Below are 55,223 nucleotides of genomic sequence, written 5' to 3' on the forward strand. Positions count from 1 at the left end.
GTGTGTTTTTTGGGGGGGGAAAGCGGGTCTCCCCCCCCCTTGGGGGTGGTGGTTCCAAAAAAAAAACGCCGCGTCACACCACTCGGCCGCCAAGCGGCTTCACCATGTCCAAGACACCGGACCCATCCCGCATCCCCACGGCACCCCCTCCGGAACGGTCCAAGGCGCTCACGGCACCCGTCCAGGCGAAACGGCGACTCCTACTGGGCGTTCCATGGCTCGGCCTGTTGCCGGTACGACCATTGCTACCTGCGATAATCCCCGGCCGTGAGCCCTTCCGAACGTCGTTTCGTCATCAGCCTCGGGTGCCCGGACCGCACCGGGATCGTCGCCCGCATCGCGACCTTCATCGCCGAGCACGGCGGCTGGATCGTCGAGGCCGGCTACCACACCGACATCAACACCGGCTGGTTCTTCACCCGGCAGGAGGTCCGCGCGGACTCGCTGCCGTTCGGCATCGACGAGCTGCGCCACCGGTTCGCCGACGTCGCCGACGAGCTCGGCAGCCGCACCGAATGGCGGGTGACGGACACCGGCGAGCGGCGGCGCGTGGTGATCCTGGTGTCGAAGGAAGGCCACTGCCTGCACGACCTGCTCGGCCGCATCGGCTCCGGGGAGCTCGACGTCGACCTGCGCGCGGTGATCGGCAACCACCAGGACCTGGGCCCCATCACCGAGGCGCACGGCATCCCGTTCCACCACGTGCCGTTCGGCAAGGACCCGGACGCGAAGGCGGCGGCGTTCCGGGAGGTCCGGAAGCTGGTGGACGACCACGACCCGAACGCGATCGTGCTCGCCCGCTTCATGCAGGTGCTGCCGCCCGAGCTGTGCGAGGCGTGGGCCGGCCGGGCGCTGAACATCCACCACAGCTTCCTGCCGTCGTTCGCCGGCGCCCGCCCGTACCACCAGGCGTACGAGCGCGGCGTGAAGCTCATCGGCGCGACGTGCCACTACGTGACCGCGGAGCTCGACGCGGGACCGATCGTCGAGCAGGACGTGATCCGCGTGGACCACACCGACGACGTGACGGACATGGTCCGCAAGGGCCGCGACGCCGAGAAGCTCGTGCTGGCCCGGGGCCTGCGCGCGCACCTCGAAGACCGGGTCCTGGTCCACGGCCGCCGCACCGTCGTCTTCTGATCCGGTGGCCGGGCGCGCTGGAGGGGAGGCGCACGCCCGGCCACCAGGGTTGGACCGCTGCGGCCAGGATCAGCAGGTCGAAGAGGACGAAAGTGGCCAACTGAAGCCAGAACCTGAGAGGTTACTTCCGAAATCTGCTGTGGGATAAGAAAAATCAGACACGGTCGCGATCGGCGAGGATGCGCCGGCAACGCATGCATGACTCCTCACGCATCCAGTCCACTTCGGACCGCAGGGCAGGGGCTTCCAAGGGTCGTGAGTGGTAATTCCGGTAGGAGCCGGAATTACCACTCACGACTCAGCGGCCGAGGCCCTCCAGGACTTCTGCGCCCGGGAGCTGCGCCAGGAGCTCGCCCGGCGTGATGATCTTGCTTCGCCGGACGCCGCTGCCGACGACCACGGCCGGGGCCGCGGCAACCTCGGAGTCCACCAGGATCGGCCAGTCGGCGGGCAGCCCGAACGGCGTGATCCCGCCGTACTCCATGCCGGTGAGCCGCACCGCGTCGTCCATCGGCGCGAACGACGCCTTGCGCACGTCCAGCCGCCGCTTGACCACGCCGTTGACGTCGGCGCGGGTCGTGGCCAGCACCACGCACGCGGCGTAGCGCACCTCACCGGCGCGCTTGCCCGCGACCACCACGCAGTTCGCCGACAGCTCCAGCGGCGAGCCGTACTTCTCGCAGAACGCGGCGGTGTCCGCCAGATCCGGGTCGATCTCGGTCGCCCCGATCCGCTCGTCGTCGAGCTCCCGAACCGCGACCACGACCGGCTCGGCGAGCAGTTCGAGGCGCTCCAGCGCCGACGTGACGTCCAGCGTTCCAGCCGCCGCAGACCAATCAACACCCATGACCAGACAATACGAATCCCGCCTGAGCGGCCGGACGCGGGTTCAGCCGAGGAAGTCCACCAGCAGGCGGCGCAGCTCCCGGCGGTGCGTGAGCATCGGCGCCGGGGAGGGCAGGACCTCCAGCCTCGCGCGGGCGAAGGCCGCGGCCACCGCCTTGGCGACCTCGGCCGGGTGCAGCGGATCGTCGGTGGCGCCGACGACCAGCACGTCCGACCGGACACCGGCCAGCACGGCGGCGTCCGGCACCGGAACCTGCTCCGGCAGCTCGCGCAGCGCGTCTTCCAACCGCAGCAGCGCCTCGGCGCGGCGTTCGACGTAGTCGCCGACCTCCACGCCCTCGGGCAGGTCTGCGGCCACGGTCTCGCGCAACGTCTTGCCGCCGGCCGCGACCGCCGCCGCGAGCCGCTCGAAAGCCCAGGTCGCGGCCACCTCGCGCGGCCTGTCCAGGGCGGCGGGCAACAGCAGCGCGAGCCGCTCGAACCGGTCCGGGTGCTCCGCGGCGATGCGCGTCAACGCGCCGGCGCCGAGCGAGACGCCGACAGCGCGGGTCGCCTCGACCTCGTCCGCCACGGCGAGGACATCCGCCGCGATCGAGCCGTAGTTCCAGTAGTCCGGCGGCGCGTCGTCGGCGCTGCCGTGCCCCGGAAGCGCCACGACGACGCGGGTGCCCGGCAGCCCGGAGGCCGGGATGCGGGCTTCGCCTTCGGTCGCGCCCAAACCGTGCACGACCAGCGTCACCGGGGCTCCGCGGCCGTGCGCCGTCCAGCGAGCCCGCACTACCAGGACCGCCCCTGGACTTCCTTCACCTTGGGCCGGACGTCGACGATGTAGACCAGCGAGGCGATCAGCCCGGCGATCCAGATGATCGTGAACGGTCCTAGCGTGCTGAAGATCAGCACGAGCGCGGCGACGCCCGTGATACCCATCCAGGCCAGCTTGTTCAGCTTGTCCACGGCGGTGAAAGCGTCCGCGCGCTGCGACGCAGCGTGCACGAAAGCGAAAACCCCGACCGGGATGCCCGCAATCCAGATGATCGTCAGGATCCAAAGCGCCAGCTCCACATGCCCACCCTACGTGGTCGTCGGCGCAGTGGGCACCCTGCCGGACCGTCAGCTCTCGCTGGACTTGCTGGTCGAGGACTTCTTCGCGGCGGTCGACTTGGTCGGGGTCTTGCGCGTGGTGGTCCGTGCGGCCGTGGTCTTCGCGGCGGGCTTGGCGGCGGACGCCTCGGCCTCGGGCTCGGCGGCCTTCGGCTCCTCGGCGGCCGCTTCCTCGGTCTTGCCGAACGGGCGGCTGACCTTGCCGAGCACGTCGTCGGCCAGGTCGCGGACCTCGTCGACGGTGTCCTCGACCTTGCCCTGCGCGGTGCCCACCTGGTCCCAGACCTTCTTGACCTGCGGCTGGTCCTGCAGCCGGTGCAGCGTCTCCTCGCCGCGCTCGGCCAGGTAGTCGTAGAGGTTCTTCGCGGTCTGGCTGTAGGCGTCGACGCGCTTGCGCAGCTCGGCCGGATCGAACTTGTCGCGCAGCTCGCCGAAGTCGCCGGGAAGGTCCTGGCGCGCGGCCTCGGCGCGCTCGTTGAGCTGGGTGCGGACCTTGTTGACCGCTTCCAGGAGGGCCTGGGCTGCGAGGTCACCGGCGCCGAGCGCGGCGAGCAGCGGGGTGCGGGCCTGCTCGACGGCCTCGCCCAGGGCGTGCGCGGCCTGCTCGCGCACCTTGTTCACGTCGTCGGTCTTCGGGAAAGCCGGCATGGCGGTCACTCCTCGGGTTGCTCGGTGTCCCCGTCCGCCGCGGTGTCGTGCTCCCGCCGGAACGAGGCGTAGATGTCCAGAAGCACTTGTTTCTGCCGCTCGTTGAGCTCCGGGTCGGCGAGGATCGCGTCCACCACCGGCCCGCTCTCGCGGCGCTCCAAGATCCCGGCCTGCACGTAGAGCGCTTCGGCGGAGATCCGCAGTCCCTTGGCTATCTGCTGCAGGATCTCCGCGCTGGGCTTGCGCAGCCCGCGCTCCACCTGGCTCAGGTAGGGGTTCGACACGCCGGCGAGTTTCGCCAGCTGCCGCAACGAGATCTGGGCGTTGTTGCGTTGCGTCCGGATGTAGCTGCCGAGGTCGCTTACCGCCTGGTTGACGGCCTTGTTGACGGCTTTGTCCACGCGTTCCATCGGGCTAGCACCTTTCCGGTCACCAACCACGATACGCATGAGTGCTAACTCTTGCAAGCACTCTGCTTGCACTCGATCCGGGCATCCTCGCCGTCGTTGCCGGCGACAGCGGGGCCGAGGCGGCTTCCGGGAACGGGCCCGCTCCGGCGATCAGTCCTCACCGGCGCACATGCAGAACGGGTGGCCGGCCGGGTCGGCGTAGACGCGCCACTTCGCATCCGGGTGGTCGGGCGGTTGCGGCAGCAGTGTCGCGCCCGCCGCGATCGCCTGCTCGTGGCCCTCCGCGAGCGTCCGCACCCGGATGTCGAGGTGCATCATCTGCGGCACGTCCCGGCTCGGCCAGGTCGGCGGACGGTAGCCGGGGTCGCGCTGGAACGCCAGCCGCGCGCCGCCGGCCGGGTCCACGAGCTCGATCCAGCCCTCGCCGGCCTCGGAGTCGTCGATCTCCCCCCAGCCCAGCAACCGCCCGTAGAACTCGGCCAGCGCGCGCGGGTCCGGGCAGTCGATCGCGAAGGCGGCCAAGCGCAAGGTCGTCGTCATAGTCATCCCTCTCGTCGTCAGTTGAGGCAGCCACGCGGAGCCGGACCGGGATCCACCGCGGCGCCGGGCCTCAGCGCCGCCGTCGCCGAGGCCCACCAGTTGGCGAACCGGTCGAGCCACGCAGGACGGAGCAGGCCCCCTTCCTTCAGCGCCCGGTCGATCTCGGCACCGCGCACGGCACGCGCAGTCAGTTCGCGGCCGCTCTCGGAGTACCCGTACAGCTCGATCTGGATCTGATTCACCGCCACACTCCAACCTGTCAAACACGTTCACCGGTTACTAACCGGTGTAGTGATTATGTTGGTTACATGAGGTCGGCACAACCCCCTATTGGCTTACGATGGTGTTCGTGAACAGCAGAGCTGTCGCTCCGGAGGTGGATCGCCCGTCGGCGCCGGAGGGCGTCGAACTCGACTTCGACCACGACATAGAGCTGGTCCTGGCCTTCCTGAACACCTGCGACGCCGAGAAGGGCACCGAGATCATGGACGATCCCGGGCAGTGGCAGCAGTGGTGCATCGACCAAGGCCTCGGCAAGGCACCGGGCGTCGATGCGGCGCGGGAGATCCGGGACTCGATGCGCACCGCGGTGTCCTGCGGCGTCCGGCCGCAGGCGGGTTTCGAAACGGCCTGGCCGGTCCAGGTCCGATTGCACAACGGCGTTCCGACGCTGACCGGCGGCGATGCGATCGGGAGCGTGCTGGTGGCCGCGTCCAGACTCGTGCACACCGGGCGCTGGGACCGGATCAAGATCTGCCCGGCCGACGACTGCCTGTGGGCGTTCTACGACCGCTCCCGCAACCGCTCCCGCACCTGGTGCTCGATGCGCGTGTGCGGCAACCGCGAGAAGGCCCGCTCCTGGCGGGAACGTCACACCAGCTGAAGAGCTTGTTTCCGAACCTGCTCTGCGAGGCGGCGCGGGTGGCAGCCCCTCAGGCGTCTTCTCGCTGTGGGATCCCCGACATCATGGATGCCAATTCACCACGTCGGGGCTGTCCTCGCGAGATAGCTCGGAGTGCGGGGTGTCCCCGCAAGGCACTGTGGAGAAACCCGCGGCGGCGCAAGCTGCGAGGGTGAGCTAAGCGGCTGCGCCGCTTCAAAGACGACAAACCGCCCTACCGAATGTCACCACATCCCCAACAGCAACCGAAACTCCGGCGCTCAGAGGAACAGCTGGGAGAGGGTGTGGATCAGCAGGCCGGCGAGGGCGCCGACCACGGTGCCGTTGATGCGGATGAACTGCAGGTCCCGGCCGACCTGGAGCTCGATCTTGCGGGACGTCTCCTGCGCGTCCCAGCGCTCCACCGTCTCCGTGATCAGCGTGGTCAGCTCGTCGCGGTAGTTGGACACCACGTAGGCCACGGCGCCCTCCACCCAACCGTCCACCTTGGACTGCAACTCCGGCTCCTCGACCAGCCGGCGGCCGAGCGAACGCAGCCCTTCGCGCACCCGCACCCGCAGCTCGCTCGACGGGTCCTCGGCCGCGTCGAGCAGCATCTTCTTGGCGGTGCCCCACGCCGAGGAGACGAGGTTCTGCACCTCCGGGTGCTCCAGCACCTGCTGCTGGATCTGCTCGGCCTTGGCCATCGTCTTCGGGTCGTTCTGCAGGTCGTCGGCGAACTCCACCAGGAAGCGGTCGACGGCCTTGCGCATCGGGTGCTCCGGGTCGGTCTTGACCGCCCACGCGAACGACAGCACCTCGGCGTAGATCTTGTCGGCCACGATGGCGTCGAAGAACTTCGGCGACCACGACGGCGCGCGCTGGCTGACCACGCGCAGCACGGTCTCGTGGTTGTCCCGCACCCAGTCGTAGGCCCGGTCGCAGATCAGGTCGACGAGCTTGTGGTGCGAGCCGTCGGCGAAGACCTGGCCGAGGATCCGGCCCAGCGGCGGCCCCCAGGGCTGGGCGAGCACCTTGCGCACGACCGCCTGCTCCAGCACGGCCTGCACGTCCTCGTCCCGCAGCACCTGCACGGCGCCGCGCACCGCCGTGGCCAGCTCCGAGGTGACCCGCTCGGCGTGGTCGGCGTCGTCGAGCCAGCCGCCGAGGCGGCGGCCGATCTCCGCGCGGCGCAGCTTGTCCCGCACCACCTGCTCGGCCAGGAAGTTCGAGCCGACGAAGTCGCCGAGGCTGCGGCCGATCATGTCCTTGCGGGTCGGGATGATCGCGGTGTGCGGGATCGGCAGGCCCAGCGGCCGCCGGAACAGCGCGGTGACCGCGAACCAGTCCGCCAGCGCACCGACCATGCCGGCCTCGGCCGCGGCCCGCACGTACCCCACCCAGGCGTCGGCGCCGGCGTTCTCCTGCCAGCGGGCGATCACGTAGATCAGGGTCGCGACCAGCAGGAATCCGCCGGCCACCGCCTTCATCCGCCGGAGGCCACGGCGCTTGTCACTGTCGGTTTCCGCTGTCGGCTGCACATACCGATTGTGGCAGCGCTTGAAGAACGCCGACGCGGCACGGCGATCCGGCAGCGGCCGCAGGCCCCCAGCACCGCTGCTCGCGGACCACAGCGCGAGACGACCGAGCGTCGCACCGGCAGTTTCGACTACCCTGCGGAAACGTGCGTACTCCTGCCCTCACCAGCCGGTTGCGGCCCTTCACGTCCACGATCTTCGCCGAGATCACCGAGCTCGCCCGGCGGACGGGCGCGGTCAACCTCGGGCAGGGCTTCCCGGACACCGACGGCCCTGCGGGCATGCTGCGCGTCGCGCAGGAAGCCATCGCCAACGGCGTCAACCAGTACCCGCCAGGCGCCGGCGAGCCGGACCTGCGGGCCGCGATCTCCGAGCACCGCCAGGCGCGCTACGGCATCGAGCACCGCCCCGAGGACGAGGTGCTGGTCACAGTCGGCGCGACCGAGGCGCTGACGGCCGCGATGCTCGCCCTGGTCGAGCCCGGCGACGAGGTGGTGCTCGTCGAGCCGTACTACGACTCCTACCCGGTCGCCATCGCGATGGCCGGCGGGGTGCGCCGGACCGTCGCGCTGCGGCAGGGCCCCGACCACCGCTTCGAGCTCGACGTCGAGGCGCTGCGCGCCGCCGTCGGGCCGCAGACTCGCGCCCTGGTGCTGAACTCGCCGCACAACCCGACCGGCACCGTGTTCACCGACGCCGAGCTGGCCGTGATCGCCGAGGTCTGCCGCGACAACGACGTGATCGCCATCACCGACGAGGTCTACGAACACCTGATCTTCGACGGCCGCAAGCACCGCCCGCTGGCCACCCTGCCCGGGATGGCCGAGCGGACGCTGTCGATCTCCAGCGTGGGCAAGAGCTTCAGCGCCACCGGCTGGAAGATCGGCTGGATCTGCGGTCCGGCCGAGCTCGTCGCCGCCGTGCGGGCGGCCAAGCAGTTCATGACCTTCGTCGGCGGCGCGCCGTTCCAGCCCGCCGTCGCGCACGCCCTGCGCAACGAGCTCGCCTGGGTCGATCGGTTGCGCGACGACCTCCAGCGCAAGCGGGACCGGCTCGCCGGCGGGCTGACCGAGGCGGGCTTCGACGTGCTCGCCAGCGAGGGCACCTACTTCATCTGCGCCGACGTCCGGCCGCTGGGCTTCGCGGACGGCGCCGAGCTGTGCCGCTCGCTGCCGGAGCGGATCGGGCTCGCCGCGATCCCGGTGCAGGTCTTCTGCGACCACCCGGAGAACTCCAAGCACCTGGTGCGGTTCGCCTTCTGCAAGCGCGACGAGGTCCTGGAAGAAGCGATCCGGCGCCTCCACAAGCTCCGCTGACGCGGCACGTTCCGGTCATCGACCACCTCCGTACCCGAGGCAGACGAACCCGGTTTCGCCGTGCTCCGCTTGGGCTTCCGCCAGCGCCGCAGCGGCGGGGCGGCCCGCGCGGAGCGCGCGGTGCAGCGACGTCATCACGCCTGCCGTGCGCTCGTCCGGGACCGGCACGACGCTGGCGATCACCGTCGCGGTGCCGCGCCCGAGGAGCGTGGTCGCAAGGCCGCTGAGCTGGTCGCCCCGGCTGACCACCGACCGGCCCACGTCGCAGGCCGACAGCACCACCGTGGTGGGGCCGCGGTGCAGCCGGTCCAGGTCGTAGGCGTACAGCGGCCCGTCGGCGAGATCCACGCACGACAGCAGCGGTTGGTCGTCCCGGAACCGGCCGTGTGCGGCGATGTGCACGATCGCCGCCCCGTCCACAGTGGATAGGGCCCGCTCCGAGATCGCCTCGGCGCCCACCAGCAGCCGCCCGCCCGCGACCGCGTGCAGGCCCTCGACCTCCCGCTCCGCGTGCTCCAGGCCGGGGCCTGCGATCCACACCGGCGCACCGGCCCGATCCGCGCTCCGCGAGTCCGATGCGCCGCGCAACCAGCACCGCAACGACGGGCTCACGGTCACGCTGCGCCCGCGGCACGCCGGTAGCGCCGCCCACGGCAGCACGTGCAGGCGCCCGGTCGGGATCACGACGAGCGGCCGGCCTCGTTCGAGCGCGGGCAGCACCGGTGCGAGCAGCTGCGCCTGCAGCTCCTCCGCCTCGCGGCGCGCGCTCATCTCGAAGACCGGCGCCGCGCTCGGCGCGGTGCCCACCGCCTGCCGCGCGAGCAAGTGCCGGAGACGGGCCGCGTGGCCTTCCGCGTTCGCCTCCGGACCGAGCACGTGCAGCCCGACATCCCCATCCACAATGGACACCGCGAACAGCCGATCGTCGTGGGAGAAGAGGCTGAGCAGCACGGAATCGCCGAGCTCCGCGATGACGTCGTCGATGCCGCCGGGCGCTTGGAGGCCGCTGGTGCGGCCGCGCACCAGCATCGCGCGGTGGCGCACCTGCTCCTCCAGCTCCGCGATGGTGGCCAGCGCTCGCTTCGGGTCGCGGCTGCCCTGCGCCGCCAGCACCGCGGCGCGCAGCCGCACCAGCGCGGAGTTCAGCCTCGAATCCGTCGGCGGCCGCAGCACCCGGCGGTGCAGCGCGCTGCACCGCGACCGCTCGGTCCAGCGCAGGACCAGCCGCGGATCGCCGGTGCGGAGCGCGGCGCCGACCGCGATGTCGCCCAGTTCGCCCGCCAGACCGAGCGCGTGCACCCGCAGCTCGAACGCCGCCATCCCGGCCGCCTGGCCGTCAACGGCCTGCAACCCGCCCCGGCACGCCGCGAACACCCGGTCCACATCGCCGTCCTGGTCGGCCAGCAGCGCTTCGGCCAGCCACCCCAGCGCCCGATGTTGCGGAGGCCCCGAAAGCTCGTCGCGCAGCGGGACGCACAGCGCGAAGAGCTTGCGGGACAACGCGTGCATCCCAGCGCGGGCAGCACTCCGACCGGCGATGAGCCGCAACTCGGCCGCAGGCCCGATCCACCCGGCCTCCTCGCACGCGGCGGCGGCTCGCCGCGCGGCCCCGAACGCGTAGCGGGAGCGCTGGCCGCCGCGCAGCTTCGCCTGCCATGCGATGGCCGTCGCCAACGCCGCCCACGCCGGGCGCCGCTGCGCGCGGAACAACTGCCGTGCGCTGCTCGCGGCCTCGGCGGCGGCGGCCGCATCGCCGTCCCGCAGCGCGCAGCCGGCCAGCGCCAGCCGGGTTTCGGCGAGCCGACCGGCCCGGCCGCAGGCGGCCAACCGGTCGGCCGCGTGCTCCATCGCCGCCCGGGCCTCGCCGCGCAACCCGGCCGCCGCCAACGCCTCCGCCCGGTCCACCAGCGCCTCCGGGTTCGACTCGACGTCCAGCCCGGCGGCCACCGCCTCCTCGAACAGCCGCAGCGCACGCGGCAGATCACCGGCCCGGAACGCGACGCAACCGCGGTTGTGCAGGCAGCCCGCCGCCCGTGCGGTCCTGCCGTCCGAGGCGAAAACCCGTTCCGCGGCGGCAAGATCCGCCTCCGCGGCGGCCAACCTGTTGGTGTACAGGTTCGCCAGGCCACGCCCCAGCAGCGCGTTCGCCCGCCAGCGCCGATCGTCGCCCACCGACAGGCTCCGCAAGGCCCGGCTCAGCTCGGCAATCGCCTCGTGGTGCTGGTCGCTCTGGCAGTGCAGGAGGCCACGCAGGCAAGCGGCCCGGGTCTGGTCCGCAGCGGGTAGCGACGGCTCCGCCGCCACCAGCTGCGCCCAGCTCGCGCTCGTCGCGCCGCGCTCCATCTCGATCCACGCGAGCGTGAGCCGCAGCTGCGCGGCCCGCTCCGGCTGCCCGGTCCGGTTGGCCGCGGCCAACCCGAGGCGCGCATGCCGCTGCGCCTGCCGCACCTTCCCGCGCTCGACCGCCGCGAGCGCCGCGATGTGCCGGGCGAGCACTCTCAACTCCGCGTCGCCGGTGCCCGACAGCAGCTCCTCGGCCTTGCGCATGGCCGGCTCCGGTGCCGCGCCGGCGTTGTCCCGCCACCACAGCGCCGCGGTGATCTCGGCCGGCGGTGCCACCGCCGTCCCGGCGCTCAACAGACCAGCCAATCGGCGACGGCGGGCGCCGACCGGAGCGGCCGGAACACCACGCTGATCGGGCCGCGGGGCACGTCGGCCACCCGGAACGCGCCGTGCTCGTCCAGGTGGCCCGCGCATTCCCCGGCCGGATGGCGGAGCACGACCTCGCCCGCCGGCGGGGCGTGCCCCGCCCGGTTCAGCACCATCCCGGACGCCCGGTACTGGCCGGCCACGGTCGGGACCAGGTCGATCTCCAGCACCCGGCCGGGCATCGCGAAGGTCAGCACCCGTGGCTCCGGCCGCCCGGACCGGACCCTCGCCGGCGACTCCGCCGAGTCGCCGACGAGCTCCAGCGCCGTCTGGTCCGGGTGCGGCGAGCGCCGCGCCATGGCCGAGTACGCGCCCGCCAGGGCGTGCTCCGGAACCGGGTCGCAGGACTGGAACATGTCGCGCAACCGCCACAGCTCCGACGGCATCCACCGGCTCATCCCGCCACCTCTTCCGGGACGTCGGCGGCCAGCATGAGCCGCCGCAGCTCCGCCAGGCAGCGGCTCTTCTTCGGCCCGATCGTTCCCCTCGGCATCCCCAGGGCCTGACTGACCTGGGAATAGGTCGTCTCCGGCGCGACCGCCAGCACCCGCAGCAACTGCTGGCAGCGCTGCGGCAGCTGGGCGAACGACTGCGCCAGCCGCGAACTCGTCATAGCCCGCAGCACCTTGTGCTCCGGGTCCTCCGCGTGGTCCGGCGGCCCGAGATCGCCGGAATCCAGCCCGACCGGCGATTCCCGCCGCCGCGCCCGGCGCAACCGCATCGACTCCCGCCGCGCGGTGGTCACCAGCCACCCGGACAGCGACTCCGGTTCGCGCAGCCGCCCCAGGTTCTCCGCCAGCAGCAACCAGGTGGCCTGGTAGATGTCCTCGGCGTCCGCGTTGTTCGTCGTGAACGCCCGCGACACGCCCCAGAGCACCGGCGCGTTGCGATCCACCAGTTCCTGCCACGCCTGCTGATCACCGGATGCCGCGCGGCGCAACAGCACCGCCGACGTCCGGGCCTCCCCGACCTCGTGCACGACCAAGCACCTCTCCCCGTTCGGCGATCTTCTTTCCTCCCGCGTAATAAGAGGAAGCAGAGGTGCTCGTAGATTCACTTCGCGCCGATTACCGCTCGAACGGGTAATGCCGACGAGCAAGATCGCGTGCCTCGTTCGGATTCAGGCCGTCCCGCAACGCGTTCGCAGCGGCGGCGGCGACCTGCGGCGCGGCGAACGACGTCCCGCTCCAGCGCGCGTAGCCGAATCGGCGATCGCCGCCGGGATCCATCCGCACGAAGCTGCTCGCCACATCCACCCCGGGCGCGGCGGCATCGACCCACGGCCCGGAGTTGGAGAACTCGGTGACCGCGCCGTCGGCCCCGGTCGCCGCCACCGCGACCACCGAGGGCAGCGCTGCGGGCCAGAACGGCCTGGTCTGCCCGTGATTCCCAGCGGCGGCGACAACGACGGTGCCCAGCCAGTTGCGCAACTCCGCGCGCAGGATCGGCGGGCACTCGTCGTCCGCGGTGTGGCAGCCGGCGGTCAGCACGACGACACCGATGCGTTCGCCGCGCGCCTCGGCCGATCGTCGCAACGCACGAAGCCCGGTCGCGACGGTGCAGTCATCGGTGAACCCGAGCGACGAAAGCACCCGGCGCGCACGGATCACCGCGCCCGGCGCGTGTTGCAGCACCACGCCGCTGACGAACGTGCCGTGGCCCGCCTGGCGGTCCTGGCCCGCGTCGCCGTCGGCGTCCAGCACCTCCGGCACTGCCTCGAACCACGGCCGGTCCTGGAACCACGGGTGCGGGTCGAACCCGGTGTCCAGCACCCCGACCACGACCGGCGGATCCCACTGCCGCGACGGCGGTTCCGGAAGTGCCGGGCCCGCCTTCGCATCCGCCCCGGTCCCCCACATCACCGGCATCCCGTACATGATCGAGCAGCCGAAGTGCACGTGGTTGGCGGCGACACCCGCCTCCCGGGCGAGATCGACGCACCGGTCCCGCTCCGCGCCCCGCAGCCGAACCCTGGCCAGCAGCAGATCGTCGTCGTGCTGCACGTCGTCGACCCAACGGCGGTACCGGTCGAGGACCGGATCCAAGTCGCTCGCCGGCGCGATGAGCTCGCCCCGCCGCACCAGGCATTCGCCGCTGCCGCCGGGATCGTGCAGCAGCAGATCGTGCCCGTGGGAAGCCCAGAACTCCTCAAGTTCGCCGATGCTCAGCCGGATTTCGCGCTCTTGATCCACAGCGGACACTGTGCCGGGCACCCGATCTGTCCACTGCGGACACGCCGCCGGCCGCCCCCGACCTCACCCGTACGACGACGCCGGAGATCTTTCCTGGCCGCCCGATTCCGTGGAGAATGCGAGTGCGACCGCCGCACCCGTCGCGGTCGGTGCCCCGAAACCGCCACCTCAGGTGGTTGAATGCTCATACCGCGCCGATCACCCCGGCGCACCCGACGCCAGCGCCGCGCCCGGCCGCGCGGACCCGACCGACAGGCGGTGGTGACCGTGACGGGAGCCTGCGCGCAGCGCAGTCCCTGGTCGCGGCTCCGCGCGCTCGCGACGCGGGCGGTGTTCACCGGCGGCCTGGGCATCGGCGGGTGGCTCGGCATCACCGGCGCCGCCGATGCCGTCGAGCTCGAACCTCCCCGGATCGAGGTGGAGCGCGTCGTCGTCGACCTGGTGGCGAAGCCCGACACCGAGCTCGATCCGGTGGCACGGCCCGTGGTCGAGCGGCCGGAACCGGCAGCGCCCGCGATCGAACCACCTCGAATCGACCGCCCGGTCACGCCGATCGGCGAAGCCGACCAGCCCACCGCCATCGCCGACGACACCGACGATGTCCCGCCGGCTCCGGCGACGTTCGCGCCACCACCGCACCAGCGCGCCGCCGCGCCGGCCACCGACGACCGGGCGGCCCTGCTGCCGAAGCGGTCGCCGGTACCCACCACGGCCGCCCGGACCCTCCCGGAACCCCGGGCCCCGGACGCGGCCGCCCCGTCCCACATCACGCCACCGACCAGCCCAGCGCCGGAACCACCGGCGCCCCCGGCACCGGCCACGTCGCTGTCCGCAGGAACGACCTCCTGGGGCGGCGGGCTGCGAGGTCAGCCGGCGATCCTGCCGACCGGCCCCGACCAGGCCGGATCGGCGTGCGCCTGCGTCGTCAACCCGGAAGACCGGCCGGCGACCGGCGTCCCGTCATTCGAACCATCGACGTCGCCCGACTGACGCTGCACCGAGCCGCTCCGGCGGCAATCCTGGGGAACGTTCGCACCCACCAGCTCCGAGCCGGCCGTCTGCGCCCGGCCGGATCGGAATCGGGGCGCCCCGGCCTATCCCCCGGCGAAGTCGGTGACCTGCCGGAAAGCCGAGGACTGGGCCCCCGGAGCCCCGGTGCCGCAATGCCCCTGCGGCACCGGGGCGGCGCCCGCGGTCGAACCGCCCGTCGGCACGACGAGGGGCCGTGCCGACGGGCGGTCGGCTGTTCAGGCGAGCGGCGCCGTCAAGGCGGTCGGGCCGGGCCCGTCCGGCATCGACGACGCCGCCGCCGCGAGACGGCGGACCGCCTCTTCCAGCTGATCGACCGGCAACGTGTACGGGACGCGCATCCAGCGCTCCAGCGAACCGTGCACCGAGAAGCGCACCCCCGGCGCCACCCGCACGCCGTGCTGCTCCGCAGCCACCGAGAGCCTGCTGCTGACCGGTGCGCCGATGTCGCACCACAGCGAAAGGCCACCGTCCGGGACGCGGAAGCGCCAATGCGGCAGGTGTTCGCCCAGGGCAGCGATGAGGTGGTCGCGGCGCTCGATGGACTCGGCGCGCCGACGCTCCAGCAGCCGGTCGGCGTCCCGCAGCAGCTCCGCCAGCACCAGCTGTTCGAGGACCGGGCTGCCGAGGTCCACCGCGGCGCGGCCGACCACCGCGCGCTGCACGAAGTCTTCGGACGCGCGGATCCAGCCGAGCCGGAGCCCGCCCCAGAACGACTTGCTCACCGACCCGACCAGCAGCGCCCGATCGGTGAACGAGGCCATCGGCAGCGGCGCATCGCCACCGGTCAGGTCGATCTCGGCGAGCGTCTCGTCGATGACCGCGGTGGTGCAGGTGCGCGCCAGCTCCCGGGCGAGCCGCTCCCGGCCGGCCGCATCCAGCCGGATTCCGGTCGGGTTGTGGAAGTCCGGGATCAGGTACGCCAACCGCGGCGAGGTCTGCCGCAGGCTCGCTGCCAGCAGCTCCAGGTCCCAGCCGTCCGCGACCATTGGCACCGCCACCGGGGCGGCGTTGAGCCCGCGGATCGCCTCCAGCGCGTTCGGGTACGTCGGGTGCTCGACGAGCACCCGCTCGCCCGGCGACACCAGCATCCGGAGCAGGAGGGCGAAACCGTGCTGAGCGCCGCTGGTGACGAGGATCTGGTCCGGGTTGGTCGGCAGCCCCCGCTTCGCGTAGCGCTCGGCGATCTGTTCGCGCAGCTCCGGCAGCCCTTGCGGCTGGTAGCCGTGGCTGGACAGCTGCTCGGCGAACCGCAGTCGCGCCTGATCCACCGCGGCGCACAGCTCCGGCGGCGCGCTCGGCGTGGCCTGCGCGAGGTTCAGCACCTCGCCGTCCGCGGCCGGGAACCACCCGCCGTGGGATTCGTTGTCGCGCTCCCGGTCCGGCAGCTTCACCCACGACCCGGCCCCGCGCCGGCTCGCCGCGAAACCTTCTTCGCGCAGCCGGTCCAGGGTGCGCGCGACCAGCGTCCGGCTGACCCCGAGGGCGTCGGCGAGCTCGCGTTCCGCCGGCAGCCTGGTGCCCGGCGGCAGTCTCCCGTCCAGCGCCAGCTGCCGCAGCGCCGCGGCCAACACCTGGGAGGACGGGCGCGCCGTGCCGTGCCAGGAACCGAGCAACTCGACGAGCTTGTGGCCGTGGATGTGCGCGGACGGGGTGAACGACATGTGACCAATATAGTTCAATTGGCTATCGACTTTAAGTCCAATCGCAGGCTAGAAAGTCCACATGGCGTCGACATCAGCTCTAGTGGACCTCTCACCGCTCCCGATCCGCACCCGGCCGCTGCTCCGGTTCGGACAGCTCTTCGGCGGCCTGGTGCTCTACGGCGCCAGCATGGGGTTCATGGTCCGGGCCCAGCTGGGCCTCGACCCGTGGGACGTCCTGCACGAGGGCCTGTCCCAGCGGCTCGGCTGGAGCTTCGGGGCGGTCACCGCGCTGACCGGCGTGGCTGTGCTGCTCGCCTGGCTGCCGCTGCGGCAGCGACCCGGCATCGGCACGGTCGCCAACGTGGTGGTCATCGCGTTCGCGGTGGACATCACACTCGCCGTGACACCACCGGTCGACGCGCTACCGGGGCAAATCTCGCTGATGGTCGCCGCCATCGTGCTCAACGGAATCGCGACGGCGGTGTACGTCGGCGCGCGGCTCGGCCCGGGCCCGCGGGACGGCCTGATGACCGGCCTGCACGCTCGTACCGGCTGGTCGGTGCGCGTCGTCCGCACCGCCATCGAGCTCAGCGTCCTCGCCGCCGGATGGCTGCTGGGCGGCACCGTCGGCGTCGGCACCGTGCTCTACGCGTTGGCCATCGGGCCGCTGACCCAGTTCTTCCTCCGGTTCGCGGCGGTCCGGGAGAAAAAAGATCTCTGCCCCTAGAGACATCTCGGATACCACGAAGTAGCATGGACGCCGTCCACCTGACCCCCAGGGGTGGACCTTGACGCCCCCGCACTCCCGGTAACCCCCAGGCCGGTTGAGCGCGGGGGCGTCCCTACTTCTCCGGACCATCAGGGCTGGTCCGGACGTGGTTCTGCGGGGCCGCAGCCCCGCCACCGCCACGCGGAACGAGCCGGGAAGCAGGCCCTGTCAGGCCGGCGGGTGGAGACCGGAGAGGTGGCCCTTGCCGCCGCACTGCGGGCAGGTCCGCCATTCCGCCATGGTCATGCCGGTCTGCATGTCCTCGGTGGCCTGCACGACGTAGATCCGCGGCTCGCTGAGCTTGCGGAGTCCGCCGCAGGTGAAGCACAGCGCGTTGGGGCCGCCCGCCAGGTCTGGCTCCTCGTTGTCCGCCATGCGCCGATCCTTCCACGCCCCGGAGCCCGGCCGATCCGCGGTCAGATCGCGGCGATCGTGGCAGGTGCGCGCTCCGCCCGGCTCAGCGCCCGCAGCACGGCCGTCTGCCCGTGCCGCCGCACCGCGAGCTGCGAGAGCAGCGCGAGCACGTGATCGTAGGCCTCCGGCGGCAGCTCCGGCGTGGCGATGCCCACGCTCGACGCCAGGTCGTCGGAGTGCACCGCGATCTCCATCATCCGGGTGATCAGGAAGTCGTCGATGCCCAGCACCCGCCGGGAGAACGCCACCGCCCGGTCCGCCGGCGTGGCGGGCAGGGCCGAACGAAGATCCCGAACGGCCGAGTCGACCTCGGCGACCAGCGCCGCGGCCCCCTCGGTCGCGAAGTCCTCGCCCATCTCCCGGAGCCGGACGTTGACCTCCGCGTTGACGTCGGCGCCGATCCACTCGCTCTGCGCGTAGTAGCCGAGGAGCGGCACGGGTCCTTCTTCCGGTTCGGCGGCGGCGAGCACCCGGGGAACGAAGAGGACCTGCGACGCCAGGTGCCCGGCCAGCCCGCGGACGCTGAACTCCGCCAGGGCGCTGGGCCGGTCCCACGCGGCCGCGACCGCCGGATCGCCCAGCATCGCTGCGGCCGATTCGGCTGCCTGCAGATAAGCCTCTCGGATCGCGCTCATCCCCATCCCTTCCCGATGCCGACGCCGTTGATCAAGCTAGCGGCCGGGTACGACAACGGGACGACCAACACCGGGCGAGCAGGCGAACGCTCACCCCACGAGCTCGGTGAGCTTCCCGTCCGCCATCTCCAGGCGGCGGTTGGTGCGCACCGCGTCGAGCATCCGGCGATCGTGGGTGACCAGCAGGAGCGTGCCGCCGTAGGAGTCCAGCGCCGACTCCAGCTGCTCGATCGCGGGCAGGTCGAGGTGGTTGGTCGGCTCGTCCAGCACCAGGAGGTTGACGCCTCGCCCCTGCAGCAGTGCCAGCGCGGCCCGCGTGCGCTCGCCGGGCGACAGCGTGGCGGCCGGGCGCAGCACGTGGTCGGCTTTGAGGCCGAACTTGGCGAGCAACGTGCGGACCTCGGCGGTCTCGGTTTCCGGCACGGCCGCGCAGAACGCGTCGAGCAGCGACTCCGAACCGTGGAACAGCGCGCGGGCCTGGTCGACCTCGCCGACGACGACGCCCGAGCCGAGCGCGGCGGTCCCCGCGTCCAGCTGGATCCGCCCGAGCAGCGCGCCGAGCAGCGTCGACTTGCCCGAACCGTTGGCCCCGGTGATCGCGACCCGGTCCGCCCAGTCGATCTGCAGCGTCACCGGCCCGAACGCGAAGTCGCCGCGCCGCACCTCCGCATCGCGGAGGGTCGCGACGACCGCGCCGGAGCGGGGCGCCACGGCGATCTCCATCCGCAGCTCCCACTCCTTGCGCGGTTCCTCGACGACGTCGAGCCGCTCGATGAGCCGTTCGGTCTGCCGCGCCTTGGCGGCCTGCTTCTCGGTGGATTCGGAGCGGAACTTGCGGCCGACCTTGTCGTTGTCGGTGTTCTTGCGGCGGGCGTTCTTGACGCCCTTCTCCATCCACCCGCGCTGCATGCGGGCGCGCGCCTCCAGCGCGGACTTCTTGTCGGCGAACTCCTCGTACGAGTCCCGCGCGTGCCGGCGCGCGACCTCGCGCTCCTCCAGGTAGGAGTCGTAGCCACCGCCGTAGAGGTTGATCTGCTGCTGGGCCAGGTCGAGTTCGAGGACCTTGTTGACGGTGCGGGTGAGGAACTCGCGGTCGTGGCTGACGACGACGGTGCCGGCGCGCAGCCCGCGCACGAAGTCCTCCAGCAGTTCCAGGCCCTCCAGGTCGAGGTCGTTGGTCGGCTCGTCGAGGAGGAACACGTCGTAGCGGGACAGCAGGAGCGAGGCGAGCCCCGCGCGGGCGGCCTGGCCGCCGGACAGCGAGGTCATGGCCTGGTCGAGTTCGATGATCAGGCCGAGCGAATCCGCGACCCCTTCGGCGCGCTCGTCCAGGTCGGCGCCGCCGAGGTTCAGCCAGCGCTCCAGGCTCGCGGCGTAGGCGTCGTCGGCCCCGGGCGCGCTTTCCGCCAGCGCATCCGCTGCCGCTTCCATCGCGCGCTGCGCAGCGGCGACGCCGGTGCGCCGGGCGAGGAACTGGGCCACCGTCTCCCCGGGCGTGCGGTCGGGCTCCTGCGGCAGGTATCCGACGGTCGCGGTGGGCGGGGAGAGCCGCAGCTCGCCCTGCTCCGGGTCGTCGAGCCCGGCGAGGAGCCGCAGCAGCGTGGACTTCCCGGCGCCGTTGGCGCCGACGAGCCCGATCACGTCGCCGGGCGCGACGACGAGGTCGAGCCCGGTGAACAGGGAGCGGTTGCCGTGGCCGGCGGCGAGATTCGTGGCGACGAGGGTTGCAGACATCAGGCCGCCGAGAATAACAACCGGCGCGCGACCACCGGTGACGCTCGCGCTCGCCGTGGCCGGACGCCGCAGCGGCCGGCACGGTCGGTCCCAGCACCACCCCGCGTGGTCGGCGAACCTGGTCGCGCACCCGGAGGCCGAGGCGCAGGCGCGGGGCAAGCAGATCCCAGTGCGACTGGTCACCGGGGCCGCTCCGGAGATCAGGAGATCCGCGTCTTCGTCCTCTCACTCCGCGCCTGAACGCGGGCTCGGCCGTCCGGTCCGGCCTAGGCTGAAGCCGAGCAGCCGGGGGGAGGAACGTCGATGGGTTCCGCGGACAGATCATCGCGCGGTGGTTCGCGCGGGTGGCCTTATCCGCAGCGCAGCGCCATCGAGCAGCTCGGCGGCATGGACCGCGACGACGCCCTCGCCTTCGTGCGCCGGACCAGCGACCTGCTGATGGTGCACAAGTTCGGCGTCGACGAGCTCATGACCAAGCTGCGGGTCTGGAGCGAGGAGTTCGACTACGCCCACGAACATGATCCGATCGAGCACATCAGCTCGCGGATCAAACGCCCGGAGGCGATCGCGGCCAAGCTCGCCCGGCGCGGGCTGCCGGTCGACCCGGTGTCGGCCCGCGAACACCTCACCGACATCGCCGGCGTGCGCGTCGTGTGCCCGTTCATCTCCGACGTCTACCTCCTCCGCGATCTCATCCGCCAGCACCAGATCGAGATCGTGCAGACCAAGGACTACATCGCGGCGCCGAAGCCGAACGGCTACCGCAGCCTGCACCTGATCATCAAGGTGCCGGTGCACCTGTCCGACCGCACCGAGCTGGTCGCCGTCGAACTCCAGCTGCGCACCATCGCGATGGACTTCTGGGCCGCAGTCGAGCACGAGCTGCTCTACAAGAGCGGCGGCGAGGTGCCGGAGAGCTTCGCCGCCGAGCTCAAGGCGGCTGCCGAGGCCGCTGCCAGACTCGACACCCAGATGTCTTCGCTGCACGAGCGCAGCGAAAGGCCACCCGGGTAGAGCCGGGAGTTGGACCGCAGCACCGGCACGTGACGGACGTCCTCCGAAGCGACCTCGCCGACCGGCTGAACGCGCACTTCTGGACGGGCTGGGACGACAAGTGAGACGAAAACAGCCCCCGTCGAGATCGACGGGGGCTGTTTTTGCAGCTCTTAGCGGTGGCCAGGGGCGGGGTCGAACCGCCGACCTTCCGCTTTTCAGGCGGACGCTCGTACCAACTGAGCTACCTGGCCGAAGCGTCGGCGCAATGCCGTTCGCCTTGGCGACCCAGACGGGACTCGAACCCGCGACCTCCGCCGTGACAGGGCGGCGCGCTAACCAACTGCGCCACTGGGCCATGCTCTATCTTCAGTTGTTCGTACCCCCAACGGGATTCGAACCCGCGCTACCGCCTTGAAAGGGCGGCGTCCTAGGCCGCTAGACGATGGGGGCTTGGCCGATTCGAAACCGACCCGGCCTTGCCTCCAACCGGCTTTCCCTTTCGGGGCGCCCCGTTGGCAGTGATGAAAGCTTACGACACCCCTTCGCGGGCCCCGCAACGGGGGGTCCCTTAAGTCGCGCGCAACCCTCGAGCGCCGCCGATCCGGCACGGCCCGAAACCCCACGATAGCCGTTCTACCTGCAGTTTTCATCGATCATGACGGACCGCTGCCCGGCCGCGGCAACGAGCGCTCGACAGCCTCCGAGGGTCTCCCAGGGGCCCGAAACCCGGCAAACGGGATCAATCGAAAACTTGTGATCCACGCCTCAGGATTGGCCGGTCAGTTCGGCGTCCGCGCGCCAGCCGTCCCGGGCGACCCCGGCGAGCACCACGCGCCAGATCTCCTCGAAGCGGTCGACCAGCCCCTCTGGCTCGTCGCCGACCGTGTGGGCGCCCACCAGCGCCGCGTAGAGCACCCGCGCCGCTTCCGCCGGATCGACGCCCGGGCGCAGCTGTCCCGCCTCGGTCGCCTTCCGCACCAGCTCGCCGATCGCCTCGTACCAGCCGTCGGACTCCGCTCCGATCCGATTGCAGGCCAGCAGCATGCCTGCCCGCAGGACGACGTCGCGCTCCAGCCTGCGGGCGGCTTCCGAGGTCAGGCCGACCAGCGTCGACAGCGGGTCCAGGCTGCGGCCGGACCACCGCCGCCGCATCGCCGTCAGGTTCAGCAGGTACTGCCGGGCCAGCGCCTCGGCGACCGCCTCCTTGGCCGTGAAGTGGAAGTAGAAGGCGCCCTTGGTGACACCGGAGCGCCGCAGCACCGAACTCAGCGTGGCGGCTTCGTAGCCGATCAGGTCGAACTCCTCCGCCGCGGCGGCCAAGATGGCGCGGCGGGTGAGCTTGGCCCGATGCTGCTGGGGCATGGCGCGACTCCGGCACGAAGAGGGCGTCCGGGATCCGCCGCCCGAGCGACGCGGTCCACGAACGGATGATCAACTACGCCACCGGAAGTTACCGCGAATCCGGCCGGTCCGCCCGCCGTGCGCGACGTGGTGCCTGCTCGCCGGAGACCTCCCGACGAGCATCCACCGAAGCACGCCGTGGCGGCGCGGCCGACTCCCGGTCAGCGGACGACCGGCGGCTGCCCGTCATCGTCCGGTGCCAATCCCAGCATGTCCAGCAGGAGCTTGCAGTCCTCGGCGTTCTCCGCACTGCGGGCGACCGCCATCCTGGCGCGGTGCACCTGCTCCGACGAGATCCGCGAGGGCTCACCGGCGCGCGGCACGGGCACCGCGGACGGCTGCCGCGAGGTCCCGTCGTCCTGCTGCCACAAGAACTTCCGTACGTCCAGCGACCCGTACATGACGCCTCCCCGGCCTCGGGTTCCGCGCGCAGGTTATCCACAGGTTGTCAACAGCCGCAGCCCCCCAGAGAGTGATTCTCCTTCGACGGAGAGTAATTATTCGGCGATCCTCGATCCACTTCGGATATTGATCTCGCCGCACCCGCCGGGGCCACCCCCGCCTGGGCCGTCCACACTGGACGTTCGGGACAGTTGCGGCGGTATCCGCATCCGGTCGTGGCAGGAACTGCCAGGAGGGAACTCGCATGAGCAATCAGACGTTCACCGTGGGTGGCATGACGTGCGGCCACTGCGCCAGGTCGGTCACCGAGGAGCTTTCGGAGCTGCCCGGCGTCAGCGACGTGCAGGTCTCGGTGGAGAACGGCCAGGTGTCCGTGGCCAGTGCCCAGCCGCTCACCCTGGAAGCCGCGACCGCGGCGATCACCGAAGCCGGCTACACGATCACGAACTGGCCGGGCTCGAACTGAGCCGGTACCACCTCGGATCGTTGCGCAGGACCGCCGTCCGGCCCTCGTCCGAAGGTGCCGGACGCACGAATCATGCGCCGAAGGCTCCCCACCGCGACCTACGGCATGTCACAATCGGGTCGCTGACACACCCCCGGTCAGCACCTGTGGAGATCCCCTCCGGCCCCCGCGCACTCCCCCTGGCGCGGGGGCCCTCCGCGTTTCCGGGCCAGTGAGAGGGCTCACAGCGATACGCGCGCCGCAACACAACCGTTATCGTGGGCCGGTGGCTCTAGGACGAACCAAGACCAGCAGGCGGCAGCAGAAGCCCGCCGAGCCGGCCGAACCGGATCATGAGTTCGAGTCGTACCTGGCTGCGCTGGCCCCGGAGGAGAACGTCGAGTCCACCGGGTCCGGACGCCGCTTCGGCGGCTCCCAGGTCTACCAGCTGCGGCTGCCGCTGATGGCCAACGAGCGCCTCCGGGAGCTCGCGGTCAAGCAGGGCACGTCGCCCGCGGCGCTGGCCCGGGACTGGGTGATGCAGCACCTCGCCGAGGTCGAAGCCGAGCAGGAACCGATCGGCCAGGCCCCGATGGGTCAGGCGCCGGACGGCTACGGGCCCGTGTGGCCCGGCGAGGAGACTCAGCAGGACTTCCGGGCCGTGCCCGAGTACGGCGACCAGGCCGGTTACCCCGGCATCGAGCAGACCGACGAGATCACCGTGCCGCAGAAGCGGTTCCGCTGATCCCCTCGACCGAACCGACCAACCCCGACCGATGACGTTCCGGCCGGCGGAGGCAGCCCCCCGAAGCCTCCGCCGGCCGGCTTCGTTCCCGGCTCCGCGCCCGTTCGAAGCGGCGCAGCCCTGAGCCCGTCCGCACGCCGCGGCGCGGGACGGGCCTGGAACGAGCTCTAGGCCGGGAGGCCCAGCTCCCGGGCGATCAGCATGCGCTGGACCTCGCTCGTGCCTTCGCCGATCTCCAGGATCTTGGCGTCCCGGTAGAAGCGGCCGACCGGGGTCTCGTTCATGAAGCCGTAGCCGCCGAAGATCTGCGTGGCGTCCCGGGCGTTGTCCATCGCCGCGTTCGACGAGGCGAGCTTGGCGATCGCGGCCTGCTTCTTATACGGCTCGCCGCGCAGCATCCGCGACGCCGCGTCGTAGTAGGCCAGGCGCGCGGTGTGCGCGCGCAGCTCCATGTCGGCGACCTTGAACTGCATCGCCTGGTACTCGCCGATCTTCCGGCCGAAGGCCTCGCGTTCGCCCAGGTAGCGCAGGCATTCGTCGACGCAACCCTGGGCGAGGCCGACGCCGACCGCGGCGATCGCGACCCGTCCCTCGGTGAGCGTGGCGAGGAACTGGGCGTAGCCGCGGCCGCGCTCGCCGAGCAGGTTCGCGGCGGGCACCCGGCAGTCGTCGAAGGACAGCGCGTGGGTGTCGGAGGCGTTCCAGCCGACCTTCGAGTACTTCTTCGCGACGGTGAAGCCGGGCGTGCCCGCGGGCACGATGATCGTGGAGATCTCCTTGCCGCCATTGGGCTTCTGCCCGGTGACCGCGGTGACCGTGACGAGGCCGGTGAGATCGGTGCCGGAGTTGGTGATGAACGCCTTCGAGCCGTTGATCACCCAGTGGTCGCCGTCGAGCACCGCCGTGGTGCGGGTGCTGCCCGCGTCGGAGCCGCCGCCCGGCTCGGTGAGGCCGAACGCGCCGAGGATCTCCCCGGCCGCCAGCCGGGGCAGCCAGGTGCGCCGCTGGTCGTCGTCGCCGAACCGGTAGATCGGCATGACGCCCAGCGAAACCCCGGCCTCCAGGGTGATCGCGACCGACGAATCGACCCGGGCGAGCTCCTCCAGGGCCAGGCACAGCGCGAAGTAGTCGCCGCCCATGCCGCCGTGCTCCTCGGGCACCGGCAGCCCGAACAGGCCCATCCGGCCCATGGTCTGCACCAGCGGGTACGGGAATTCCTCGCGTTCGTAGTAGTCGCCGATGACCGGCGCGACTTCCTTGCGGGCGAAGGTCTGCACGCTCTCGCGCAGGGCTTCGTGCTCTTCGCTGAGCCGGTGGTCCACCATCGATCAGGCCTCCTCTTGAGCGGCGAGGACAGCCAGCGGCTGGTCGAGTCCGACCGACTGCCCCTTCCTGGCGTGCACTTCGGCGACTACGCCGTCGATCGGCGCGGTGACGGTGTGTTCCATCTTCATCGCCTCCACCACGAACAATCTCTGTCCACTCTGGACTTCCTGGCCCGGGCTGACGTCGGCCACCAGCACGGTGCCGGGCATCGGGCTGGTCACCACGCCGTCCGACCGGCCGCCGCTGCCGCCCCGGTCGGCGAGCATCCGGTGCTCGGCGAGCGCCCAGGTGCGACCGTCGGCGGCGAGCCAGGTGGTGCCGTCGACGTGCGCGTACCGGTAGCGGCGGGTGTGCCCCCGGTAGGTGACGGTCAGCTCGTCGCCGTGCGCCTCGACCGAGGCCCGGTGGATGGCGGTTTCAATTGAAACCGCGGTTTCGGATGCCCCCCGGGGTGCAGTTTCAATTGAAACCGCGGCGTCATGGGCGCGGCCTCGAATGCGCACCTGGACCTCGCCATCGGCCCCGGCGAAGCGCCAGGTGCTCCAGGCGGGCTCGCCGAGCCGCCAGCCGTCGGTCACGTCCCACGGGTCGACGACCGGGTCGGTCGGTTCGCCCGCGAGCAGCCGCTCCAGGGCCGCGGCGACGTAGGCGTCTTCCGGCGTCGTGTTGCTCTCCGCGATGAGTTCGGTCAGATCGCGCTCGACGAGCCCGGTGTCGAGGCGGCCCGCCAGCACGTCTTCGTGCCGCAGCAGCGCGCGGAGAAACGCGACGTTGGTGTGCAGGCCGAGGACCGCCGTGTCGGCCAGCGCGGCGTCCAGGCGGCGCAGCGCGTCGGCCCGGCTCGGCGCCCACGCGATGACCTTGGCCAGCATCGGGTCGTAGTCCGAGCCGACGCGCCCGCCCGCTCGCACCCCGGAATCGACCCGCACGCCGGGCCCGGAGGGCTCGTGCACGGCGAGGACGTCGCCACCGGTCGGGAGGAAGTTGCGGGCCGGGTCCTCGGCGTAGACCCGCGCCTCCACCGCGTGGCCCTCGATCGACAGGTCCTCCTGCGCCCACGGCAGCGGCTCGCCCGCGGCGACCCGGACCTGCTGTTCGACGAGGTCGACGCCGCGTTGCCCGCCGGCCGAGGTGACCAGCTCGGTCACCGGGTGCTCGACCTGCAGGCGGGTGTTCATCTCCATGAAGAAGAACTCGTCCGGCCGGTCCGCGGAGACGATGAACTCGACGGTGCCCGCCCCGACGTAACCCACCGAGCGGGCGGCGTCGACGGCCGCGCCGCCGATGCGGGCCCTGGTTTCGGCGTCCAGCAGCGGCGACGGGGCTTCCTCGATGATCTTCTGGTGCCGCCGCTGCAGGCTGCACTCGCGCTCGCCGAGGTGCACCACGTTGCCGTGCGCGTCCGCCAGCACCTGGACCTCGACGTGCCGCGGGCGGGCCACGAAGCGCTCGACGAACAGCGTGTCGTCGCCGAACGCCGACCGCGCCTCCCGGCGCGCCGAGGCGATCTGATCGTCCAACGTGGACTCGTCGTGGATCAGCCGCATGCCCTTGCCGCCGCCGCCCGCGGAGGGCTTCAGCAGCACCGGGAACCCGATCTCGATCGCCGCCGCGTGCAGGTCGGCGTCGGTCATGTCCGGCTCGCTGCGCCCTGGCACCACCGGGACGCCGGCGGCGGAAACCGTTTGCTTGGCGCGGATCTTGTCGCCCATCGAATCGATCGCCGAGGCCGGCGGGCCGATGAACTCGATGCCCGCCTGCGCGCACGCCTCGGCGAAGCCCGCGTTCTCGGCGAGGAAGCCGTAGCCGGGGTGGATCGCCTGGGCCCCGGTGCCGCGGGCGGCGTCCAGGATGCGCTTGACGTCGAGGTAGCTCTCGGTCGCCGGGCTCGGTCCGATGTGGACGGCGGTGTCGGCCTCGGCGACGTGCCGCGCGCCGCGGTCGGCGTCGCTGAACACCGCGACGGAGCGGATGCCCAGCCGCCGCAGCGTCCGGATCACGCGCACCGCGATCTCGCCCCGGTTCGCCACCAGCACCGTGTCGAAGTGCCGCATCGTCATCCCTTCGCCTTGCCGAACGGCAGGATCGCAACGTTCTGCCTGGTCAGGTCCCGTGAGTGTTTTGTGTCGCTATAGCAGCACAAAACACTCACGGGCGTTTTGTCTTTGAAGCGGCGCAGCCGCTTAGCCCACCCTCGCAACTCGCACCGCCGCGGGTTCTCAGGCGTTTTCTCGCGAGGACAGCCCCGACGTGGTGAATTGGCATTCATGATGTCGGGGATCCCACAGCGAGAAGACGCCTGAGGTTCCGCCACCCGCACCGCCACGCAAAGCGAGCCGCTCATTGGAAAATCACATCCGGAAAACGCCGTAGGAGACTGGTTCCAGGGGGGCGTTGGCGGCCGCCGAGATCGCCAGGCCCAGGACCGTCCGGGTCTGCTTCGGGTCGATCACGCCGTCGTCCCACAGCCTCGCCGTCGCGTAGTACGGGTGGCCCTGGTGCTCGTACTGGTCGCGGATCGGCTGCTTGAACGCTTCCTCGTCCTCGACCGGCCATTGCTCGCCGCGGGCGTCCAGCTGGTCGCGGCGCACCGTCGCCAGCACCGACGCCGCCTGCTCGCCGCCCATCACCGAGATCCGGGCGTTCGGCCACATCCACAGGAACCGCGGCGAGTACGCCCGGCCGCACATCGAGTAGTTGCCCGCCCCGAAGGAGCCGCCGATGACGACGGTGAACTTGGGGACACGGGCACAGGCCACCGCGGTGACCATCTTCGCGCCGTGCTTGGCGATGCCGCCCGCCTCGTACTCCTTGCCGACCATGAACCCGGAGATGTTCTGCAGGAACACCAGCGGGATGGACCGCTTGTCGCACAGCTCGATGAAGTGCGCGCCCTTGAGCGCCGACTCGCTGAACAGGATCCCGTTGTTGGCGATGATGCCGACCGGGTTCCCGTGGATGCGGGCGAAGCCGGTGACCAGCGTCTGGCCGTAGTCGTGCTTGAACTCGGCGAACCGGCTGCCGTCCACGATCCGCGCGATCACCTCGCGCACGTCGTACGGGGTGCGGCTGTCGGTCGGCACCGCGCCGTAGAGCTCGTCGGGGTCGACCGCCGGCGCTTCGACCGGCGCGACGTCCCAGGGCCGGGACTCGCGGGGGCCGAGCGTGCTGACGATGGAGCGGACGATGCGCAGCGCGTCCGCGTCGTCGACGGCGAGGTGGTCGGTGACGCCGGAGGTGCGCGAGTGCAGCTCGCCGCCGCCGAGCTCCTCGGCGGTCACCTCGGCCCCGGTCGCGGCCTTCACCAGCGGCGGGCCGCCCAGGAAGATGGTGCCCTGCTCGCGGACGATCACCGCCTCGTCGCTCATCGCCGGGACGTAGGCGCCGCCCGCGGTGCACGAGCCCAGCACGGCGGCGATCTGTGGGATGCCGCGGGCCGACATCGTGGCCTGGTTGTAGAAGATCCGGCCGAAGTGCTCGCGGTCCGGGAACACCTCGTCCTGCCTGGGCAGGAACGCGCCGCCGGAGTCGACCAGGTAGAGGCACGGCAGGTTGTTGTGCAGCGCGACTTCCTGCGCGCGCAGGTGCTTCTTCACCGTGACCGGGTAGTAGGTGCCGCCCTTGACGGTGGCGTCGTTGGCCACGACCACGCATTCCCGCCCGGACACCCGGCCGATGCCGGTGATGATGCCCGCGGACGGCGCTTCGTCGTCGTACAGGCCGTGCGCGGCCATCGGCGAGAGTTCCAGGAACGGCGAGCCGCGGTCGAGCAGCGCGTCGACCCGGTCGCGGGGCAGCAGCTTGCCCCGTTCGACGTGCCGGATGCGGGCCTTCTCCGGCCCGCCCAGCCGGGCACGGCCGAGCTGGGTGTTGAGGTCGTCGACGAGTTTCGCGTGCTGCTCGGTGTTGCGGGCGAACTCCGCCGAGTCCGGGTCCACGGCCGTGCGCAGGGCGGGCGCATCCATGCGGGAGGGCACCTTCCACCGGGAGTTAGTCATCGTTAACGCGACCGATGTTAACGATGACTAACAGCTTTCGTCTAGTATCGACGCCGATGTCCACCGATGCAGCCAAGCCGTCCCGCCGCGAGCAGATCCTCTCCGCCGCGGCGGAGAAGTTCGCCCGCTTCGGCTTCCACGGAGTCGGGATCGACGACATCGGCGCAGCCGTGGGCATCTCCGGGCCGGGCCTGTACCGGCACTTCCGCAGCAAGGACGCGATGCTCGCGGAGTTGCTCACCGGCATCAGCGACCGGCTGCTGCTCGGCGGCCAGGACCGGGTGGGCGCCGCCGCGGACCCGCGCGACGCACTGGACCGGCTGGTGCACTGGCACGTCGAGTTCGCGCTGGCCAACCCGGCGCTGATCACCCTGCAAATGCGCGACCTGGACAGCCTCGCCGAGACCGATCGGCACAAGGTCCGCGAGCTGCAGCGCAGCTACGTCGAGGTCTGGGTGGACGTGCTGTGCCAGGTCCGGCCGGACCTGGACCGCCCGACCGCGCGCGCCGCCGCGCACGCGGTGTTCGGCCTGATCAACTCGACGCCCTACAGCGCCCACCTGGACGCCGAAGCGATGTCCCGGCTGCTGCACCGGATGGCCCTCGCCGCCATCGAGAAAGCGGCCTGAGCAGGGTCACGCGCGGGAGCCCTTCCCGAGCATTCCGGCGACGAGCAGCGCGCCGCAGGCGAGCAGCGCTGCCGCGATGGTGAGCGCCAGCGAGAAGCCCTCCGACGGATCGGCGGTCTGGGCGCGTGCGGCCAGGGCGACCAGCACCGCCACCCCCACGGCACCGCCGACCTGCTGGACGGAGCTCAAGATGGCCGAGCCGAGACCGGCGTCCTGCTCGGTGGTGCCCTCGACCGCGGCGATCGCCAGGGCGGGATTGCCTAGACCGCATCCGAGGCTCGTGACGAGCATGCCGGGCAGCACGACCGTCGCGTAGTCGTCGCCCGGTGCCACGCCGGCCAGCAGGAGCAGGCCGACCGCGCCGATCAGGAATGACGCGACGAGCGTCCGGCGCATCCCGAACCTGATCACCGCGCGGGACGAGAGCCACAGGCCGGTGAGCATGCCGGCGGCGTAGGGCAAGTAGGCGAGGCCTGCCGTCAGCGGCGGGTAACCGAGCACGGTCTGCAGGTGCACCATCAGCAGGAAGGCCATCGCGAAGAAGGCGGCGGAGAACAGGAACGACGCGCAGTTGGCCACCGCGCGGATGCGGACGGCCAGGAACGACAACGGCACGAGCGGTTCAGCAGCGCGGGCCTCGACCGCTACGAACGACACCGCCAGCACGGCGGCGAGGACGAGGGGGCCGACGGCGGCGATGTCGCCCCACCCCGACTCCGCGGTCTGGAGCAGGCCGTAGACCAGGGACACGAGAGCGCCGGTGCCCAGCACCGCGCCCGGAACGTCCACCCGTCCCGGCCGGCCCGCCCGGCTCTCCGCGACGAGGCGCGGGAGCAACGCGAGGGCCGCGACCGCGATCGGCAGGTTGATCAGGAAGATCCAGCGCCAGGACGCGAGACCGGTCAGCGCGCCGGAAATCACCAGGCCCGCCGTGCCGCCCAGCCCCGCGATGCCGCCCCAGATGCCGAGAGCCCTGGCGCGCTCCTCGGAACCGGGGAACAGCAGCGTGATCAGCGCCAACGCGGCCGGGCTCGCCATGGCCGCGCCCGTGCCCTGGGCGAATCGTCCGGCCACGAGCTGCCAGGGCTCCTGGGCGATCCCGCAGACGAGGCTCGCCGCGCCGAACAGCGCCACACCGCACAGGAAGACGCGTCGGCGGCCGAACAGATCGGCCGCGCGGCCGAACAGCAGCAACAGGCCGCCGAAGGCGACGAAGTACGCGTTGACGACCCAGGTCAGGCCCGCGGCGCTGAAGCCGAGGTCGTCCCGGAGGCTGGGGAGCGCGACACTCACCACGGTGTCGTCCAGGACGAGCATGAACTGCACGAAGCACAGCACCACCAGGACCGGCCCGCGGCGGCCTGCGGCCAAGGTGGATGTCGTCGTCATTCCGTCGTCCCGTCGCGGCGCTCTTGGCGATGATCGATTTGCATGCCACGACGCTATGCAGCGGCCAATCTGTCCGCGATGCGCTACCAGGCCGAATGATGTCGCACTGAGGACATAGGCTGGCGGCATGGCCGAGGCGATCACGGGTGCCGTCCCGCCCGGAGTCGGGGCGATCGTCGTCGGCAACTTCCCGCTGTCGTCGCGGCAGTGGTTCGAGGAGCACAGCCATCCGCAGCACCAGCTGGCCTGGACCCGGCGCGGCGTGCTCGGCGTGGCCGTGGGGGACGTCCACTGGGTCCTGCCGCCCACCCTGGCGCTGTGGCTGCCCGCCGGGGTCGTGCACCGGACCGGCGCGACCCGCGATGCGGTGCTGAGCAGCCTCTACTTCGAGCCGGACCGGTGCGCCCTCGACTGGGCCGAGCCCACGCCGGTCGGCGTGGACGGGCTGCTGGCGCAGCTGATCGCGTACCTGGGCCGCGACGATCTCGCCGATGACGCGCGGCTGCGCGGCGAAGCGGTCGTGTTCGACCTGCTGCGCCCCCTGCCCACCACGCCCATCGACGTGCCGCGCCCCGCCGACGAACGCGTCCGCGCCGTGGCGGATGCACTGCTCGCCGACCCCGCGGACCAGCGGGGCATGGAAGCGCACGCCCGGGCCGTCGGGGTGAGCCGCCGCACCCTGACGCGGCTGTTCGTCCAGGACACCGGCATGTCCTTCGACCGCTGGCGCACCCACGCGCGGCTCCGCGCCGCGCTGGCCCTCCTCGCCGAGGGCCGGCCGGTCTCCCGGGTCGCGCACACCGTCGGGTACGCGACACCGAGCGCGTTCCTCGCCGCGTTCAAGCGCACCGTCGGGACGTCTCCGAGCCGCTACCTCGGCGGCGATGCCTAGCCCGGCCGATTGCGGGTGGTCGGGGGCGGGTTGAGACTGGGTGGATTCCGGCTCCGACTCTCGCGACGCCGCAGGAGACGAGCATGGCCACCGCCAGGATCGAACCCACGCAGATTCCGACCCGGTCGCGCACCACGCCGCGACCGGTCAAGGGCAGGCACCTGGTCCCGTGGCTGCGCACCACCGATCCCAAGGACATCGGGATCCTCTACCTGATCGCCTCGTTCTTCTTCTTCATCGCCGGCGGCGCGATGGCGCTGCTGATCCGCGGCGAACTCGCCGAGCCCGGCCTGCAGTTCCTCTCCCAGGAGCAGTACAACCAGCTGTTCACCATGCACGGCACGATCATGCTGCTGCTGTTCGCCACGCCCATCGTGTTCGGCTTCGCCAACGTCGTGCTGCCGCTGCAGATCGGGGCGCCGGACGTGGCGTTCCCGCGGCTGAACGCGCTGTCGTTCTGGCTGTTCCTGTTCGGCGGGCTGATCGTGCTGAGCGGGTTCCTGCTGCCGGGCGGCGCCGCCGACTTCGGCTGGACCGCCTACGCGCCGCTGTCGCGCGGGATGTTCAGCCAGGGACCGGGCGGCGACGTGTGGGCGGCCGGGCTGATCCTCAGCGGGCTGGGCACGATCCTGGGTGCGGTCAACATGATCACCACGCTGGTCTGCCTGCGCTGCCCCGGCATGACGATGTGGCGGATGCCGATCTTCTGCTGGAACATCCTGGCCACCAGCCTGCTGGTGCTGATGGCGTTCCCGATCCTGGCCGCCGCGCTGTTCGGGCTTCTGATCGACCGGCACCTCGGCGGGCACGCGTTCGACCCGGCCAACGGCGGCGCCATCCTGTTCCAGCACCTGTTCTGGTTCTTCGGCCACCCCGAGGTCTACATCGTGGCGCTGCCGTTCTTCGGCATCGTCACCGAGATCCTCCCGGTGTTCAGCCGGAAACCGCTGTTCGGCTACACCGGCCTGGTGTTCGCCACGCTGCTGATCATGGGGCTGTCGATGATCGTGTGGGCGCACCACATGTTCGCCACCGGCGCGGTGCTGCTGCCGTTCTTCTCGTTCGCGACGTTCCTGATCGCGGTGCCGACCGGGATCAAGTTCTTCAACTGGATCGGCACCATGTGGCGCGGGCAGCTGACCTTCGAGTCGCCGATGCTGTTCTCGGTCGGGTTCCTGGTGACGTTCCTGCTGGGCGGGCTGACCGGCATCATCCTCGCGGCGCCGCCGCTGGACTTCCACATCACCGACACCTACTTCGTGGTCGCGCACTTCCACTACGTGCTGTTCGGCACGATCGTGTTCGCGGTGTTCGCCGGGGTGTACTTCTGGTTCCCCAAGATGACCGGCCGGATGATGGACGAGCGGCTGGGCAAGCTGCACTTCTGGCTGACCTTCGTCGGGTTCCACACCACGTTCCTGGTGCAGCACTGGCTGGGCGCCGAGGGGATGCCGCGGCGCTACGCCGACTACCTGACCTCCGACGGCTTCACCGCGCTGAACATCGTGTCGAGCATCGGCGCGTTCGTGCTGGGCGCCTCGATCCTGCCGTTCCTGTACAACGTCTTCACCAGCTACCGGTTCGGCGCCGTGGTCGACGTGGACGACCCGTGGGGGCACGGGAACTCGCTGGAGTGGGCCACGTCCTGCCCGCCGCCGCGGCACAACTTCGCCGCGCTGCCGCGGATCCGCTCGGTCCGGCCCGCGTTCGAGCTGCACTACCCGCACATGGTCGAGCGCATGGACCGGGAGGCGCACGCCAGCCTGCGGCCCGGCGCGAAACAAGAATCGTTCGGCGAGTGAACGATTCTGTACAGTGTTCGCGTGGCAGCAGACCTTCCCGCGCCCGGTGTTTCGTTCCTGCTCACGCAGCTGGGCGCGCACGCCACGGCGAAGTTCGCCGCCCGCGTCGGCGAGCTCGACCTGACCCCGCCCCAGGTGGGCATGCTGCGGATGATCGCCGCGCAGCCCGGCCTGAGCCAGCAGGCGCTGGCCGGGAACCTCGGGATGCTGCCGAGCAAGGTCGTCACGTTCGTCGACGAGCTGGAGGGCCGCGGCCTGGTCACCCGCACCCGCAGCACCCGCGATCGCCGGGTCCACGAGCTCACCCTCACCGAGACGGGGACCGAGCTGCTGGGCGAGGTCCACGCGGTGGCGGCCGAGCACGAGGCCGACTTCTGCCAGGCCCTCGACCAGGACGAACGGTCCCGGCTCAAGTCCCTCCTGGAGCGCCTAGCGGAAAGCCACGACCTGACCCCCGGCGTCCACCCCGGATACCGCACCATCCGCTGAGACACTCCCCCCGGGCCCCGACCCCCGGCCTCACTCCCGACCCGCCCCGGCCTCACTCCCGACCCCACCTCCAGCCCATGCGCCCCGCCTTACGCCCCACCCATGCGCCCCGCCTTGTGCCCCGCCCTTGTGCCCCGCCCTTGTGCCCAGCCCCTCCTGCCGGCCCGTGCGCCGGTACCGGAATCCCGCAATTTCAATGGAAATCAGAGGTCCGATTTCCATTGAAATTGCGGAAGTTGTCCACAGGCGTCGGCGTGTCGGGGTGCGACACGCCGATCTTCTCCAGTTTCCATTGAGCGTTTTTCATCCTGATCGACCCGCAGCCGCGGGTCGCATAGCCGCACGTCGATGAGGTGTCGCATGCGCCGCAGGCGCATAGCCCACCCCCGCAACTGGCACCGCCGCGGGTTCTCAGAGGTTCCCTGGCGAGGACGGCCCTGACGCCGTGTATTGGACATACATCAGTCAGGGCACCCACAGTCCAGGGAGCCTCTGAGGTTCCGCCACCCGCACCGCCACGCACAACGAGGTTGGAAAAACCTCATTGAAATTGGACCTTCGATTTCAATGGAAATTGCGGGGCACCGGACGGCGACTGAACCGGCACGGCAGGTCATCCGGCTTGGACCGGTTCGGAGCGGGCGAGGACCTGGCCGCCGGCGTCGAGGGCTTCGACGGCGGCGAAGGCCTCCGGGGCCGGTAGCGCCGCGGTGGTTTCGAAGCCGGTCTTGGGCGCGTCGGTGATCGGCCGGAGCTGGTCCGGGGCCGGGCCCGCCAGGATCCGCCAGGCTCGGACTTCGGTGGCTCCGTTCCAGCTCGCGTACACCGTCGCGACGCCGTCCGCTTCGCGCAGCGCCGCCACCGGCGGCTCGGTGGGCGCTCCGGTCCAGCCCAGCCGGAAGGCCCGGTAGGAGGGCATGCCGTCGCCGAACGAGCCGTGCAGCGCCACCGCCCCGCTCTGGTCGAACTCGGTGAACTGCGGCTGCGAGCCCCAGCCGACGAAGCTGTTGCCGCCCGGCAGCACCTGGTGGTCGCCCTGGCTGACGCTGGTGCCGCCGCCGGGGTGCGGGAAGGCCCGCACCAGCCGGGCGGTGCGCGCCTGCTGGTCGACGTCCAGCACGATCGCCCGCGACACCGGGCCGGGTTCGCTGGCCGCGTTGTCGAACAGGCTCATGGTTCCGTCGGCCAGCCGGCGCGCGTCGTGCTGCCTGGCGAACGCCGCGTCCGGATCGACCGCGAAATCGCTGCGGCTGCCGCCGAGCCGCCACTGCACCTCGCCGGTGGCGCGGTCCAGGAGGTACAGCGCGTCGGTGTGCCGGGCGGAGATCAGCAGGTTGCCCGTCGAGTCCTCGGTGATCGAGTTGAGGTGGAGGTAGTCGTACGGCGCGGCGGGATCCTCCGGCAGCGGTGCCGTCGACTCCTCCGGCGCGACGTGGTCAAGGCTGCGCCAGTCGAACAGCACCTCGCCGGTGGCGATGTCGATCTCCTGCACGACGCCTTCCACGACGGGCCGGTCCCGCTGCACCGTGTGGTAGGCGATGATCAGCGCGGTGTCGCGCGGCGTGATGACCATCTCGTGCAGGTCGGCGCGCAGCCCGCCGCCCGCGTCGACCTTGCCGATCTGCCGGTAGGAGCGGTCGCGGATGACGTACTCGCCCTCGCCGTAGCCGGGGTGCGGCGCGCCCTGCCACCAGGTGAGCACGGGTTCGCCCCGGTAGGTCTGCGCCTTGAAGTCCATCGTGAACAGTCCGGCGCCATCGCCGACCGGCTCGGACCACACCGGCTGCCCGGTGTCGTCGATGATCACCGGCCCGCTCTGGGCGGCGGTGCCGTGGGGCGCGAGGAAGATGTAGCCGGGCTCGGTGCCGTTCGCCGGGATGTCGATGCGCACCACCGGCGGGCTCAGGTCCGGCCTGGTGACGAAGCGGTGCGGTTCCGGCGGCGCGGCGACGCCGGGTGTGGCGGCCGCCACCAGCAGCGCCAACGTCGCCGTCATGACCGCGAGGGCTTTCGAGCGCATCGGACCTCCGTCCGCCTGGGGATCGGTCCGAGAGCTATCACCGATCGGCGGGCGGCCGACAGCCTGTTGCGAAAAGTTTCCACGTTCCGGTATTTGCCAGAGTGCACAACGCGACCGCTCCCCGGATGTGCACCGCGCACCGATTCAAGTCCACTATGGACGGAAGATTTTCCTTGCCTGCTCGGCCGAACGAGCGGTTTCCGACGTGGCGCGGTTCATAACCGCTTCGGGAACAGCGGGGCGCCGGACTACTGTTGAACACGTCTGGGGAGCGCCACCGACAGTCGACTTCCTGAATCGTTCTCGAAGACCGGAATGCGATGCGCACCGCCGTGCGCCCGACCGGCGAGGACGCCAAGAACCAGTCCGGCACGTTCGTTTCAGGGGAGACTTCCTTGCCCATTGCCCTGTTGGCCCTGGCCATCGCCGCATTCGGGATTGGAACGACCGAGTTCGTGATGATGGGGCTGCTGCCCGAGGTCGCCACCGATCTGCAGGTGTCGATCCCCGACGCCGGCGGCTACATCTCGCTGTACGCGCTCGGCGTGGTGATCGGCGCACCGCTGCTGACCATGCTGGGCATGCGGTTCAAGCGCAAGACGATGCTGCTGAGCATGCTCGTGCTGTTCACCGTCGGGAACCTGTGCTCGGCGTTCGCGCCGACCCACGAGCTGCTGCTCGGCGCCCGGTTCCTCGCCGGCCTGCCGCACGGCGTGTTCTTCGGCATCGGTGCCGTGGTCGCCGCGAGCCTGGTCGCCACCGACAAGCGCGCGCAGGCCATCTCGATGATGTTCATCGGCCTCACCGTGGCGAACATCGTCGGCGTCCCGGTCGGCACGCTGCTCGGCCAGGCGCTCTGCTGGCGCTGGGCGTTCGGCCTGGTCGCGGTCATCGGCGTGGTCGCGCTGGCCGCGGTCGCGGCGCTGGTGCCCGACCAGCCCAAGCCCGCCGACGTCAGCGTGCGCGGCGAGCTGCGCGCGTTCCGCCGCCCGCAGGTCTGGCTGGCGTTCGCGGTCGTGGTCTTCGGCTTCGCCGCGACGTTCTCCTTCTACAGCTACATCAAGCCGGTGCTGACCGACGTGACCGGCTACTCGCCGACCGCGGTCACGCTGCTGCTCGCGCTGTTCGGCGTCGGCATGACCGTGGGCACCGCGGTCGGCGGGCGGCTCGCCGACAAGGCCCCGATGAAGACGCTGTACGTCTTCCTCGGCGCACTGGCGGCCTGCCTGGCGCTGTTCGTGGTGACCGCGCACAGCGCAGTGCTGGCGCCGGTCACGGTGTTCCTGATCGGCGCGACCGGGTTCGCGGCGATCCCCAGCATCCAGGCGCGGATCCTCGACCAGGCCAAGGAGGCGCCGGCGCTGGGCTCGGCGAGCATCCAGTCGACCTTCAACATCGCCAACTCGCTGGGCGCCTACCTCGGCGGCGTGGTGATCGCGGCCGGCCTCGGGCTGACCGCGCCGAGCTGGGTCGGCGCCCTGCTCGCGGTGGTCGGCCTGGGCTTCGCGCTGGTCTCCGGCTGGCTCGACCGGCGGCCGCAGCGGACCGGGGCGACCGTCTCGCACCGCGCCGCGCAGCCCACCGAGTCGGCCGAGGTCGGCTGAGGCTTCCCGACGAGCAGATCGGCTAGCCGGGGCCGACCGCACCTAATACGGTGACCGCAGGGCGGGCACCAGCCCGCGACGTGCATTCGCGGGGCGAACCATCCGACATCGGCGGAGGAAAACACCCACATGACACAGGTTCCGAACATCACGCTGAACACCGGCGCACAGATGCCGCAGCTGGGCTACGGCGTCTTCCAGGTCCCGGCCGACGAGGTCTTCGAGCCGGTGCTGGCGGCGCTGCAGGCCGGGTACCGCAGCATCGACACGGCCGCGGTGTACGGCAACGAGGAAGGCGTGGGCAAGGCGATCGCCGAATCGGGCCTCAAGCGCGAGGAACTGTTCGTGACCACGAAGCTCTGGAACGACTCGCAGGGCTACGACAGCACGCTGAAGGCGTTCGACGAGAGCCTCACCAAGCTCGGGCTCGACCACGTCGACCTGTACCTGATCCACTGGCCGGTGGCGCCCAAGGACAAGTACGTGGCGACCTGGAAGGCCTTCCAGCAGCTGCACGCCGACGGCCGGGCCAAGGCGATCGGCGTGTCGAACTTCCAGATCCCGCACCTGCGCCGGCTGCTCGAGGAGACCGACGTGGTGCCCGCGGTCAACCAGATCGAGCTGCACCCGAACCTGCCGCAGGCCGATCTGCGCGCGTTCCACGCCGAGCACGACATCGCCACCGAGGCGTGGAGCCCGCTGGGCCAGGGCAAGGGCCTGCTGGACGACGCCTTGCTGGCCTCGCTGGCCGAGAAGTACGGCAAGAGCCCGGCGCAGGTCGTGCTGCGCTGGCAGATCCAGCTCGGCAACATCGCGATCCCGAAGTCCGTCACGCCGTCGCGGATCAAGGAGAACCTCGAGGTCTTCGACTTCGAGCTCGCCGACGACGACGTCGCGGCCATCACGGCGCTGAAGACCGGCGTGCGCGTCGGACCCGACCCGGACGTCTTCGGCAGCTGACCCGCACCTTTCAAGGCCCTCCTCGCCACGCGGCGGGGAGGGCTTCTTGCTGCGCGGAGAACTCCGGCGAACGGCCGTTGACGAGGTACGGCGGTGGCCGAAAGATCTACGCTCTGGGAGGTTCTCCCGGGAACTGAGTCGATTCAGGCCCGTGTGCACTTTGTGTCGCTATAGCGACACAAAGTGCACACGGGCACTGATCAGGCGGCCTGGATGCTGGGGCGGGCCAGGCGGAGGACGTCGCTACCGGAGCGCAGCGACGCCACCTGGCTGCGGGTCGCCAGCCACCTCGGGAACTTCGCCAAGCGCTGCAGAGGCGTGCTGCGCTGCGCCGATGTCAGCGCCGCGGTGCGCGACACCTTCAGCGCGCGGGGACGGCGCTCCTGCTCGTAGGCGCGCAGCAGCTCCGCCGGCTCTCTGTCCACAACGGACAGGAACTGGGTGAGCAGCCAGGCGTCTTCCAGCGTCTGGTTGGCCGCTTGCGCCACGGCGGGCGGCATCGCGTGCACCGCGTCGCCCAGCAGCGTGCTGCGCGGGCCGCCCCAGACCTGCGGCACCTTGTGCCGGATGTGCGGGAAGAACCCGAGGTCGTCGTCGGTGACCGAGGCCAGCAGCGCCTCGACGGGGTCGGGCCAGCCGCGGAAGGCCCGCTGCAGCTCGGCGACGGACAGCACCGGGTCGCCGTCCTTCCAGGGCATGTCGAACCACCAGTGCAGCAGCCCGTCGCCGGTCGGGATCAGGCCGCAGTGCGCGTAGCGGCCGGCGATGTTGAGCGTCTGGTGGCCGTGCGCGACCGGGAGGTCGCTGCGGGTCAGGCCCTGCCAGCTGGCCCAGCCGGTGGGTCGCGCCGGTTCGCCGCCCAGCACCTCGCGGCGCACCACCGAGCGCTGCCCGTCGGCGCCGATCAGCAGGTCACCGGTGGCCGAGCTGCCATCGGCGAACTGGACGACGACGTGGTCCGGGTGCTCGGTGACGCCGACGCAACGGCGGCCGAAGTGCAGCACGCCCGGCGGCAGCGCGGCGGCCATCTCCGCGATCAGCTCGCGGCGCGGGATCTGCACCGTGGGCGACCCCAGGCGCTCGGTGACCTCGTCGAGGTCGGCCTCCCAGAGCAGCCGGCCGGATTCGGTGACCGACCGGAGGCTGTGCAGCCGGTGACCGGCCGGTTCGATGTTGACGCCGAGGCCGCGCAGCGCCGCGGTGCCGTTGCTCCACACCGTGATGCCGGCACCCGTGGTGCGCAGGGCGTCCGCGTGCTCGAAGATCCGCACGTGGTGGCCTTTGCCGATCAACCCGTTTGCGATGGCGAGTCCCCCGACTCCGGCCCCGATCACGAGAACCCGCATCGTCTCCATCCGTCGTCCCGACGTCGGTTTTCAACGACGATTTTATCGACTCGACCGGAAGTACCGAATTGTCCTTGCTCACACCACGCGCCCGCGAGAATCGATCAAGTAATCCGTTGCGCCTGGTCAAAGCCCCAGGAGACATGTCTGGACCCACCAGCAAACCGGCGGCCCACGGGTTGACAACGCTGCTCCAGCGGATGCCGTCAGGCCGCTTCCAGGAATCTCCCCGCGACCAAGCCGGGCTCGTCGCCTCCGTCGAACCGCACCCACAGGACGGGACCGTCGAAGACCTCCGGAAGACCGGTGGCGGTCTCCACCACCGTGCCGACCTGATCACGGAACCGGCCGAACGTGGCGCGCACCCGCACGCCTGGTTCAAACGGGCTCGATGACTGCTCCATGAGGGGGGACGTTACGTGCCCGCGGGCCGCAACGGAAATCGCCTTCGCCGCGAGCCCCTATCACCGCGCTGACCTGCACTGTTACCGGAGTGGGAGGATGGCCGGGGAGGACCGCCGCGCGGCGGTGAGCGGCATCACCTGGCGAAGGGGACGGATGCGGACGATCAAGCGGCCGGGCGAGCACGAGCTGGAGGTCAAGAAGTCCCGCTTCCTGTGCGCGCTGGCGCGGGTCACCAGCGAGGCCGAGGCCCGGGAGTTCATCCAGCAGCGGCGCAAGCTGCACCACGACGCGCGGCACCACTGCTCCGCCTTCGTCCTCGGTGACGCCGGCGAGTTCCAGAAGTCCAGCGACGACGGCGAGCCGGCGGGCACCGCGGGCGTGCCGATGCTGGAAGTGCTGCGCCGCAACGAGATCACCAACTCGGTCGCCGTGGTGACCCGCTACTTCGGCGGGGTGCTGCTAGGCGCGGGCGGCCTGGTGCGCGCCTACGGCGGCGCGGTGTCGGCGGCGCTGGACCACGTCGGTCTGGTCGAACGCCGCCCGGTCCGCGTCGTCGAGACCACAGTGGACTACCTGCTGGCCGGGAAGCTCGACAACGACCTGCGTTCGGCCGGTCACCAGGTGGCCGACACGGACTACCATGAAGCGGTCCGCTTCCGCATCAACGTCCCGGAGTCCGAAGTGGACGAATTCCGGACCTGGCTGGCGGAGACCACCGGCGGCGCCGCCGAAGCAGAACTCGGCGACCTCGGCTACGCCGAGGTCGACATCTGACCCTTACCGCCATTCGGACTAGTACTTTCTATGGTGCAGGCCACGGATTTTGGCCGGATTTCCCGTTATCGATCGGCTAGCGTCGTTGCTCGCTGTGCACAAGCGGTTACGGGGGGATCATGGGTTCAGCGGCGTCCATTCCGGACGCGCCACCACTGGTGCGCGAAGCGCTCCGGTTCCGGCGGGGCATGCAGCGCCCGGAAGATCTGGTGGCCACATTCCGCAGTGCCGACGTCTGCCTGGAATGCGTGTCCGACCCGCCGACCATGCCGCTGGTGCGCGTGGACGGGATTCCGTGGCTCCCGGTTTTCTCCGATCTGCGGTACTTATCTCACCGATCCCAAATAGTTGGAGGTGCACTGTGGACCGAGAAGAACTGATCAGAAGATTCCACACCCCGGACTTCGAGCTGGCCCCTGAGACCCAGGCACATATTGCCGATATGGACGCCGAGTTGGCCGACAAGCGCGCCCGCGGCGAGATCGTGGCCGAGTCACTGGCTCAACGCCACAGCGAGGTTCCGCTCCCCACCAAGACGCACCGGCCGACCCCCAGTCGCAGGCAGACGACGAACAGGACAAGTGACGAACATCGACCAAACCCGGCCTGACTGAAACGCAACGCGGGTTGTTCCTTGCGATCGCCGCCGCGTTGCACCACTGCCCTTCCGGATCGCGATCCGGGATCTGGCGCCGCCCTGGCCGACTGCAGCAGACTGGAGCGGAAGCTCGGAGTCATCCCGTTCGAGGAACGAACGAGCTCCCCACCTGGCGCTCTGCGGCCGGCTGGGTTACGTCGGGGTGGACATCTGATCACTTACCGCCGTTCGGGCTAGCGGGCACTATGGTTCATACCACCGTTTTTGATCGGCCTTTGCCGTTCTTGATCCAGTAGCCTGGCCACTCTCTGTGCTCGCACGACTACGGAGGTGACATGGGTTCGGCGACGTGCGTTCCGGATGCGCCACCGCTGGTGCGGGAGGCTCTCCGGTTCCGGCGGACCGTGCAGCGGCCCGCCGATCTGGTGGCCACCTTCCGCGGCAGCGGGGTGTACCTGGAGTGCGCATCCGATCCGCCGGCCGTGCCGGTCGTGCACGTGGCCGGGACTCCGTGGCTGCCGGTGTTCTCGGACCTTCGGTACTTCGCCGAGTACCGGCGGCGGCGCGGCGAGCGCGACCGGGCCGAGTATCTGGTGCTCACCGGCGCTCGGCTGCTGGACGGGTACCTGCCCGGACTGCCGCAGGGCACGAACGTGCTGCTGGATCCGCTGCAAGAGCACGCCGTGGCGCTGCACGGGATCACGCCCGAGTCGCTCCGCGCGACCGACGGCTTCACCGAATCCGCCCGGGCCATGCAGCGGTACCGCGACGTGCTGGCCTGGGCGCGGCGGCAGGCCGACCGGGCGCGCGCGGATGCCGAGCCGTGCCGCGGCCAGGCGCAAGCCTCGATCGACTCCGCGAAGGACCGGGTCGAGGACGCCGCGAAGAACCTCGTGAAGACCTTGCTGCTGACGGCCGACAAGGCTCCCGCGCAGCAGTACGGCGAGACCGTCGGCGGGCTGGTGACCGGGACTCTTTCGGCCGAGAAAGCGTTCGTCGGCGCCGGAATCGGCAGCTTCACCGAGGATCCGGCCGGTTTCGTCGGGCAACTGACCGGGGGTGGGCTCGGCCACCGAGTACCGACCCAACGATCGGACAAGCACGCGGGAAAGGCGCATCGGGTGCCGGCGCCGTATCCGCAGGGCGTTCCGGTGACGCGCCAGGTGCTCTTGCTCGGCAACCGGCCGTTGACCGCCGATGCCAGGTGGTGGGTGGACGGCGGGAGCGTTGCCCTGGAGATCGCCACTGCGACCCGCACCTTCCGTTCGCGGGGAGAGAACCTCTTCACCGCGCTGCTGGACATCCGGCTTAACCGGCTGGAGCCCGACGGGCTCGTGCTCGCGACCGCAGGCGCCCGCTACGACGTGTGGTCCGGGCCGGAGGGTTGCTTCCCCGGCCAGCACGGGTCGGTCCACGGCTCCGGCGAGTCGGTGGATCTGCTTGCCGCCGTTGACGAAGCCGACTTCGGCCGCGTCGTCCCGGTTCGCGATCAGCTGGCCTTCCGCCGCCGGCGCGGGTAGCCGATCAGTCCTCTGTGGACTTCCCGAAGAGCCGGTCGAGGTGGTAGTCGACGGCCGCTACCGCTTCTTCGCCGGTCCGGTGGCCCAGCAGCAGGCCGACCGACAGACCGTCCGGGATGAGCAGCAGGGCTTCGGCCTCGCGCCCCGGGTCCCGATCGGCGGGCAGCTCGCCGGACTCCTGCGCGGCGCGGAGCTCGGAGGCCACCCACTCCTCCAGCTGCGGCCACCACTCGCGGTAGGTCGCGGCCAGGTCCGGCGCGCCGAGCGCGCGCAGGAAGAACGCGATGTGCGTCAGGAACTCCATGCGGCTGTCGTCGGACAGCGCCAGCATTTCGAGCATCAGCGTCCGCAGCACCACGCGCACCTTCGGCCGTTCGCCCTCCTGGCTCAGCCGCTGCACGATCCGTTGCGAGGCGCGGTCGTTCACGTGCCCCATGGCGAAGCCCAGCATCTCGTCCTTCGACTTGAAGTAGTGCTGCACCGCGCCCATCGAGACGCCCGCTTCGGCCGCGACGTCGCGGAGGCTCACCGCTTCCAGGCCGCCGCGGCTGGCCAGCCGCATTAGCGCCTCGGCGATCTGGATCCGCCGGGCCTCTTGGTCCACCTGTTTGGGCACCGTCACGCACCTTTCCAATGCGATCGCATTGCAAACGGCCGCGCCACCCGTTTACCATGCAACTGCATCGTAACCCTCCGTGGTTGCGGAGGCGAATTTCGAACAACTGGGGAATTCATGACCGAGGCACTACGGCAAGCACCCACCTCCAGCAGGATCACCGCGATAGACGTGGTCCGCGGCGTCGCCATCCTAGGCACGCTGGGGACCAACATCTGGATCTTCACCGACCCGGAGGGGCCGGCCGGGATGCTGACCACGGTGGAGACCGGCACCCTCACCGCGAACATCGAGGCGACCATCCGGTTCCTCGCCAACGGCAAGTTCCTGTCCCTGCTCACGCTGCTGTTCGGCATCGGCCTGGAGCTGCAGTACCGGTCGGCTCGGCGCCGCGGCGGGCGCTGGCCCGGCTGGTACCTGTGGCGGGCGGCGCTGCTGTTCACCGAGGGCCTGCTGCACTACGTCCTGATCTTCGAATTCGACGTGCTGATGAGCTACGCGGTGACGTCGATGCTGGTCGCTTACCTGATCGGGCGCAGTGACCGGGCGGTGAAGGGCTGGATCATCGCGATGGGCTCGCTGCACGTCGCGTTCATCAGCGTGACCACGCTCGGCATGCTGACCGGGCACGCGTCGATGGGCGGCAGCGGCGCGCCGTCGCAGCTGTTCACTTCCGGCAGCTGGCTGGAGCAGGTCGCCGGGCGGCTCACCAACTGGGGTGCCTACCGAATCGAAGCGATCTTCATCATCCCGATGTCCGTGGCGCTGTTCCTGCTCGGCGCCCGCCTGTACCGCGCGGGGGTGTTCGCCGCCGAGGGGCAGCGGCTGCGGAACCGCCTGATGCTGTTCGGCTTCGGCATCGGGGTGCCGCTGAACCTGCTCACCGCCTTCGCGGGGCAGGGCTGGTTCATGGTCGACCGCTACATCCTGCCGCCGATCATCGCGCTGGGCCTGCTCGGGCTGATCCCGACCGTGGTGGGCGCGCTGCGCGGCACGCCGGGCGTCCTGCGGGGCGGGCTGACCGCAGTCGGCCGGACGGCGCTGTCCTGCTACGTGTTCCAGAACCTGGTGGCGGCGATCCTGTGCTACGGCTGGGGATTCGGGCTGGCGGCGCGCTTCGACTGGGCCCGCCCGTGGTGGGTGCTGGTGATCTGGGCGGCGATCTGCGCGACGTTCATGACGCTATCGACGTGGTGGCTGCGGCGCTTCGAACGCGGCCCGCTGGAAGCGGCCTGGAACTGGGCCTACCGCCTGCCCCAGCGCTGACCTCGGGCCCGTGTGCACTTTGTGTCGCTATAGCAGCACAAAGTACACACGGGCCCTGACCAGGCAAAACGGCACTCAGCTGCGGAAGTGATCGGCCTTCACGGCATCGACGAACCGAGCCCAGGCCTCACGAGGGACGGCCAACGTCCCGCTGTCACGGTCCTTCGTGTCCCGGATTCCGACCAGATCCGGCGCCAAGCCGACCTCGACGCATCCCGTGTTCGCGCCGCTGTAGGTGCTTTTCCGCCAGCCGGATAACCCGTGCGTCATGTGCTCCCACTCTCGAACTTGTCCGCGTAACGCGCGATGAGCCGGGCTGACTCGTCGGCGTTGAGCATCACTCGTTCGAGTTTATCGACTGTGTCGCGAAACGGGCCTTCCTCTTCCGCGTCATTGAGGATCAGCCCTGAGTTGTGTGCCTCGACGTAGATCGTCGCATTGGTTCTTCCGAACTCGATCAAGGAGAACATCCCGTCCAGGCCGATGTGCGCGCCGAGGGTCGTCGGTAGCACGTGGATCGCGATGTTCGGCCGTTCCATCTCCTTGAGCAAGTGCCTCAGTTGCTCGGCAGCAGTGCTCGGCCCGCCCACCGGTCGAGCCAGAACCGCTTCGTCGAGCAGAGCCCTCAGCTCGACGGGATTCGACTTGTAGAGCACTCCTTGGCGCACTTGCCGGATGTTTACCGATTCATCCACTTCCTCCGGCGACTTCTCCGCTGCTACGAAGATCGCTCTCGAGTACGCCCGAGTCTGCAAGAGCCCTGGGACATAGGCCATCGAGACTTCGGTGATGCGGGTGGCCCGCTGTTCTGCGTCGATCAGGCCGGTGATCTGCGACGTGAGTCCGCTGTGGAGTTCCCACCACACCGGCTGGTCCAGCTCGCGCGCCATCTTCAGCAAACGCCCGCGATCGGCGCCTTTCACCTTGAGCCCGGCCAGGATCGTCGCCACATCGGCTTCGGTGATGCCCTGCTGCGCGTTCTCGACACGGCTGACTTTTGCCCGTGACAACCCGACTTCCGCAGCGAGCTCTTCGAGCGTCAGACCGCGCGCCTTGCGCAGGGCTCGCAGCTCCTTCGCCAGCGCACGGGCGCGAGGTGTGTTGGCCATGCGCTCAGCCTAGGCGGAGAACATCGCCTGCCAAGATCGCTCATTCGAGTAATTGAGAATTCTCATCTCTGCTGAGAATGTTGTTATTGCAGATGACAGGGGTGATGACATGAGCACGTCGGCTTGGTGGGTGGGGTTCGATGCGGCTTCGGTGGCTGCTCGGCGGGAGGGCGTCGTCTACTGGATCGTGCCGCCCGGCTCGAAGGTTCGGCACGGCATCACCGACAAGCCCGGTCGATGGCCCGCCGGAACCGGAGTCGCCGCCCTGTGCGGGGAAACCGTGAAGATCCCGTGGCCGACGCCGTGGCCCGCGACGCCGCGCACCGCCAGCATCACCGACCAGTGCACGGAATGCGTCACGGAGTACCGACTACGGGGCTCGCCATCGACCGTCTGGGACTTCTGAGACCTCTGCAGACACTTGTTTTCGCAGATAAAAGCCCGTGCTTACTTTGTGCTGCCATAGCGACACAAAACGCGCACAGGTCAGGTGACCCACCAATGACCGCCTCGCCGCCCGGCGTTCCCCCGGCCCGGTGCGGCGAGGCCTCCCCGGCAGGGGCGGGATGCCCCTCCCCCGAAATCCCGCCTCTGCCGGGCCCTCTTGGAAAGGACGAGAAAGTGATTGCGGTGTTTGGGTTTCTGCTCGTTGCGTCGGCTTTCGTCGTCGTTGGACTCCACTGGACCGATCGGCCGACCGGGCAGCACGCGGGCTCAGGCGAAAGCACGCTCGGCGTTTGGCAGCTCTGCGCTCGGGTCGCGATGGAGCGACAACGCGATGTAGAGACCGAGTCCTACGGCCGGCACGCGCTACTCGGCCGCGGCGATTAGACCTTCGAGGGCCTTGTGGGTCGTTGTTCCCGGTTCCGACGAGAGGAGGATCAGGCGGTGCTTCTGGCCCGGGACGTGCAGGGTTTGGCAGTCCAGGTCCAGCGGGCCGAAGTCCGGGTGGTCGATCCGCTTGCGCAGCGTTGGGCGGGGCCGGACCTCGTGGTCTCGCCAGCTTTCCGCGAACTCCCGGCTGAACTCGGCGTATTCCCTGGTCAGCGCCGCTAGTGCCCGGTCTTCCGGGTGCCGGGCGGCGGCCAGGCGAAGCTCCGCCGCCGCCTGCCGGGCGAAGTGGTTCTCGCCGTTCGACGCCGAGCACGTCCCGCGCATGGACAGGCGCAGGGTGTTTCGTTCCTCGCGCGGCAGCTTCGAGAAATCGGTGATCAGGCTTGCGGCGAGGGCGTTCCACGCCACGATGTCGAGCCGCTCGTTCACCACGTACGCCGGGACCGGGCCGAGGCGATCGAGCAGCCGCAGCACGCCTTCCGGCACCGGTTCCGCGGCCTCCGGGGCCGGCGGGGCCTGCCCTGCCAGCCTCGCCAGGTGCTCGCCCTCCGCCTCCGACAACTTCAGGGCCGTGCCCAGGGCCGCGAGGACCTGCGTCGAGGGGCGCGGCGCGCGTGCCTGTTCGAGGCGCTCGTAGTAGTTCGTCGACACCCCCGCCAGCCAGGCGACCTCCTCGCGGCGCAGGCCGGGCGTGCGGCGGCGGCCGGACCCGTCGGGCAACCCGACATCGCCTGGACGTCGCTCCTCCCGGCGACGGCGCAGGAAGTCGGCCAGCTCGCGCTTGTTCACCTCACCACCTTGCCACCGGGGCGGACCGCCCAGCCACGGACCGCCGATCCGGGGCAAGCGCGGACCTGCTCGGCGCGCTCCCTGGCGGCGAACCTGGACGGCGTGGAAGCGAACCAACTCTTCGAGCAGGCCCTCGACCTGCTGCTGGCCAAGGACATGGACGGGTTCGTCGACCTGTTCGCGCCCGACTGCACCTGCGAGTTCCCGTTCGCGGAGGGCACCCCCGAGCGCCTGAACGGGCGGGAAGCGCTGCGCGAATACCTGGCGGACTACCCGCAGAAGCTGGACATCGCGGGCTTCCCGTCCGTGGTCGTCCACCGGACCACCGATCCGGCCACCATCGTCGCCGAGTTCACCGCGCGCGGCCGGACCGTGGCGACCGGCGCGGACTACGAGATGCGCTACATCGCGGTGATCGTCGTGCGCGACGGCGCGATCGCCTCGTACCGCGACTACTGGAGCCCGGTCATGGGCGCCAAGGCATCCGGGGAACTCGCCGGCCTCGTGACCGCGCTGAGCGGCGAGGTGCGCTCGTGACCGTGCTGATCACCGGCGGCACCGGGAAGACCGGCCGTCCACTTGCGACAGTGCTGCGGGAGCGCGGGATCGCCGTGCGGATCGCGAGCAGGCACCCGGCGGACGACCCGGACCACGTGCGCTTCGACTGGGCCGACCCGGATTCGCAGCGGCGCGCGCTGGACGGCGTCGACCGCGTCTACCTGGTGCCGCCGGTCGGGGTCATCGACCCGATGCCGCAGGTCGGGCCGTTCCTGGCGGCCGCCGCCGGGCGCCGGGTCGTCGCGCTCGGGTCGTCCGCGATGTTGCCGAACGCGCCGGGGCTGGAGGAATACCGCTCGCGGATCGCGTCGACGCCGGGCTGCGCCGTGCTGCGGCCCACCTGGTTCATGCAGAACTTCACCGGCCGGCATCCGGTGGCCGACGGCATCCGGGAACGCGGCGAGATCGTGACCGCCACCGGTCCGGGGCGGCTCGGCTGGATCGACGCCGCCGACATCGCCGCCGTCGCCGCGCACGCGCTGACCTCGGACGAGGTGGCCGACGAGTACCTGCTGACCGGCCCCGAGACGTTGAGCTACGGCGAAGCCGCGGCGATCATCTCGGAGGTCACCGGGCGGCCGGTCCGGCACCGGAACATCGCCGCGGGCGAGCTGGCCCGGCGGCTTTCGGCGGAGCTGCCCGCGGACTTCGCGGCGAAGCTGGCGGCCATGGACGAGCACATCCGGGCGGGCGGCGAGGACCGCACGACCTCGACCGTCCAGGACGTCACGGGGCGCCCGCCGCGTTCCTTCCGCGACTTCGTCCGCGCGGAGCTCCGCTAGGGCGCCGGGCGGCGTTTTCGCGCGAAACCGGCGTTCCCCACGCCTGGCGGGCGACGGTTTCGCGCGAAAACGGCGTCGGACACGCGCGGGCGTGCCGTTTTCGCGCGAAATCGCCATCCCGCATCCGCCGCAAAGCGGCTTCACCGCGGCACACTCACGATGCCTGGAGCGGCTTCCGCCGAAGTCGTGAGTTGTTGCACGCCAGGACGCTGACGGCTCCCAGGGCCGCGCCGAGGAGGAAGCCCGCGAGGACGTCGTGCGGGTAGTGGACCCCGATGAAGATCCGGGAGAAGCCTTCGAGCAGCGCGAGGAGCACCGCGAGCGCCGTGATGCGCCGCCACAGCATCGACAGCGCCACCGCGAACGCCGCGGCCGCCGCCGAGTGGCTGCTGGGCAGCGACCAGACACCCACCTCCGCGCAGTCCTTGATCGTGCCTCCCGGCATCGGGATCGCCAGGCACGGCCGGTCCTGCCGCACGACGTTCTTGATCAGGTCGCTGAACAGCCAGGCCGCCCCGGCCGCCAGCAGCGGCGCGAGCAGCACCGGCGGCCGCCGGTCCGCCCGCCACCACGCGAGCAGCGTCAGCGCCGCGAACGCCGCCAGCAGCGCCTGGGTGCCGAACAGCGCGAGGCCGTGCACCCAGCCCGGCGACGCCGTCCCCCACTCCGCGATCTCCCGGTACCACTCCGCGCTCGGTTCCAGCATCAATCCGACATTACCGACCTGCCGGTAGCGTCGACGCGGTGAAGGTGTCGATCGGGGACGTGCCGTGGTGGCTCGTCCTGTCCGCTCCCGTGCTGCTGGTCAACGTGGTCGCCGCGACCGATCCGCTCAACGGCTGGGAGATCGCGCTCGGCGTCGGCGTGGTCGGCATCACCGTGGCGCTGCGCCGGACCTGGCCGCTCGTCGCCACGGTCATCGCGCTGGCCGCCTGGGCCGGCGCGCTGATCCCCCGGCCGGACGCGGGCGTCATCGCGGCGTTCGCCTTCACCCCGATGCTGATCGCGACCAGCTACCACGGCGGGTTCCGGGTGCGCAGGCACCGCGACGCGCTGGTCCGGCTCGCGCTGGCCACCGGCGTGATGTCGCTGCTCGTGCTCGTGCTGGCGCACGACGTCGGGGCCTGGCTGGTGACGCTGATCGGCGCGCTGCTGTTCGCGCTGATCCCGTGGCTGCTGGGGCGGCACCACCAGAAGTACCGGGCGCTGGTGCGGGCCGGTTGGGAGCGGGCGGAGCAGCTGGAGCGGCAGCAGCAGATCGTCGGCGAGCAGGCGCGGCTGCAGGAACGCACCCGGATCGCCAGGGACATGCACGACCTGCTCGGCCACCAGCTCAGCCTGGTCGCGCTGCGGATCGGCGCGCTGGAGGTGGCGCCCTCGCTGGACGCCGGGCATCGGGAGGCGGCCGGGCAGGCGCGGGCGTCGGTGACGGATGCGGCCGAGCGGTTGCGGGAGGTCGTCGAGGTCCTGCGCGACGACTCCGGGCCGGTCACCGGCGAAAGCGTCGCGGAGCTGGTCGAGCAGGCGCGGGCCGCCGGGATGGCGGTGGCGTTGGCGGAGACCGGCGAGGTGGTGCAGTCGATGCGTGCCCGCGCGGTGTGCCGGATCGTGCAGGAGGCGCTGACCAACGCGGCGAAGCACGCGCCGGGAGCGGCCGTGACCGTCGAGGTGCGGCACACCGCCGACGAGAGCGAAGTGTCGGTGGCGAACCCGCTGACCGGTGATCGCGAGCCGGTTTCCAGCGGCGGGTACGGCCTCGTCGCCCTCGCCGAGCGGGTGCGGCTGGCGGGCGGGACCTTCCAGGCCGGCCCGGCGCGCGGGCGGTTCCTGCTGTCCGCGCGGATCCCGCAGGTCGCGCAGGCCATCGAGGCCTCGGAATCCGCGGCGCGCCTGGCCCGGGCCGAAGGTCAGGTGCGCAGCAGCCGCAACATCGCGGTCGCGGCGGCAGCGGCGAGCGCCGTCGTGCTGGGGTTGCTGACGGCGGGCATCACGGCGTTCGACACCATCACTTCCGTGCTGCCCCCGGCGGCGTACGACCGGATGCAGGTCGGGCAGTCTCGGTCGTCGATCGAGCACCTGCTGCCGGCGCGGACTCGGATCGACGACCCACCCGACGCCGACCCGCCCCGGCCGCCCGGTGCGAGCTGCGCTTACTACAGCACGCACCACGATCCGTTCGACGAGCGGAGCCGCGACCTGTACCGGCTGTGCTTCCGGCAGGACGTGCTGGTGGGCAAGGACTATCTGCGGCGGTAGGAGGAGACGTGCGACTGGTGCTGGCCGACGACGAGGCCATGGTTCGCGCCGGGGTGCGGGCGATCCTGGCCGCGGACCCGGACATCGAGGTCGTCGGGGAAGCCGCCAACGGGCGGGACGCGGTGGAACTGGTGCGGCGGCACCGGCCGGCGGTGGCGTTGCTGGACATCCGGATGCCGGAGCTCGACGGCCTCGGCGCGGCGGACGAAATCCGCCGCGTGGCGCCGGAAACCGCGGTGCTCATCATGACCACGTTCGACGAGGACGCCTACGTCACGCGGGCGTTGCACGGCGGCGCGAGCGGATTCCTGCTCAAGACCGGTGATCCGCGGGAACTGCTGCTGGGCGTGCGGGCGGCGGCCGAGGGCGGCGCGTACCTCTCGCCGCCGGTGGCGCACCGGGTGATCCGGCAGCTGGGCGGGCCGCGGTTGCAGCAGGAGATCGCCGCGCGGGAGCACGTGGACGTGCTCAGCGACCGGGAGCGCGAAGTGCTCGCGCTGGTCGGGGCCGGGTTGTCGAACGCCGAGATCGCCCGGCGGCTGCACGTCGTGGAGGGCACGGTGAAGGCGTACGTGAGCGCCGTCCTGGGCCGGTTGGGCGTGAAGAACCGGGTGCAGGCCGCGATCCTGGCCTACGAAGCGGGCCTGGTGGAGCGGCCCTAGCGCCGTGTCGAGCAACGTTTAACGGGTATCGAGGACGCCGGCGTTTTCGTGCGAAATCGCCGGGGATCGGCCGGGAGGCCGGGACTGGGTGGCCGAAAGGACCAACGCGGATAGCCGGAAGTTCCCCGAACAGGACCCAAAGACCGCGGGATCCGGGCCGACCGCCGCATAGCTTTTCCTCCGAGGGCACCGACGAAGTCGGCGCCCGGCAGGCGCCGCCAGAGGGAGGAAAGTCATGCGACGCGGAGGAACGGTCCTGTCCGTGGGCGCGGGAGTCGTGGTCCTCGGGACGGCTCTCCTGCTGCGCGGTCTGGCAGTGGAGATCGCGTACCAGGACCCGACGCGCGGCCGATGGGCACCGCCGCACCGATCCGGCTCCGAGGACCGACCGTGAGCCCGCGCGAGCAGTTCTCGCTGCTGCTGCCGGTTTACGGCCGCGACGACGCCGCGCTCCTGCGAAAGTCGTTCCACAGCACGGTGTCCGCGCAGACGAGACCGCCGGCCCAGGTCGTCCTGGTCCAGGACGGTCCGATTCCCGAGGCGCTGCGCCGGTGCGTCGACGAACTCGCCGCTACCAGCGCGGTTCCCGTCACCCGCGTCGACCTGCCCTGCCATCGCGGGCTCGGCGTCGCGCTCGACGCGGGCCTGGCGGCCAGCGACCACGACATCGTCGCGCGCATGGACGCCGACGACGTGGCCGTGCCGCACCGGTTCGCGCGGCAGGTTCCTCTCGTCGAGGCGGGTGCCGATCTCGTCGGATCGGCCATGCTGGAGTTCGAGGGTGACCCCACCATGGTCGTCGGCCTGCGCACGGCGCTGGTCGACGAGGACCGGATCGCCCGGCGCGCCCGGTTCCACGACCCGTTCAACCACCCGACCGTCGTCTACCGCCGCAGTGCGGTCCGCGATGCCGGCGGCTACGGCGATTTCCCGCTCATGGAGGACTACCGGCTGTTCGCGCGGATGATCGCCAACGGCGCGCGCAGCACGAACCTCGCCGAGCCGCTCGTCTACTACCGGGTGGACACCGGCGCCTATGCGAGACGAGGTGGTTTCGCCCTGCTGCGCCGCGAACTTCAGCTGCAACGCGAGTTCCGGCGTCACCGGTTCACGAATCGCGCCCAGTTCCTGCGGAACGTGCTCGTGCGCTGCGGGTACCGCCTGGTTCCGGAGTGGGCGCGCCGCGCCGCCTACCGCCGGATCATCGCCTGATCCCGCGTCACCGCACGATGCCGCGCTCCCAGGCCCACGCCGCTATCTCGACGCGGTTGCGCATCATGAGCTTGTCCTGAATGCGGGCGAGATGGCTCTTGATGGTGCTCACGGACAGGAACATGTCCGCCGCGATCTCGCTGTTGGTCCAGCCGCGCGCCACCCGGAGGACGATCTTGCGCTCCTGCACGCTCAGCTCGTCCGCCGCGACACCGGCATCGGGGACGTTCCAGTGGTTGAGCTGCTCCAGCAGGCGCACCGTGATCGACGGGGAGACCAGTGACTCGCCGTCGACGGCGGTGCGGATCGCCTCCGCGAGCAGCCTCGCCCCGGAGTTCTTGAGCACGAACCCGTTGGCCCCGGCGCGCAACGCGCCGTAGACGTACTCGTCGAGGTCGTAAGTGGTGACGACGACGATCCGGGTGCCGGAGAGCTCCGGTCGGGACCGGATCTGCCTGGTGGCCTGCAGACCGTCGATGTTCGGCATCCGGATGTCCATCAGGCACACGTCGGGCTTCAGCCGCTGCACCAGCTCAACGGCTTCCACCCCGTCGGCCGCCTGCCCGAGCACCGAGATGTCGCCCTGCCCTTCGAGGATGAGCTGGAACCCGGTGCGCACCATCTCCTGGTCGTCGGCGATCACTACCGAAATGCTCAAACCCACCCCTGGCGTCGTGGTATCGAGGCGGCCAGCTCCCAGCCGCCTTCCGGGCGCGCCCCGCTGGTCAGCTCTCCGCCGAGCTCGGTGACCCGTTCGGACAACCCGATCATGCCGAACCCGCTCGGGCGGAAGCGCCCCAGGCCGCCGCGCGCGCCGTTGTCCCGCACCCGCACCGTGACGCGGTCACCAGCCGCTGCGACGAGCACTTCCACCCGCGTCACCGCGCGGGCGTGCTTGCGCACGTTCGTCAGCCCTTCCTGCACCAGCCGCTCGACCGACTTGATCAGTTCCTGCGGCCAGGAAGCGGCTTCGAGCTCGTCGGGCAACTCGACGTGGACCGAGCAGCCCGGCAGCACGAACTCGCCCACCCGCTCGCGCACCACCGCGATCCCGCGCGCCGCCTGCGGAGCCGGCCCCGCTTCCCGATCGCGCAGCAACCTGACCATGCGGTTCATCGCGACCAGGCCGTCCTGTCCGGTCCGCTCGATGTTGCTGAACAGCTTCCGCTCGGTGTCCACGTCGCGACCGACCGACTCCTGGCCCGCCTGGGCCTGCACGACGATGGCGGTCACGTAATGCGTGACGTGGTCGTGCAGATCACGCGCCAGTTCGAGCCGCTCCGACTGGCGAGCCTGATCGGCGACGAGCGCGCGCCTGCCCTCCTCGAAACGCAGGTACACCGCGAACGCCGCGATCAGCACGCCCAGCATCACCAGCGCGAGCAGCGAGTCCGGCTGCGCGCTCCACAGCGGGGAAGCGCGGGCGAGAAGCGCGAACAGCGCGACTAGGTCGAGGAGGCCCAGCACCGGCAACTGCCAGTACGGCAACCGACGGCAAGCGAAGCCCCACAGGCACAGCAGCGCGAACACCTCCGGCAGCCCCGGCACGTCCGACGAGGACAGTCCGCCAAACGGGGCCACCATCACCGACATCGCGAACGAACCTGCCGCGGCCAGGCACGCGAGCCCGAACGCGAGCAGCGCCCGCCCCCGCCGGTACGCGATCGCCACCCGCCAGGCGAGGCCGAGCACCGCAACGTCGCTGAAGAGCCGGATGTAGCACAGCAGGTCGCGGTCGGAGACTGCGAAGTCGAAAAGCAGCAGGACGACCGCGACGCAGGTCATCGCGACAGTCCGCACGGTGACGCGCCGGGGCTCAGCCAGCGCGGGAAAGCCGGGTCTCACTGCCCG

The 55,223-nt window shown here is 70.9% G+C and carries 57 protein-coding genes and 3 tRNA genes; 25 read left to right on the forward strand and 35 right to left on the reverse strand.

Features of this window, described 5'->3' with window-relative positions:
• The first annotated feature begins 267 nt into the window (after nt 1-267).
• Nucleotides 268-1,140 (forward strand): formyltetrahydrofolate deformylase, encoded by an 873-nt coding sequence (gene purU / locus AC07EQ_RS30170; RefSeq protein ID WP_478391250.1) that lies wholly within the window; start codon nt 268-270, stop codon nt 1,138-1,140.
• A gap of 298 nt (nt 1,141-1,438) precedes the next feature.
• Here the strand turns inward: purU and AC07EQ_RS30175 are convergent, their stop codons facing one another.
• The 7 genes from AC07EQ_RS30175 to AC07EQ_RS30205 all read right to left on the reverse strand — a co-directional run bounded on the left by AC07EQ_RS30175 (nt 1,439) and on the right by AC07EQ_RS30205 (nt 4,927).
• The gene (locus tag AC07EQ_RS30175; protein ID WP_478391251.1) at nt 1,439-1,987 is read right to left on the reverse strand and encodes a YbaK/EbsC family protein; all 549 of its coding nucleotides are present in this window, start codon (nt 1,985-1,987) and stop codon (nt 1,439-1,441) included.
• Nucleotides 1,988-2,029: 42 nt separating this feature from the next.
• Entirely contained in the window at nt 2,030-2,725 is a 696-nt protein-coding gene (locus AC07EQ_RS30180; protein ID WP_478391252.1) for an alpha/beta fold hydrolase, read from the reverse strand.
• Between the two features lie 38 nt (nt 2,726-2,763).
• Nucleotides 2,764-3,048, reverse strand: coding sequence for a DUF2516 family protein (locus tag AC07EQ_RS30185; protein WP_132489869.1), 285 nt, complete (start codon nt 3,046-3,048; stop codon nt 2,764-2,766).
• A gap of 48 nt (nt 3,049-3,096) precedes the next feature.
• A complete protein-coding gene (locus AC07EQ_RS30190; protein ID WP_478391253.1) occupies nt 3,097-3,735 on the reverse strand; it encodes a hypothetical protein in 639 nt (212 codons plus the stop codon).
• Nucleotides 3,736-3,740: 5 nt separating this feature from the next.
• A complete protein-coding gene (locus AC07EQ_RS30195) occupies nt 3,741-4,145 on the reverse strand; it encodes a helix-turn-helix domain-containing protein (RefSeq protein ID WP_093269388.1) in 405 nt (134 codons plus the stop codon).
• Between the two features lie 150 nt (nt 4,146-4,295).
• Nucleotides 4,296-4,685, reverse strand: a complete 390-nt coding sequence (locus AC07EQ_RS30200) for a VOC family protein (RefSeq protein WP_478391254.1) — start codon at nt 4,683-4,685, stop codon at nt 4,296-4,298.
• Nucleotides 4,686-4,702: 17 nt separating this feature from the next.
• Nucleotides 4,703-4,927: a hypothetical protein gene (locus AC07EQ_RS30205; RefSeq protein ID WP_478391255.1), complete on the reverse strand. Its 225-nt coding sequence runs from the start codon at nt 4,925-4,927 to the stop codon at nt 4,703-4,705.
• A gap of 98 nt (nt 4,928-5,025) precedes the next feature.
• On the opposite strand from AC07EQ_RS30205, the gene AC07EQ_RS30210 reads away from it, so the two are divergent.
• On the forward strand, nt 5,026-5,568 hold the full coding sequence (locus AC07EQ_RS30210) for a CGNR zinc finger domain-containing protein (RefSeq protein ID WP_478391256.1): 543 nt from the start codon (nt 5,026-5,028) through the stop codon (nt 5,566-5,568).
• Nucleotides 5,569-5,846: 278 nt separating this feature from the next.
• Here the strand turns inward: AC07EQ_RS30210 and AC07EQ_RS30215 are convergent, their stop codons facing one another.
• Complete coding sequence (locus AC07EQ_RS30215) at nt 5,847-7,055, reverse strand: DUF445 domain-containing protein (RefSeq protein WP_478391305.1); 1,209 nt, start codon at nt 7,053-7,055, stop codon at nt 5,847-5,849.
• Between the two features lie 194 nt (nt 7,056-7,249).
• Between AC07EQ_RS30215 and AC07EQ_RS30220 the strand changes: the two genes are divergently transcribed.
• Nucleotides 7,250-8,419 (forward strand): pyridoxal phosphate-dependent aminotransferase, encoded by a 1,170-nt coding sequence (locus AC07EQ_RS30220; protein WP_478391257.1) that lies wholly within the window; start codon nt 7,250-7,252, stop codon nt 8,417-8,419.
• Nucleotides 8,420-8,434: 15 nt separating this feature from the next.
• Here AC07EQ_RS30220 and AC07EQ_RS30225 read toward each other — a convergent pair whose 3' ends face one another.
• The 4 genes from AC07EQ_RS30225 to AC07EQ_RS30240 all read right to left on the reverse strand — a co-directional run bounded on the left by AC07EQ_RS30225 (nt 8,435) and on the right by AC07EQ_RS30240 (nt 13,320).
• Nucleotides 8,435-11,056, reverse strand: coding sequence for a CHAT domain-containing protein (locus AC07EQ_RS30225; protein ID WP_478391258.1), 2,622 nt, complete (start codon nt 11,054-11,056; stop codon nt 8,435-8,437).
• The gene (locus tag AC07EQ_RS30230; RefSeq protein ID WP_478391259.1) at nt 11,053-11,526 is read right to left on the reverse strand and encodes a hypothetical protein; all 474 of its coding nucleotides are present in this window, start codon (nt 11,524-11,526) and stop codon (nt 11,053-11,055) included. The genes AC07EQ_RS30225 and AC07EQ_RS30230 overlap by 4 nt, the downstream gene beginning before the upstream one ends.
• Nucleotides 11,523-12,107 (reverse strand): RNA polymerase sigma factor, encoded by a 585-nt coding sequence (locus AC07EQ_RS30235; protein ID WP_478391306.1) that lies wholly within the window; start codon nt 12,105-12,107, stop codon nt 11,523-11,525. Before AC07EQ_RS30235 ends, AC07EQ_RS30230 begins: the two co-directional genes overlap by 4 nt.
• An 88-nt stretch (nt 12,108-12,195) precedes the next feature.
• Nucleotides 12,196-13,320, reverse strand: coding sequence for a S8 family peptidase (locus AC07EQ_RS30240; RefSeq protein WP_478391260.1), 1,125 nt, complete (start codon nt 13,318-13,320; stop codon nt 12,196-12,198).
• 267 nt (nt 13,321-13,587) lie between these two features.
• Between AC07EQ_RS30240 and AC07EQ_RS30245 the strand changes: the two genes are divergently transcribed.
• Entirely contained in the window at nt 13,588-14,310 is a 723-nt protein-coding gene (locus AC07EQ_RS30245) for a hypothetical protein (RefSeq protein WP_478391261.1), read from the forward strand.
• A 257-nt stretch (nt 14,311-14,567) separates the two neighbouring features.
• On the opposite strand, the gene yczR is transcribed toward AC07EQ_RS30245, so the two are convergent.
• Entirely contained in the window at nt 14,568-16,013 is a 1,446-nt protein-coding gene (gene yczR / locus AC07EQ_RS30250) for a MocR-like transcription factor YczR (RefSeq protein ID WP_478391262.1), read from the reverse strand.
• Nucleotides 16,014-16,074: 61 nt separating this feature from the next.
• Between yczR and yczE the strand changes: the two genes are divergently transcribed.
• Nucleotides 16,075-16,722, forward strand: a complete 648-nt coding sequence (gene yczE / locus AC07EQ_RS30255) for a membrane protein YczE (protein WP_478391263.1) — start codon at nt 16,075-16,077, stop codon at nt 16,720-16,722.
• Between the two features lie 210 nt (nt 16,723-16,932).
• Here the strand turns inward: yczE and AC07EQ_RS30260 are convergent, their stop codons facing one another.
• From AC07EQ_RS30260 to AC07EQ_RS30270, 3 genes are all read right to left on the reverse strand, one after another.
• Nucleotides 16,933-17,139, reverse strand: a complete 207-nt coding sequence (locus AC07EQ_RS30260; RefSeq protein WP_478391264.1) for a hypothetical protein — start codon at nt 17,137-17,139, stop codon at nt 16,933-16,935.
• A 41-nt stretch (nt 17,140-17,180) separates the two neighbouring features.
• The gene (locus tag AC07EQ_RS30265) at nt 17,181-17,813 is read right to left on the reverse strand and encodes a maleylpyruvate isomerase N-terminal domain-containing protein (RefSeq protein ID WP_478391265.1); all 633 of its coding nucleotides are present in this window, start codon (nt 17,811-17,813) and stop codon (nt 17,181-17,183) included.
• Between the two features lie 90 nt (nt 17,814-17,903).
• Entirely contained in the window at nt 17,904-19,547 is a 1,644-nt protein-coding gene (locus AC07EQ_RS30270; RefSeq protein WP_478391266.1) for an ABC-F family ATP-binding cassette domain-containing protein, read from the reverse strand.
• Between the two features lie 303 nt (nt 19,548-19,850).
• Between AC07EQ_RS30270 and AC07EQ_RS30275 the strand changes: the two genes are divergently transcribed.
• Entirely contained in the window at nt 19,851-20,561 is a 711-nt protein-coding gene (locus AC07EQ_RS30275; RefSeq protein ID WP_478391267.1) for a GTP pyrophosphokinase, read from the forward strand.
• A gap of 159 nt (nt 20,562-20,720) precedes the next feature.
• Here AC07EQ_RS30275 and AC07EQ_RS30280 read toward each other — a convergent pair.
• From AC07EQ_RS30280 to AC07EQ_RS30300, 5 genes are all read right to left on the reverse strand, one after another.
• Nucleotides 20,721-20,794 (reverse strand) — tRNA-Phe (locus AC07EQ_RS30280).
• Nucleotides 20,795-20,821: 27 nt separating this feature from the next.
• A tRNA-Asp gene (locus AC07EQ_RS30285) sits at nt 20,822-20,898 on the reverse strand.
• A gap of 22 nt (nt 20,899-20,920) precedes the next feature.
• Nucleotides 20,921-20,993 (reverse strand) — tRNA-Glu (locus tag AC07EQ_RS30290).
• A gap of 315 nt (nt 20,994-21,308) precedes the next feature.
• On the reverse strand, nt 21,309-21,905 hold the full coding sequence (locus AC07EQ_RS30295; RefSeq protein WP_478391268.1) for a ScbR family autoregulator-binding transcription factor: 597 nt from the start codon (nt 21,903-21,905) through the stop codon (nt 21,309-21,311).
• 200 nt (nt 21,906-22,105) lie between these two features.
• A complete protein-coding gene (locus AC07EQ_RS30300) occupies nt 22,106-22,345 on the reverse strand; it encodes a hypothetical protein (RefSeq protein WP_397531854.1) in 240 nt (79 codons plus the stop codon).
• Between the two features lie 245 nt (nt 22,346-22,590).
• On the opposite strand from AC07EQ_RS30300, the gene AC07EQ_RS30305 reads away from it, so the two are divergent.
• Nucleotides 22,591-22,812 carry a heavy-metal-associated domain-containing protein gene (locus AC07EQ_RS30305; RefSeq protein ID WP_478391269.1) on the forward strand — a complete coding sequence of 74 codons (222 nt, stop codon included), beginning with the start codon at nt 22,591-22,593 and terminating at the stop codon, nt 22,810-22,812.
• A gap of 265 nt (nt 22,813-23,077) precedes the next feature.
• Complete coding sequence (locus AC07EQ_RS30310) at nt 23,078-23,536, forward strand: hypothetical protein (RefSeq protein WP_478391270.1); 459 nt, start codon at nt 23,078-23,080, stop codon at nt 23,534-23,536.
• A gap of 167 nt (nt 23,537-23,703) precedes the next feature.
• Here the strand turns inward: AC07EQ_RS30310 and AC07EQ_RS30315 are convergent, their stop codons facing one another.
• From AC07EQ_RS30315 to AC07EQ_RS30325, 3 genes are all read right to left on the reverse strand, one after another.
• Entirely contained in the window at nt 23,704-24,861 is a 1,158-nt protein-coding gene (locus AC07EQ_RS30315; RefSeq protein ID WP_478391271.1) for an acyl-CoA dehydrogenase family protein, read from the reverse strand.
• 3 nt (nt 24,862-24,864) lie between these two features.
• A complete protein-coding gene (locus AC07EQ_RS30320) occupies nt 24,865-26,922 on the reverse strand; it encodes an acetyl/propionyl/methylcrotonyl-CoA carboxylase subunit alpha (RefSeq protein WP_478391272.1) in 2,058 nt (685 codons plus the stop codon).
• 291 nt (nt 26,923-27,213) lie between these two features.
• On the reverse strand, nt 27,214-28,827 hold the full coding sequence (locus AC07EQ_RS30325) for a carboxyl transferase domain-containing protein (RefSeq protein WP_478391273.1): 1,614 nt from the start codon (nt 28,825-28,827) through the stop codon (nt 27,214-27,216).
• An 89-nt stretch (nt 28,828-28,916) separates the two neighbouring features.
• Between AC07EQ_RS30325 and AC07EQ_RS30330 the strand changes: the two genes are divergently transcribed.
• Nucleotides 28,917-29,489: an SACE_7040 family transcriptional regulator gene (locus tag AC07EQ_RS30330; RefSeq protein WP_478391274.1), complete on the forward strand. Its 573-nt coding sequence runs from the start codon at nt 28,917-28,919 to the stop codon at nt 29,487-29,489.
• A gap of 6 nt (nt 29,490-29,495) precedes the next feature.
• On the opposite strand, the gene AC07EQ_RS30335 is transcribed toward AC07EQ_RS30330, so the two are convergent.
• Nucleotides 29,496-30,878: an MFS transporter gene (locus AC07EQ_RS30335; protein WP_478391275.1), complete on the reverse strand. Its 1,383-nt coding sequence runs from the start codon at nt 30,876-30,878 to the stop codon at nt 29,496-29,498.
• Nucleotides 30,879-31,005: 127 nt separating this feature from the next.
• On the opposite strand from AC07EQ_RS30335, the gene AC07EQ_RS30340 reads away from it, so the two are divergent.
• The 3 genes from AC07EQ_RS30340 to AC07EQ_RS30350 all read left to right on the forward strand — a co-directional run bounded on the left by AC07EQ_RS30340 (nt 31,006) and on the right by AC07EQ_RS30350 (nt 34,061).
• The gene (locus tag AC07EQ_RS30340; RefSeq protein ID WP_478391276.1) at nt 31,006-31,770 is read left to right on the forward strand and encodes an AraC family transcriptional regulator; all 765 of its coding nucleotides are present in this window, start codon (nt 31,006-31,008) and stop codon (nt 31,768-31,770) included.
• Nucleotides 31,771-31,853: 83 nt separating this feature from the next.
• The gene (gene ctaD / locus AC07EQ_RS30345) at nt 31,854-33,572 is read left to right on the forward strand and encodes an aa3-type cytochrome oxidase subunit I (protein WP_478391277.1); all 1,719 of its coding nucleotides are present in this window, start codon (nt 31,854-31,856) and stop codon (nt 33,570-33,572) included.
• Nucleotides 33,573-33,593: 21 nt separating this feature from the next.
• Nucleotides 33,594-34,061, forward strand: a complete 468-nt coding sequence (locus tag AC07EQ_RS30350) for a MarR family winged helix-turn-helix transcriptional regulator (RefSeq protein WP_478391278.1) — start codon at nt 33,594-33,596, stop codon at nt 34,059-34,061.
• Nucleotides 34,062-34,674: 613 nt separating this feature from the next.
• Here AC07EQ_RS30350 and AC07EQ_RS30355 read toward each other — a convergent pair.
• The gene (locus tag AC07EQ_RS30355) at nt 34,675-36,081 is read right to left on the reverse strand and encodes an arylsulfotransferase family protein (RefSeq protein WP_478391279.1); all 1,407 of its coding nucleotides are present in this window, start codon (nt 36,079-36,081) and stop codon (nt 34,675-34,677) included.
• A 395-nt stretch (nt 36,082-36,476) separates the two neighbouring features.
• Here AC07EQ_RS30355 and AC07EQ_RS30360 point away from each other — a divergent pair, with 395 nt between their 5' ends.
• Nucleotides 36,477-37,685 (forward strand): MFS transporter, encoded by a 1,209-nt coding sequence (locus AC07EQ_RS30360; protein ID WP_478391307.1) that lies wholly within the window; start codon nt 36,477-36,479, stop codon nt 37,683-37,685.
• Nucleotides 37,686-37,814: 129 nt separating this feature from the next.
• Nucleotides 37,815-38,645 carry an aldo/keto reductase gene (locus tag AC07EQ_RS30365; RefSeq protein WP_478391280.1) on the forward strand — a complete coding sequence of 277 codons (831 nt, stop codon included), beginning with the start codon at nt 37,815-37,817 and terminating at the stop codon, nt 38,643-38,645.
• A 200-nt stretch (nt 38,646-38,845) separates the two neighbouring features.
• Here the strand turns inward: AC07EQ_RS30365 and AC07EQ_RS30370 are convergent, their stop codons facing one another.
• Nucleotides 38,846-39,991, reverse strand: coding sequence for an FAD-dependent monooxygenase (locus AC07EQ_RS30370; RefSeq protein WP_478391281.1), 1,146 nt, complete (start codon nt 39,989-39,991; stop codon nt 38,846-38,848).
• 206 nt (nt 39,992-40,197) lie between these two features.
• Complete coding sequence (locus tag AC07EQ_RS30375) at nt 40,198-40,395, reverse strand: hypothetical protein (protein ID WP_093269316.1); 198 nt, start codon at nt 40,393-40,395, stop codon at nt 40,198-40,200.
• 154 nt (nt 40,396-40,549) lie between these two features.
• Between AC07EQ_RS30375 and AC07EQ_RS30380 the strand changes: the two genes are divergently transcribed.
• The 3 genes from AC07EQ_RS30380 to AC07EQ_RS30390 all read left to right on the forward strand — a co-directional run bounded on the left by AC07EQ_RS30380 (nt 40,550) and on the right by AC07EQ_RS30390 (nt 43,288).
• Nucleotides 40,550-41,170 (forward strand): YigZ family protein, encoded by a 621-nt coding sequence (locus AC07EQ_RS30380; protein ID WP_478391308.1) that lies wholly within the window; start codon nt 40,550-40,552, stop codon nt 41,168-41,170.
• A gap of 361 nt (nt 41,171-41,531) precedes the next feature.
• On the forward strand, nt 41,532-41,780 hold the full coding sequence (locus AC07EQ_RS30385; RefSeq protein WP_478391282.1) for a hypothetical protein: 249 nt from the start codon (nt 41,532-41,534) through the stop codon (nt 41,778-41,780).
• Between the two features lie 323 nt (nt 41,781-42,103).
• Nucleotides 42,104-43,288, forward strand: coding sequence for a hypothetical protein (locus AC07EQ_RS30390; RefSeq protein ID WP_478391283.1), 1,185 nt, complete (start codon nt 42,104-42,106; stop codon nt 43,286-43,288).
• Nucleotides 43,289-43,292: 4 nt separating this feature from the next.
• Here the strand turns inward: AC07EQ_RS30390 and AC07EQ_RS30395 are convergent, their stop codons facing one another.
• Complete coding sequence (locus AC07EQ_RS30395; protein ID WP_478391284.1) at nt 43,293-43,910, reverse strand: TetR/AcrR family transcriptional regulator; 618 nt, start codon at nt 43,908-43,910, stop codon at nt 43,293-43,295.
• Between the two features lie 111 nt (nt 43,911-44,021).
• On the opposite strand from AC07EQ_RS30395, the gene AC07EQ_RS30400 reads away from it, so the two are divergent.
• Nucleotides 44,022-45,170, forward strand: coding sequence for a DUF418 domain-containing protein (locus tag AC07EQ_RS30400; protein ID WP_478391285.1), 1,149 nt, complete (start codon nt 44,022-44,024; stop codon nt 45,168-45,170).
• A 75-nt stretch (nt 45,171-45,245) separates the two neighbouring features.
• Here AC07EQ_RS30400 and AC07EQ_RS30405 read toward each other — a convergent pair whose 3' ends face one another.
• On the reverse strand, nt 45,246-45,440 hold the full coding sequence (locus AC07EQ_RS30405) for a DUF397 domain-containing protein (RefSeq protein ID WP_478391286.1): 195 nt from the start codon (nt 45,438-45,440) through the stop codon (nt 45,246-45,248).
• The gene (locus tag AC07EQ_RS30410) at nt 45,437-46,279 is read right to left on the reverse strand and encodes a helix-turn-helix domain-containing protein (RefSeq protein WP_478391287.1); all 843 of its coding nucleotides are present in this window, start codon (nt 46,277-46,279) and stop codon (nt 45,437-45,439) included. Before AC07EQ_RS30410 ends, AC07EQ_RS30405 begins: the two co-directional genes overlap by 4 nt.
• Before the next feature lie 109 nt (nt 46,280-46,388).
• Here AC07EQ_RS30410 and AC07EQ_RS30415 point away from each other — a divergent pair, with 109 nt between their 5' ends.
• Nucleotides 46,389-46,685, forward strand: coding sequence for a hypothetical protein (locus AC07EQ_RS30415; RefSeq protein WP_478391288.1), 297 nt, complete (start codon nt 46,389-46,391; stop codon nt 46,683-46,685).
• Nucleotides 46,686-47,089: 404 nt separating this feature from the next.
• Here AC07EQ_RS30415 and AC07EQ_RS30420 read toward each other — a convergent pair whose 3' ends face one another.
• Nucleotides 47,090-47,902, reverse strand: a complete 813-nt coding sequence (locus tag AC07EQ_RS30420; RefSeq protein ID WP_478391289.1) for a helix-turn-helix transcriptional regulator — start codon at nt 47,900-47,902, stop codon at nt 47,090-47,092.
• 102 nt (nt 47,903-48,004) lie between these two features.
• Between AC07EQ_RS30420 and AC07EQ_RS30425 the strand changes: the two genes are divergently transcribed.
• Nucleotides 48,005-48,439, forward strand: coding sequence for a nuclear transport factor 2 family protein (locus tag AC07EQ_RS30425; RefSeq protein ID WP_478391290.1), 435 nt, complete (start codon nt 48,005-48,007; stop codon nt 48,437-48,439).
• Entirely contained in the window at nt 48,436-49,242 is an 807-nt protein-coding gene (locus AC07EQ_RS30430; protein WP_478391291.1) for an NmrA family NAD(P)-binding protein, read from the forward strand. The genes AC07EQ_RS30425 and AC07EQ_RS30430 overlap by 4 nt, the downstream gene beginning before the upstream one ends.
• A 154-nt stretch (nt 49,243-49,396) precedes the next feature.
• Here AC07EQ_RS30430 and AC07EQ_RS30435 read toward each other — a convergent pair whose 3' ends face one another.
• Entirely contained in the window at nt 49,397-49,948 is a 552-nt protein-coding gene (locus tag AC07EQ_RS30435; protein WP_478391292.1) for a phosphatase PAP2 family protein, read from the reverse strand.
• A 38-nt stretch (nt 49,949-49,986) separates the two neighbouring features.
• On the opposite strand from AC07EQ_RS30435, the gene AC07EQ_RS30440 reads away from it, so the two are divergent.
• The 4 genes from AC07EQ_RS30440 (at nt 49,987) to AC07EQ_RS30455 (ending at nt 53,372) form a co-directional block, all read left to right on the forward strand.
• Complete coding sequence (locus tag AC07EQ_RS30440) at nt 49,987-51,498, forward strand: sensor histidine kinase (protein ID WP_478391293.1); 1,512 nt, start codon at nt 49,987-49,989, stop codon at nt 51,496-51,498.
• 8 nt (nt 51,499-51,506) lie between these two features.
• Nucleotides 51,507-52,160 (forward strand): response regulator, encoded by a 654-nt coding sequence (locus AC07EQ_RS30445; protein ID WP_478391294.1) that lies wholly within the window; start codon nt 51,507-51,509, stop codon nt 52,158-52,160.
• Between the two features lie 235 nt (nt 52,161-52,395).
• A complete protein-coding gene (locus AC07EQ_RS30450) occupies nt 52,396-52,554 on the forward strand; it encodes a hypothetical protein (protein WP_478391295.1) in 159 nt (52 codons plus the stop codon).
• Nucleotides 52,551-53,372, forward strand: coding sequence for a glycosyltransferase (locus AC07EQ_RS30455; RefSeq protein ID WP_478391296.1), 822 nt, complete (start codon nt 52,551-52,553; stop codon nt 53,370-53,372). Before AC07EQ_RS30450 ends, AC07EQ_RS30455 begins: the two co-directional genes overlap by 4 nt.
• A 7-nt stretch (nt 53,373-53,379) precedes the next feature.
• On the opposite strand, the gene AC07EQ_RS30460 is transcribed toward AC07EQ_RS30455, so the two are convergent.
• Together AC07EQ_RS30460 and AC07EQ_RS30465 are read right to left on the reverse strand one after the other, a co-directional pair.
• A complete protein-coding gene (locus tag AC07EQ_RS30460; RefSeq protein ID WP_478391297.1) occupies nt 53,380-54,030 on the reverse strand; it encodes a response regulator transcription factor in 651 nt (216 codons plus the stop codon).
• Complete coding sequence (locus AC07EQ_RS30465; protein WP_478391298.1) at nt 54,027-55,172, reverse strand: sensor histidine kinase; 1,146 nt, start codon at nt 55,170-55,172, stop codon at nt 54,027-54,029. Before AC07EQ_RS30465 ends, AC07EQ_RS30460 begins: the two co-directional genes overlap by 4 nt.
• Nucleotides 55,173-55,223 lie beyond the last annotated feature (51 nt).

The organism is Saccharopolyspora sp. NPDC045839, from assembly GCF_056431645.1.

Excerpts from the sequence above, each read along its gene's own strand:
- AC07EQ_RS30175 (WP_478391251.1), bottom strand. The coding sequence starts at position 1,987 with ATGGGTGTTGATTGGTCTGCGGCGGCTGGAACGCTGGACGTCACGTCG.
- AC07EQ_RS30190 (WP_478391253.1), bottom strand. The coding sequence starts at position 3,735 with ATGCCGGCTTTCCCGAAGACCGACGACGTGAACAAGGTGCGCGAGCAG.
- AC07EQ_RS30195 (WP_093269388.1), bottom strand. The coding sequence starts at position 4,145 with ATGGAACGCGTGGACAAAGCCGTCAACAAGGCCGTCAACCAGGCGGTA.
- AC07EQ_RS30200 (WP_478391254.1), bottom strand. The coding sequence starts at position 4,685 with ATGACGACGACCTTGCGCTTGGCCGCCTTCGCGATCGACTGCCCGGAC.
- AC07EQ_RS30210 (WP_478391256.1), top strand. The coding sequence starts at position 5,026 with ATGGTGTTCGTGAACAGCAGAGCTGTCGCTCCGGAGGTGGATCGCCCG.
- AC07EQ_RS30215 (WP_478391305.1), bottom strand. The coding sequence starts at position 7,055 with ATGAAGGCGGTGGCCGGCGGATTCCTGCTGGTCGCGACCCTGATCTAC.
- AC07EQ_RS30230 (WP_478391259.1), bottom strand. The coding sequence starts at position 11,526 with ATGAGCCGGTGGATGCCGTCGGAGCTGTGGCGGTTGCGCGACATGTTC.
- yczR (WP_478391262.1), bottom strand. The coding sequence starts at position 16,013 with ATGTCGTTCACCCCGTCCGCGCACATCCACGGCCACAAGCTCGTCGAG.
- yczE (WP_478391263.1), top strand. The coding sequence starts at position 16,075 with ATGGCGTCGACATCAGCTCTAGTGGACCTCTCACCGCTCCCGATCCGC.
- AC07EQ_RS30260 (WP_478391264.1), bottom strand. The coding sequence starts at position 17,139 with ATGGCGGACAACGAGGAGCCAGACCTGGCGGGCGGCCCCAACGCGCTG.
- AC07EQ_RS30265 (WP_478391265.1), bottom strand. The coding sequence starts at position 17,813 with ATGAGCGCGATCCGAGAGGCTTATCTGCAGGCAGCCGAATCGGCCGCA.
- AC07EQ_RS30270 (WP_478391266.1), bottom strand. The coding sequence starts at position 19,547 with ATGTCTGCAACCCTCGTCGCCACGAATCTCGCCGCCGGCCACGGCAAC.
- AC07EQ_RS30275 (WP_478391267.1), top strand. The coding sequence starts at position 19,851 with ATGGGTTCCGCGGACAGATCATCGCGCGGTGGTTCGCGCGGGTGGCCT.
- AC07EQ_RS30295 (WP_478391268.1), bottom strand. The coding sequence starts at position 21,905 with ATGCCCCAGCAGCATCGGGCCAAGCTCACCCGCCGCGCCATCTTGGCC.
- AC07EQ_RS30300 (WP_397531854.1), bottom strand. The coding sequence starts at position 22,345 with ATGTACGGGTCGCTGGACGTACGGAAGTTCTTGTGGCAGCAGGACGAC.
- AC07EQ_RS30305 (WP_478391269.1), top strand. The coding sequence starts at position 22,591 with ATGAGCAATCAGACGTTCACCGTGGGTGGCATGACGTGCGGCCACTGC.
- AC07EQ_RS30315 (WP_478391271.1), bottom strand. The coding sequence starts at position 24,861 with ATGGTGGACCACCGGCTCAGCGAAGAGCACGAAGCCCTGCGCGAGAGC.
- AC07EQ_RS30320 (WP_478391272.1), bottom strand. The coding sequence starts at position 26,922 with ATGACGATGCGGCACTTCGACACGGTGCTGGTGGCGAACCGGGGCGAG.
- AC07EQ_RS30325 (WP_478391273.1), bottom strand. The coding sequence starts at position 28,827 with ATGGATGCGCCCGCCCTGCGCACGGCCGTGGACCCGGACTCGGCGGAG.
- AC07EQ_RS30330 (WP_478391274.1), top strand. The coding sequence starts at position 28,917 with ATGTCCACCGATGCAGCCAAGCCGTCCCGCCGCGAGCAGATCCTCTCC.
- AC07EQ_RS30335 (WP_478391275.1), bottom strand. The coding sequence starts at position 30,878 with ATGACGACGACATCCACCTTGGCCGCAGGCCGCCGCGGGCCGGTCCTG.
- AC07EQ_RS30340 (WP_478391276.1), top strand. The coding sequence starts at position 31,006 with ATGGCCGAGGCGATCACGGGTGCCGTCCCGCCCGGAGTCGGGGCGATC.
- ctaD (WP_478391277.1), top strand. The coding sequence starts at position 31,854 with ATGGCCACCGCCAGGATCGAACCCACGCAGATTCCGACCCGGTCGCGC.
- AC07EQ_RS30355 (WP_478391279.1), bottom strand. The coding sequence starts at position 36,081 with ATGCGCTCGAAAGCCCTCGCGGTCATGACGGCGACGTTGGCGCTGCTG.
- AC07EQ_RS30365 (WP_478391280.1), top strand. The coding sequence starts at position 37,815 with ATGACACAGGTTCCGAACATCACGCTGAACACCGGCGCACAGATGCCG.
- AC07EQ_RS30370 (WP_478391281.1), bottom strand. The coding sequence starts at position 39,991 with ATGCGGGTTCTCGTGATCGGGGCCGGAGTCGGGGGACTCGCCATCGCA.
- AC07EQ_RS30375 (WP_093269316.1), bottom strand. The coding sequence starts at position 40,395 with ATGGAGCAGTCATCGAGCCCGTTTGAACCAGGCGTGCGGGTGCGCGCC.
- AC07EQ_RS30380 (WP_478391308.1), top strand. The coding sequence starts at position 40,550 with ATGCGGACGATCAAGCGGCCGGGCGAGCACGAGCTGGAGGTCAAGAAG.
- AC07EQ_RS30390 (WP_478391283.1), top strand. The coding sequence starts at position 42,104 with ATGGGTTCGGCGACGTGCGTTCCGGATGCGCCACCGCTGGTGCGGGAG.
- AC07EQ_RS30400 (WP_478391285.1), top strand. The coding sequence starts at position 44,022 with ATGACCGAGGCACTACGGCAAGCACCCACCTCCAGCAGGATCACCGCG.
- AC07EQ_RS30405 (WP_478391286.1), bottom strand. The coding sequence starts at position 45,440 with ATGACGCACGGGTTATCCGGCTGGCGGAAAAGCACCTACAGCGGCGCG.
- AC07EQ_RS30410 (WP_478391287.1), bottom strand. The coding sequence starts at position 46,279 with ATGGCCAACACACCTCGCGCCCGTGCGCTGGCGAAGGAGCTGCGAGCC.
- AC07EQ_RS30415 (WP_478391288.1), top strand. The coding sequence starts at position 46,389 with ATGAGCACGTCGGCTTGGTGGGTGGGGTTCGATGCGGCTTCGGTGGCT.
- AC07EQ_RS30435 (WP_478391292.1), bottom strand. The coding sequence starts at position 49,948 with ATGCTGGAACCGAGCGCGGAGTGGTACCGGGAGATCGCGGAGTGGGGG.
- AC07EQ_RS30450 (WP_478391295.1), top strand. The coding sequence starts at position 52,396 with ATGCGACGCGGAGGAACGGTCCTGTCCGTGGGCGCGGGAGTCGTGGTC.